Here is a 57,671-nt window from a genome sequence, read left to right on the forward strand (position 1 = left end):
GCGGTGGGGGCGGCGATGGCGGTAGGATTAGGGGCGGTAAACCATGCGCCGATCTCCGGTTTTTACGGCTGGCTGGCGGTAGAAAAATGGCCGATTTATGTGCTCTCAATTGTCTGCGGCTCGGCGATTATCGCCTGCGGCTCACTGTTGATATTCCGTGGCCCGACAGCCACGCCTGAGGTGAGAAAAGAGACGGTGGCGCCGAAATTTAAAGCCAGCCGTTAGACGTACTACTGAATTAATATTTCCCTATGTTTAGCGCGGGTAAATATCCGTGCGGGTTACCTACGCCTTAAAACAGGAATAAACGAAATGAAAACGGTTCATTTAATTCAGCATACGCACTGGGATCGTGAATGGTATTTTACGGAGAATGATTCCCAGGCTCTGCTTTATTATTTTATGGCGGATCTTATTCAACATCTTGAAGCGGATGAATCATTAGGTCCATTTATGCTTGATGGCCAAACGGTGGTGCTGGAGGATTATTTCCAACTGGCACCAGAAAACCGCGAACGCGTGCAGGCGCTGGTGAAAGCCGGACGTTTGTTAATCGGTCCCTGGTATACACAGACCGATTTTTTGGTGGTTGGCGCTGAGTCCATCACCCGCAATCTGCTGCTGGGGCAGGCTGACTGTGACGAGATAGGGCCGAGAATGGCGGTCGGTTATGTGCCGGACTCGTTTGGCCAGAGCGCACAGTTGCCCATGTTCCTTAATCAGTTTGCCATCGACCACGCGATTATCTGGCGCGGCTGGAGCGAGTACGACACGCCGTTTACCGAGTTCCGCTGGCGAAGCCAGGGGGGCAGCGTTGTGACGACGGCAGTATTACCGCAGGGTTATGGGTGCGCTAAGTGGCTGCCGACGGATGCCAACCAGGCCTGGCCGCGCCTCTCTGCGGTTATGGAAAAGCAGGCGGCATTTAGCCGCAGTACGCAGCTACTACTGCCGAACGGTAACGATCAGTCACCGTTTGAGTACGGCGTTCCGGCAATGCTCGACACGCTGAATCAGGAACAAACGGCGTACCGCTTTATTCGCAGCGACTTTAGCCGTTACTTTGCCGCGCTGGCGGATACGCCGCTGGCGATCTTTGAGGGCGAACTGCTAAGCCCGAAATATATGCGTATCCATCGCGGTATTTTTTCTACCCGCATGGATATTAAACAGGCCAACGTCCGGCTGGAGAACTTCGTCAGCCGTCAGCTAGAACCGTTGCTGAGTATGGCCTGGACGCTGGGGTTGCCCTATCCGCAGCGTGCCATTGAGACAATATGGCGCGAGGCGATGAAATCCCACGCTCACGATAGTATCGGTGGGTGTAACGCCGATCGCGTGAATGCAATGGTTAAGGCGCGTTTGCTCTCGGGTCAGGAAAAAGCCGAGCGCCTGTACGAGCTGAATATGCAGATGTTGGCAAACGGCATTACGGCGCAGCAACAGGGTAAAAAAATCATCGTCTTTAACGCGCTGCCGTCGGTGCGCGATGGCCTGGTGGCGCTGACGCTCTACCTACCCGGTGAGGCGTTCCGCATTGTTGACGAGCAGGGACAACCCTGTCGCTGGCAGATTATGCGTGAGACATCGCAAGATATGTCCGTCATTGTTCAGGAACTGTCCAATAGCCCCGATCCCGTCTTCTATCGGCGGTGCGATATTTTACTGGAGGTCGCATCGCTCCCCGCCTGCGGCTATACCACCCTGTATCTGCAAGATGAGTGCGCCCCCGGATTTGCTGTGCCGTCCTCGACAGAAGAGGCGCTGGAGAACCCGTGGTTACGCCTGACGCTGGAAGGCGAACAGGTTGTTCTGGTCGATAAGCGCAGCGGTAAGCGCTGGGAGAACCTTATTCAACTGGTGGACGGCGGCGATGCCGGTGACACCTATAACTATTCTCCACCAGAGGATGACTGGCGCGTTACCGGCGCAGGGGCGCTGCTTCACGCCGACTGGCAGCGCGGCGCGCTGGTGGACACGTTGTCGCTAAGCTGGTCTATCGCAGCACCGCACACGCTGGCCGACAGGCAGGAGCACCGTTGTAATGCACGACTGGATGTCAGCATGGTGGTCATGCTGGATCACCAGCGCCCGACGCTGGACCTCCAGGTTAGCGTCAACAACACCTTGCACGATCATCGTTTACAGGTGGAAATTCCTGCTGATGTCTTTACCGATGTCCATTTTGCCGATCAACCGTTTGGTCTCATTCGTCGCGCCAACCGACCGGCCACGCTGGATGTCTGGCAGCAGGAAAATTGGGGTGAAGCCCCGGCATCGCTGTGGCCAATGCAAAGTCTGGTAATGATGCATGATGGCAAGCAGGGCATCAGTGTGGTGACGGATGGGCTGCGAGAATATGAAATTCCCGCAGAACGCCCATCGGTTATCGCCATTACGCTACTGCGTAGCGTGGGTTGGCTGGGACGTGCCGGTATGCCGTGGCGTCCGGGACGCGCATCCGGTATGGCGTTGCCTTCCCCAGACTCACAGATCCCAGGCGAATTTAGCGCCCGCTTCGCGCTCATCCCGTTGTGCGATGGTGAAAGCCCGAACTTCTGGCGTGAAGTCGAAGCCTGGCGCACACCGCCAGTTGGCTGGCTGGATTCCGGCTGGGCGCGTTTTAAAACCAATCCACACGCGCTGACATTCCCGACAGCCTACAGCCTGCTGCACTGGGAGACACCACTCCATTTCAGCACCTTGAAAAAAGCGCAACGTGAAGATGCGCTGATTTTACGCGGCTGGAACCCCGGCTCGCAGCCGCAGATCAGCTCAACGCCGGTCGCTGATGCGACAGTGTGCGAAGTTACGCTGGCGGAAAAATCGCTGAACTCATCGTATGAAACGATACCGGCCTGCACGCCGATCTCATGGCGTATTACGCCCGCAGCCAGAGGATAATATTGTGTTAAACATTCGTTTTACCTGCCCGTTGCCTAATGGTCTACATGCCCGCCCCGCCAGTGCGTTAGAGCAGCGCGTCAGCGCATTTCAGGCTCGCGTTCAAATAGGCAATCTGCGTAACCAGCGTCAGGCCGATGCCCGTAGCGTGTTGGCGATGATTGGGACCGATATTTTGTATCAGGACCCGTGTGAACTGGTGATTGAGGGCGAGGATGAATCTGCCGCGCATCAGGCGCTGACTCAGTTTGTGAGGCAAGAGTTTGCCGCGTGTGACGAACCCGTTGCCCGGACGCCGGAACGGGTGGAGCAACCTCTGCCGGTTTTTCTGGCGCAGACCCGTGCGGAGTGGGTGCGCGGTAACGGCGTGAGCGCTGGGCTGGCGCAAGGGATGGCAATGCATCTGGGCGTGCCGGATCTGTATCAATTGGCAGAACAAGAGGCGGTGGCGGCGCCGGCTGTACAGCGAGCCGCGCTGACGGCGGCACTTGAGCAAGTACGCCGCGAGCTTCACGACGCATTACCGCATACACAGGGAGAAGCCGCGTCTGTGCTACAGGCTCATGTCAAACTGCTGGACGATGCGCTCTTCGAAACCTCGCTACTTACCGACCGTACAGCGCGCAATGCGCTGGCAGCATTGGCGATGGCGCTGGATGAACTGAGCGCGCCGCTGCGCGAAAGTCGCAGCGTTTACCTACAACAGCGGGTGCTGGATTTACAGGATTTGGGCCTGCGTCTGGCGGCGCATCTCACCGCGCAGCCGCTGATGCCGCAAACGGCATTGTCGCAAGACACCATCGTTATCAGTCCGTTTCCCATAACGCCAGGCCAGTTTCTGGCGCTGCGCGGTCCGCATCTGAAAGGTGTGGTGATGGGCGCGGGCGGGGAAACATCACATACCGTCATTCTGGCGCGATCGTTTGGGGTTCCGCTGCTGAGCGTAGAGGCGGCGGAAGCGGGGCGTATTCGCGGTGGTGAAGCGCTGCTGCTCGACACTCGCCACGGGGTGGTGGTGGTGTCGCCGGATGAGCAGGCTCTGCGGTGGTATCAACTGGAAGAGGACAAACGTCAGCGCCTTGAAGCGCGTTTACAGCCGCTTATTCAATGCCCTGGGGCGACGCAGGAGGGCGAACGGGTGACGGTACTGGCGAATATCGCGCTGGCGGCGGAAGCGGAAGCGGCATTTGCCGCCGGGGCGGAGGGGATTGGTCTGTTCCGCACTGAAATGCTGTTCTGTGAGCGAGCCGCGCCGCCTGACGAGGAGGAGCAGTACCAGGCCTATCGTCACGTGCTGGAACAGGCGCGGGGGCGTAAAGTGGTGATCCGTACGCTGGATATTGGTGGTGATAAACCCTGTGACTATCTGGCGATGCCGCTGGAGGAAAACCCGTTTCTTGGCTGGCGTGGCATCCGCCTGTATCCCGAATTTATGTCGATTTTCCGTCCTCAGATACGTGCGCTACTGCGTGCCAGCGCCGCCGGACCGTTGCACATTATGGCGCCGATGTTGACTACGCTTGCTGAGGTGAAGTGGCTGCGTGAACAGTTCCAGCAAACAGCGGCGCAACTGCTGGCCGAGGGGGCGGCGGTTGGGCAGTGGTCGCTGGGTATTATGGCGGAAGTGCCATCGGTGCTTTATCTGCTGGAGAAAGCCGCCGCGTATATCGACTTTGTTTCGATTGGCAGCAACGACCTGACGCAATACTTCCTGGCCTGCGACCGGGGCAACGCGCAGGTTCGACATCTCTACAATTATTTTGACCCCGCGTTTTTACAGTTACTGAAGGAGATGACGGCGCGCGCGCAGCGGGCCGGTATTGAGATCAGCCTGTGCGGCGAGATGGGCGGCGACCCGTCGGCGCTGGCGCTACTGTTGGGCGTTGGTTTACGACAGATCAGCATGTCCTCAAGCCGTATTGCGCCAGCAAAGGCGCGCTTAATGACCTTAACCCTCGCGCACAGCGAGCAGACGCTGGAACGGGCATTAGCCTGTGAAAGTGGTCAGGACGTGGCGGTACTACTTTCGCAACAGGTGGCGGCGCAAGCAAAACCCGTGTTTGATCCCGCCCTGATCCTGCTCGATCAGGCGATTACCCGTAAAGCGGAAGCGATTAAGGTGCTCACCGATAATCTGGAGGTCGAACAGCGGGTCTTTTCCGGCTCAGCCGTTGAAGAGGCTATTTGGCAGCGTGAAGCGATTTTCTCTACCGCATTAGGATTTGCAATTGCGCTTCCGCACTGCAAATCGGCGGCGGTCGCGCACAGTAGCGTGTCGGTGATGCGTTTGAGTGAGCCGCTGGCGTGGAGCGACGAGGTGGATGTCTCGCTGGTTATCATGCTGACGGTGAGTGAGCAGGAGAAGGGCGATCATATGAAAATCTTCTCCCGTCTGGCGCGTCAGTTGATGCATGTGGAGTTCCGTGAGCAGTTGCTTGGCAGCATGTCGCCGCAGGATGTCGCCGTGCATCTGGCACAGGAAATGGCGGGATAAATCATGGTACAGAATCCTCGCCGGGCGTTCATTATGCTGTCGTCTGTCTTTTTTTACTGGGGCGTCCTGACGGCAATTAATAGCGCCACGATTCCCTTTTTCCGGCAAGTTTTTTCGCTTTCATGGCGAGACTCGATGTTGGTAAATGTGGCGTTTTATCTCGCACCGTTTGTGATTTGTTTACCGTGTTCAGGCTGGATGGCGCGTTTAGGGTATCGCAGCGCACTCTTACTGGCGTTGATACTTGCCGCAAGTGGTTCGGTGGTGATTGCCGTATCGCTCTGGCTGGCATCATTTGCCGGTTGCCTGGTGGGGATTTTCATTGTGGCGATGGGGGTTGCGGCGATGCAGGTGGTCGCAAACCCTTATGTTAATCGGCTTGGCGAGGCGCAAAGTGCGGCTGGACGCCTCAGTCTGGCGTCGTCCATCAACTCCCTCGGGGCGGCGCTGGCGCCTGTCGTCCTGGCGGTTGTTCTGGCTGGCTCTGTCATTTCAGTTCCAGGGATGTATCTCGGTTTGATGCTGGTGGGAGGCATTCTGCTGGTTGCGTTATACCGTTTTTCAATTGCTGATTTTCGTGACGCGCACGAGAATATTTTTTCTGCGATTCGTGCGCTCAGGCGCTATGCGCAGTTTCGTACTGGGGTGAGTGGCATTCTTGTTTACGTTGGCGTGGAAGTCAGCATGGGTACTACGGCTCTCAGCTATCTACACGACCCGTCTTTGGGCGGGTTTTCGCTTGCACAAGCGACCTCCTTTATCGCGTTGTATTGGGGCGGTGCATTAGCGGGTCGGTTTTTGTATGGCTTGCTGGCTCACTGTTGCCGACCTCAGTTGTTGTTTTGCCTGTGTTCTTCGGGAGCGGTACTACTAACCGTTGCCGCGATAGTTTTCGCTAACCGTTTTGGCGGCTATTGCCTGCTGGCGACGGGGCTCATGAACTCGGTGATGTATCCCATTATTTTCTCTCGCACGCTCTCCGGCCTTGATCGCTATGCGGCATCTATTTCTGCTTGCTTGATTATGGCGGGCATTGGCGGCGGGGTGCTGCCCTTTATCCAGGGGATGGTTATTGATGCTTTTGGCCTGCGTTTGAGCTTTTGGGTGCCGGTTATCGGGTATCTGTTTTTATTGCTGAACGGATTTAAGCTATACGCTCGAACGGAGGTATTTTGTGAGTAACGCCATCATTATTTGGTTAATTTAAGGTAGTACAACGAAAACTGATTTTCGGTGGTATTTAACCGTAAAATTGGGATGACGCCAGCGCAGTGGCGTCATCGTCGTCGGGAGTTGTGTCGTTAGCTGGCCATTCCCAGACCAACAATGTTTGCCGCGACAATGATCACTACGCAGCCAAGACTTAGCACGCTGACCGGACGTCTCCCTGCATTGCTCCACTCTTTCATGATCAGGCCCACGATACCGCCGCACAGGACGTAGAAGCTCATGTGCAGCATCCAGCTCATGTAGTCATACTGTGCTGGAATTTTGGCATGGCCCCAGGCGTAAAAGAAGAACTGGAGATACCACATCAGGCCAGCAAGCGCAGAAAACAGGATATTGCTGATAATCAGCGGTTTTGCTAAAGAGAAGTCGGCCTTTACTGACAGGTTTTTCATTTTTGCCAGACGAATGAAGCAGTATCCCAGATTGATCACCGCACCACCGCCCATGATGACTACGTAGCTTGGCAGGGCGACATACAGCGGATCGATACCGAGTGTTGCAGCGGCTTCGTGCATTGGTTTAGCCGCATCCATGGCAAAGGACATCCCCGCGGAGAAAAAGCCGCACATCACCGCCAGTATCAGACCTTTTTTCAGATTGAACTCTTCGGCTTTGATGCCCATCTTGCGCTCTTTTAACTGTCCGGCGCGGGTGACAATCGCCACTCCGATCAGGGCAACCAGCACGCCGAGCAGGGTCATACGTCCGCCTGGTGTGCCAATGAGCACGTCAAATTTACCGGCAATGATTGGCGTCATTAAGGTACCAACAATTAGCGTAATGCCGATAGCGATCCCGATCCCCATCGACATACCGAGATAGCGCATAGTCAGGCCATAGTTGATATTACCAATCCCCCACATGGCACCGAATAAAAATACCGGCAGCAGGGTGGACGCACTGAATGAACTGTAATAGGCCCAGAAGTCCGGCAGAAGGATCGCGCTGACGAGCCAGGGAAGGATCAGCCATGAAACAAAACCACCTATAGACCACATGGTTTCCCAGGACCAGTGTTGTACCTTTTTAAAAGGGGCATAGAAACAAGCGGCACTAGCGGCACCGATTAGATGCCATATTATCCCCATCGTAATTGCGTTACCCATTCTGTTTCCTTTTGAATTATCGATTTGGCAGGATGAAAACACCCGTTTTGATGTTCAAAAGTCTAAAGAGTGAGCAATAGATTAACCTTCAGCATGCTGCCGTGTGATCAGTAATGCTGGCAAAATTCAGGGGATGAAAGGGATATTGATCACAAATGCGGCTCCGCCCCTCTTTTTTGAGAAGGGCGGAAATATAGAGGATTAGCAAATTCTTACTGCCTGAATACCCAGTAGCCAGGCGAGTTTTTCCAGTGCCTCGCCATGGTGTCCCAGGCCAATGCTGCAATGATGAGCTGGGCCGCCCATGCACCATTGCGTGGTGAACTCGCGAGCTGATAACGGGAAGCGATAGCGGCTATTGGTGTTGCCAATATCCAGGACTTCACCTGGCACAGCTTCACCTTCGGCATACTGTAAACGCACCCCGTTTTCGGCATCTTCAATTACCGAAAGAAAGGTCACCGGACCTGATTTTACGGTCATCTGGATAGATACACCTTTACCGGGTTTACCATGATAAACCGGCAGCGGCACCAGACTCACCGGACCATCCGCCATCAGCGGGTGTGCCGGACCGTCATGTCCCCACAAAACAGCATCATCATTAAATTCAATGCCATATGGTTCTGAGAATGAACCGCCAGCCCCCAGAAGTTGCTGAATTTTCATCGCCAGCACATTTTTGATTTCATATTCTCCCGCTACGGGAATACCACGGTGGGTAAGCAGCGTGTTGCCGAGAATGATTGAGGTGATGATGTTCTCGTAAGCGTTGCCGTTACGGCCTTCATAATAATAGGCTAGTGCACCGAGTTTATTCTGGGCAATTAGTTTATCCATGGCGCAGGCAGTGGTGAGTGCGCGGTTGAGCTCTGCAGGTTCGCATGCCGCATCCAACTGAAGTACACGGTGCATTTCCTGTCGTTTGGCATTGAGGTCTGCCTCGCTGACCTGCTCGCGATATTCCGCCAACTCACACATTTCCAATGGCTTAAAGCGTACGCCCATTTTGGCGGACAAGTTCGTCATATTGCTGTAAACGTCTACCATGCCGTCATAATAGTGCCCGAGGACGCCGACCTGACAATTTGCCAGCATTTGACGAGCGTTAAGTGCCTGTAGCCACTGCGCCGTTTGTTGCCAGACATACTCATCGCCCTGTAATGCGCCAACAATTAACTGAAAGCGGATATTCGCACGGTTAAACACGTTTGCCAGTTCGGGGGCGCTGCAGGCCTGACAGTGCGCCAGCCACTCTCCAGTACGACCTCCCCGATCGGGAATTTGACGGATTGTTGAATAAGGCAGCCCTGGCTCTGGCTGTAGGGCCAGAATAATGACCGGTTTATTGATACTCTGCACAAGCGGTAGCACCGTTGAGCTGAGCGCATAGGTGCTGATGTAAAGACAGACAGCATCGACCGGCTGTTGCTGCAACCGTCTGATAAGGGCATCGGCTTTATCGACGTTATCAATCAGACCGCCATTAATCACGCTGGCTTGTTGCGCCGTCAGGCGCTCATCAATTGATTGCAGATAGCCCTGAAGACGTGACTCCAGGCCTGTAAACTGGGGCCAGTATGTGTCGAGGCCGATACCAAAAAGGGCGATGTTGACAGACATAGCAATATTTCCTTGTGAGATAATCTTCAGACTATGTCGTGCTTTATCTCCCATGTCCTTCATGTCGCTGCCTATTTTCTACTCAGATTGGCAAAATCAGCCTGATTTTCCCAGTGATGCTCACACTTTTACCTCATAATAGCCATGTAAAAAGTACGGCATTGATAATCATTTTCAATATCATTTAATTAACTATAATGACCCAACTGCTTACGCGGCGTTAACACTGGCCGCCCGACAATACTGGAGATGATTATGAGTTATACACTGCCATCCCTGCCGTACGCTTATGATGCCCTTGAACCGCACTTTGATAAGCAGACGATGGAAATCCACCATACCAAACACCACCAGGCTTACGTAAACAACGCTAACGCTGCGCTGGAAAGCTTGCCTGAATTCGCGAGCCTGCCTGTTGAAGAGCTGATCACCAAACTGGATCAACTGCCAGCAGACAAGAAAACCGTACTGCGTAACAACGCGGGCGGCCACGCTAACCACAGCCTGTTCTGGAAAGGTCTGAAAACCGGTACTACGCTGCAGGGCGACCTGAAAGCGGCTATCGAACGTGACTTCGGCTCCGTGGACAACTTCAAAGCTGAATTTGAAAAAGCTGCGGCAACCCGTTTTGGTTCCGGCTGGGCGTGGCTGGTTCTGAAAGGTGACAAACTGGCTGTTGTTTCCACTGCTAACCAGGATTCCCCGCTGATGGGTGAAGCTATCTCTGGCGCTTCCGGCTTCCCGATCGTGGGCCTGGACGTTTGGGAACACGCTTACTACCTGAAATTCCAGAACCGCCGCCCGGACTACATCAAAGAGTTCTGGAACGTGGTGAACTGGGACGAAGCTGCCGCGCGTTTCGCAGCGAAAAAATAAGTTCTATGCTTTAGTAAGCCCCTGCAAGCGATGCTTGTGGGGGTTTTTTTGTGATCAAAATCAATATAAAAACAATGATCCACTTAAATTGAAACAAGGTTTTATTATGCGAGTGGGATCACTTTTATAGTCTCTATGAATGTCTATCTTCGTTTCATCAAGACGGGCGCATCTCATAAGCAAGATGCAATCGCCCATAAAAATTGCCCCATTTTTATGTCTACAGGTGATGGAAATGCAGATCAAACGAACGATAGAGAAAATCCCAGGCGGCATGATGCTGGTGCCGCTTTTTTTGGGCGCGTTGTGTCACACCTTTTCCCCCGGCGCCGGGAAATACTTCGGCTCCTTTACCAACGGTATGATCACCGGTACGGTGCCTATTCTGGCGGTCTGGTTCTTTTGTATGGGGGCGTCGATCAAGCTAAGCGCCACCGGTACCGTGCTGCGTAAATCAGGCACGCTGGTCATAACCAAGATCCTGGTAGCGTGGGTGGTCGCGGCGATTGCTTCACGTATTCTGCCGGAACATGGTGTAGAAGTTGGTTTCTTCGCCGGCTTGTCTACGCTGGCGCTGGTGGCCGCCATGGATATGACCAACGGCGGGCTGTATGCCTCGATTATGCAGCAGTACGGCACCAAAGAAGAGGCCGGGGCGTTTGTCCTGATGTCGCTGGAGTCTGGCCCGCTGATGACTATGGTGATTCTGGGAACCGCCGGGATCGCTTCGTTTGAACCACACGTGTTTGTGGGGGCCGTATTACCGTTCCTGATTGGCTTTGCGCTGGGAAATCTGGACCCTGAGCTGCGGGAGTTCTTCAGCAAAGCGGTGCAGACATTGATTCCTTTCTTTGCCTTCGCGCTTGGTAACACCATTGATTTGAGCGTGATTGCGCAGACCGGTGTACTGGGTATTTTGCTGGGCGTGGCGGTAATTATTATTACCGGTATTCCATTGATTATCGCCGATAAACTGATTGGAGGCGGCGATGGCACAGCGGGGATTGCGGCCTCCAGCTCAGCTGGTGCGGCGGTCGCTACGCCAGTGCTGATTGCTGAAATGGTTCCGGCATTTAAACCGATGGCGCCGGCAGCAACTTCCCTTGTCGCCACGTCGGTGATTGTGACCTCCATTCTGGTGCCGATTATCACTTCCATCTGGTCGAAAAGAGTTAAAGCCAGGGCGGCGGAAATTGATATTCGTAGCGCCGTGAAGTAAGCCTCTTTTGCCGGATGGTCTGTTCCATCCGGCTTAACGATTTACGCTTTGACGACAAATACCTCATCGATGGTCCGACACTCACCCTCGTTCAACTCTCCGCCGGCATTTCGTGACACGCCGGTGCAATAGCCAAACTTACGCGATACCACGGTTTTGATGGTGGTGACGAAATCTTCGCCGATGGCGTAGATGGACATGTAGGTGCCAATCTGGTCCTGAATGTCGCGAAGTGCTGTCAGGTCGCCCTGTTTAAATGCTTCCCGTGCGCTGACAAACAGTTCAGGCATGACGTTGTTTAATCCTGAAATTACCCCCGCGCCGCCTGCCAGCAGGTTAGGAATGTAGTATTCGTCATAGCCGGACAACACGGCAAAATCCTCCCGTACGGCGCGGGTGGTCTGGATCATACTGCGAGTATGGGACTGGCAGTCGACGGTATCTTTAATGCCTGCGAAGTTGGGGAACTCGGCGGCGAGGGTGGCAACCAGTTCAGGTGTTAAATCGCAGCCAGTGCGCGCCGGAAAGTTATAGGCAAACCATTTACCGCTGAGCTTCTGCCCCAACTGACGGAAGTAGCTCAGCAGCTGTTTTGCCGTTTGCCCATAGTAGTAAGGCGGCAGGATCATCACGGCATCGTAATCGGCGCGATACGCTTCCTGCGCCATCAACAGCACATCATTCTGGCAGGTGGATGAGACGTTGGCGACCATCTTCAGCGAGCTCATAGCGCGGGCCTCGCGGATTAGTAACAGCTTTTCTTCGAGCGTAAAGGAGGCAAATTCCCCGATGCTACCCATCAGCAAAATCACGTCGATTTTGGCCTCGGTAAGGCGTTTGAGATGCTGGCTTAGACCGTTAAGATCGATCTTGCCGTCATTATCCATTGGCGTAATGGAAGGACACCAGACGCCAGCAAATTGCGATTGACCAGTCACGTTGTTGACTCCTTATTTGAAATGATGTTTCAAAACCAGATTACATTGATAGCATGTGTCCCTAAGTTTCATGTGAACCGTGCTCTCATTTTGAGCGACTGGGGTAAAATAAATGTGGTGTAATGGGGGAAATTTATCGGGAGAGGGAACAGATGCGATATCCGGTCGATGTTTTTACAGGCAAGGTTCGGGACTACACGGGAAGCCGTCCCAGCGCGATTGCTAAGGTCCAGGTTGACGGCGAGCTGATGCTGACCGAACTGGGGCTGACGGGTGATGAACAGGCGGAAACGAAAATTCACGGTGGGCCGGATCGCGCGCTGTGCCACTATCCGCGTGAACACTATCAGCACTGGAGACAAGAGTTTCCGGAGCAGGCAGAGCTCTTTGTCGCGCCCGCGTTTGGCGAGAATCTCTCTACTCAGGGGCTAACGGAAGAGAATGTATTTATTGGCGACATTTTCCAGTGGGGAGATGCGCTGATTCAGGTCACGCAGCCGCGCTCGCCGTGCTTTAAGCTGAATTTCCATTTTGGCATCAGCGATATGGCTAGCCAGATGCAGGATGCAGGCAAGACGGGCTGGTTGTGCAGCGTCATCGCTCCAGGCCAGGTGTCGGCGGACGCGCCGTTGATCCTGGCTTCACGCGTCAGCGACGTCAGCGTGCGGGAGGCGATTGCCATTGCCTGGCATATGCCGTTTGATGACTCACAATATCACCGTTTACTCTCGGCTGCCGGGTTATCGAAAAGCTGGACCAGAACGATGCAAAAGCGTCGTTTAAGCGGCAAGATCGAAGACAATTCCTGCCGTTTGTGGGGAAAATAAAGCCATTCTGGCCATGCAATTAAATCAGGTGGTAACACCTGATTTGCCTTTCTCGTGGTTCTTATCTCTGCATACTAAGGCGGGTTAAAAAACCTGCTTGTCACGCCATGTTTTCAGTCCATTCTTGATACCTGGCCCACAAAAAGAAACTCTGCGTTGAAAAAAAACTTGAGTATTTCCTGCACTCAAATATCTTAGCTTTAAATTGGTTTAAACCAGATGAGCAAGATGAAAAAGAAAAACAATGTTGATGTGCTTAGAGAGCGCTTTGAAAGCTGGTTAAACGAGAATAATTTGCCAGCGGGCTCTAAATTGCCTTCGGAGAGAGAGTTATGTGAGTTGCTGGATGCGAAGCGCATGACCTTACGTCAGGTTCTGATTGAGCTTGAGATCGATGCGCGTATCTTCCGAAAGAACCGCAGTGGTTGGTTTATTTCATCGAAGCGATTTATTTATAATCCCAAATCACTTTCCAGCTTTAATGCTGAAGCCTGTGCTCAGGGGCGCAAGCCTTTTTGGGGGTATTTAACCAAAGAAACGATTGCGACGGTTCCGCACCATGTTGATGATGTTTTTCTCTCCTCCGGTGATCGCTATTTAGTTACCGGTTGGTGTGGTCTTGATTCGCATAAAGTGTTTTACCATGAGTCCTATATTGATGCTGATGTTGCGCCAGGATTCATTAACAAATTGGGCAATCAGTCTTTTGCCAGCGTCTGGGAAGATGCGTTTGGTCATGCTTTAAATATCAAAGAAATGATTTTTAAACCGGTCAATATGCCAGAAGTGGCCTGCAAAGAGTTGGGCGTTGCGCCTAATACTTATGGAATTTTAGTAGAAAAACATCGGGCTACCCGAGATAAAAAAGTGGTTCAGGTTGATTTTGAATACTGGCGACTTGAATCTGTGGAACTTGTTATTCGTGATGAATGAGAAAAATAATGGGAAAATGCAACCAAGAACTTCTCGCTGAACGTGCGAGAAATATACCACTGTACCTACATGCTTATGCCTTTCATCTGAATATGCGCTATGAGAGAGTCCTTCCGGGCGATCTTCTGGATATTGCGCATCAGCAACAATTAAAGGGAGTGAAAATACATGTTGAGGATGGTGAGTCCCAATCGCTGCAGAAACTAAACGATCGGCAGTTGCACGATTTTAAAGAAAAGGCCAAAAAATATAACCTCGATGTACATATTGAAACGAGCGCATCGGACAAGGTGACATTGACGGATGCGATCCGTATTGCTGTGGCAACTGGCGCAACTTCAGTACGTTTCTACCCCCGCTATGAAGGACATCTCAACGATGTCATGGCAAAGATTGCCAATGATATTGCGTGGTTGTCTCAGTATGACGATTGCGGACTAAGCTTTACTATCGAACAGCATGAAGATCTGCAAGGCCATGAACTGGTGACGCTGGTTAATAATAGTGGAATGAAGAATCTCTCTATTCTTTTTGATTTTGGCAACATGATTAACGCCAATGAGCAGCCGCTTTCTGCGTTAGAAGTTATGTCCCCTCTAATCACTCAGGTGCATATCAAAGACGCAAAAATTATTAAAGAAGGTAAAGGCTGGGGGCATGAGGCTTGTCGTTCAGGATACGGTGATTTACCAATGGAAGAGATGCTTAAGGCATTATTACTTTTAGGTGAGGACAAGCCGCAAGTAAATGCTTTTGGTCTGGAAGAGGAAGTTGAATATTATGCTCCGGCATTTCGTTTTGATGATGAAGGTGATAATCCCTGGATCCCATGGCGCGATGCAAGCTATACGCCGCTGCCCGACAGTAACATGATTGATGCGCGACTGGCGCAGGAAAAAGAACATGCTCTTGCTCAAATAAAGTATATCCGTGATTTATGCGACAAGTTTACAAGTAATAAATAAACTTCTTTTAATATTATTAAATGCGAAAAGGGTTATGAAAATAACTCTCTTAATTTATTAGTTATATGATTTAATTTAAATATTTCTCTCAACAAGCAATGAGGGTTTAATTATGTTCATGAACAAATGGGCAAGGCTCTGTTTTTTAATTTTAGGCGGCGGCACAATATTCAAACTTTCAAGTATGAAAGACGTTTTCTATGTGCCAATGCAAAGTGACTGGGGTTTAACCAATACGCAAATTGGTTTAAGTTTTACTGTTTATACGATTGTTCAGACAACCGGGCTTTTTCTGTCGCTCTATATCGCAGACCGTTATTCCAAGAAAATATTATTACCATTTGGTCTGATCGGCGTTGGGCTATGCGGTTTATATTTGGCGACGCTACCGTCATTTACCGGTTATCTTATTTGCTTTGCCGCAATGGCGTTCTTTGCCGATGTGGTTTATTGGCCGGTGTTATTGAAAGCTGTGCGTCTGCTAGGTACGCAAGAAGAACAAGGGCGCATGTTTGGCTTTTTAGAAGCCGGACGTGGCGTGGTGGATGTTATCGTCGCTTCTGGCGCTCTGTTTGTTTTCGTCCAGTTTGGTGAAGGTAAAGCGGGGATGCAGGCGGGTCTGTTGTTTTATACGGTCATTACGCTTGCGGCAGGTATTGTGACGTACTTTATTGTCGATGATGACAAAGTGAAAGGCGGCGAGAAAACCAGTGCCAACATGGAAGTCTTAAAGGGTATCAAACATGTGTTGTCCTGCCCTAACGTCTGGCTGGCTTCTTTAGGGATTTTCTTTGTTTATGCCGCGTACTGTGGCCTGACTTACTTCATCCCATTCTTAAAAGATATCTACATGCTGCCGGTAGCGCTCGTCGGCGCGTACGGCATCATCAACCAGTATGCATTGAAAATGGTGGGAGGGCCGATTGGTGGGCTGCTGGCGGATAAGGTTGCTAAATCACCTACGATTTACCTGAAGTGGACGTTTCTGATCTCTGCTGCTGCTATGGTTGTTTTTATGCTGTTGCCACATCAAACGATGAATGTGTATATCGGTATGGCGGCGACGCTTGGATTTGGGGCGATTATTTTCTCACAGCGCGCCATTTTCTTTGCACCAATGGATGAGATTGGTACCCCGCGTGAATATGCCGGTTCGGCGATGGCATTTGGCTGTATCATCGGTTATATGCCCGCCATGTTTGCGTATACGTTATACGGTTATTTACTGGATACCAATAGCGGCATCACGGGCTATAACTATGTCTTTAGCGTGATGATTGCGTTCAGCTTAATGGGCTTTATCTGTTCGACCATTCTGGTGAAGCGGATTAAAAAGCAAAAGCTAGCGGCTGCGACTGTGGCAGCATAATGTGAGAACTTCCCCGGCATTACGTTACCGGGGAAGCCTGTTAAGCGCGTTTATACAGCGGCAACCAAATTACCAGCCGTAAACCACCCAGCGGGCTGTCTTCGGCTTTCACCCAGCCACGATGCTGTTGGATTGCGGTTTCAACAATCGCCAGACCCAGACCTGTTCCGCCAGACTCGCGATCGCGCGCCTCATCGGTACGATAGAACGGACGGAAAATCTGTTCTCGGTCTTCAGGGCTAACGCCCGGGCCATCGTCGTCGACGGTGATGGTAATCCCATCGATATCCACCGCGAAGCCAACTTCAATCTGCGTGTGTGAATAACGCAGGGCATTGCGCACAATGTTTTCCAGCGCGCTTTCCAGCGCATTTGGGTTGCCGTACAGTGGCCACGGACCCGGCGGGAAATTCACCGTGAGTGATTTACCCATCTGCTCGGCTTCAAAGGCGGCGTTATCCAGCACTTCGCCCCACAGCTGATTGGCTTTCACCGTTTCACTGACCAGCGCGTTTTTCTGCTGATTGCGTGACATCACCAGCAGGTCGTTGATCATGCTGTCCAGTCGATGAGCTTCTGTTTCAATACGCTCCAGCTCTTTGCTTTCACCGCTACGACGGCGCAGCAGCGCGGTGCCCAACTGCAGACGCGTCAACGGCGTTCTCAACTCGTGAGAGATGTCCGACAGCAGGCGTTGCTGCGAGGTCATCATTCGCTCCAGCGCCGTCACCATCTGGTTAAAGCTGGCGCCTGCCGCCAGAAATTCCTGCGGACCGGCTTCCAGTTCCGGATGCTGGCGCAGGTTGCCCTGGGCCACCTCATCCGCCGCGTTTTTCAACTTACGCGCCGGTTTCGCCAGACTCCAGGCAAGCCAGAGCAATAGCGGAGAGCTGACTAACATGGTGACAATCAGCAACAACAGCGGTCGGTCGAACAGCAGATTGATAAAGTCAGATTGTGAGCTGCTGGCAGGTCGAATGAGATACAGCTGGTAGTTATCTTCGCCGTCTCTGACGGAGAAAGGCCCGACCATCTCAACGCGACCGTATTTTTTCTTTTGCGGATGGTCGGCGTTATCGGCCTGACCAATAAAGTTACGAATGATCTGCATTTCGTTGCGTTCTGCGCCGATCACGCGTCCTTCCGTCGTAACAAGCAATAACCGCTGTCCTGGCGGCGCCCACTTGTCTATCGCCCGAAACAAGCGACGCCACCACATCAAATCGTTGGGTGGATCGTTCGCCAGTTCAGCTTCAACGTGTTGCTCAATCATCAACCCCTGGCGCTGCTCGCTGTCCAGTAGCTCGGTCATCTGGCGTGAATCAAGCTTGGGTAACATCAGTACCAACATCAACACCAGTGCCAGCGTCAACCAGAAGATGGCAAAGATGCGCGCGGTTAAGCTCCCTATCATGAAGCGGAGACCATCAGGTAGCCGCGACCGCGCAGGGTTTTAAACCACGGGTGTCCGTCTTTACGTTCTGGCAGCTTACGACGCAGGTTCGAGATATGCATGTCGATCGCGCGATCGAAAGGTGTCAGGCGTTTGCCCAGCACTTCCTGGCTCAGGTGTTCACGCGAAACCACCTGACCGAGATGCTGTGCCAGCAAATAGAGCAGGGTGAATTCGGTGCCGGTTAATTCCAGGGTTTGCCCGTCAAAGCTGGCTTCCTGGCGACCCGGATTAAGGCTTAACGCATCCACTTCCAGAGTCGGCGAACCGTTGTCGCTGTTCTGCTGCTGTTCGCTCCAGTGTGAGCGACGCAAAATAGCGCGGATGCGCGCGACCAGTTCACGGTCGTTAAACGGTTTGGGTAAATAGTCGTCCGCGCCCAGCTCAAGGCCAAGTACGCGATCCAATTCGCTGCCGCGAGCGGTCAGCATGATTACGGGTGTCTGGTGTGTCTGACGAAGTGCTTTCAGCGTATCAATGCCATTTTTCTTCGGCATCATGACGTCGAGCAAAAGTAAATCGATGCTGTCATCCAGAAGCTCAAGCGCCTGTTCCCCATCATAGGCAACCAGCACATCGAAACCTTCCATTTCGAGCAACTCCTTTAACAGGGAAGTCAGCTCTCGGTCATCATCAACTAACAGGATTTTATTCATTGTTTACGTACCTCCGAGGCAGAAATTACGTCATCAGGCGTCGCTAATCTATGACTTTACGTTGTTTTACACCCCCTGACGCATGTTTGCAGCCCGAATCGTAAACTGTCTCTCGTTGAATCGCGACAGAAAAGATTTTGGGAGCAAGTGATGGGCAAAGTTACCGCTGCCGTCATGGCCTCAACGCTGGCACTGAGTACTTTAAGCCATGCAGCTGAAGTCGTCACAGGCGATCACTGGCACCTGGGTGAAGGCTCCGCGCAACGCAGCGTTCAGAGCCACATGTTCGACGGTATCAGTTTAACCGAACATCAACGTCAACAGATGCGAGATTTAATGCAGCAGGCAAGACACGAACAGCCTCCTGTTAATGTTAGTGAAATGGAGACAATGCATCGCCTTGTCACCGCAGAGAAATTTGATGAACGCGCTGTGCGCGCTCAGGCAGAAAGAATGGCGCAAGAACAGGTTGCCCGCCAGGTTGAAATAGCCAAGGTTCGCAACCAGATGTATCGCCTGTTAACGCCCGAGCAGCAAGCGGTTTTAAATGAGAGACATGAACAACGAATGGAGCAACTGCGCGACGTAGCGCACTGGAAAAAAAGCTCATCGTTGAATTTATTGAGTAGTAGCAACTCACGTTCCCAGTAGTAACCCTGTTTTCCTTGCCATAGACACCATCCCTGTCTTCCCCCACATGATGTGGGGGTTTTTTTTGCCCAAAATTTGTCACTCGGTTATTGCCTGACTGTTTTACTTCATCCGTTATACTAGCGGCATATCCTGGCAGGAGTGTTTATGAATCAAACCTATGGGCGGCTGGTTAGCCGGGCGGCAATCGCGGCGACCGTAATGGCATCGCTGTTACTTTTGATCAAGATTTTTGCGTGGTGGTACACCGGATCGGTCAGTATTCTGGCTGCGCTGGTGGATTCTTTGGTGGACATCGCCGCGTCGTTAACCAACCTGTTGGTGGTGCGCTATTCTTTGCAACCGGCCGATGATGAACATACGTTCGGACACGGAAAAGCGGAATCGCTGGCGGCGCTGGCGCAAAGCATGTTTATTTCCGGTTCGGCGCTGTTTTTATTCCTGACCGGGATTCAGCATCTCATCCAACCCACGCCAATGAAAGATCCTGGCGTCGGGGTGGTTGTCACCATCATCGCGTTAGTGTGTACAATCATTCTGGTCTCGTTTCAGCGCTGGGTGGTGAAGCGCACGCAAAGTCAGGCCGTTAGGGCGGATATGCTTCATTATCAGTCTGATGTTATGATGAACGGTGCGATTCTCGTGGCGCTTGGGCTGGCATGGTACGGCTGGCATCGCGCAGATGCCTTGTTTGCGCTCGGGATTGGCATCTATATTTTATATAGTGCATTACGCATGGGTTATGAGGCGGTACAGTCTTTGCTGGATCGCGCTTTACCCGATGAAGAACGTCAGGAAATTATTGATATTGTGACGTCATGGCCTGGAGTCAGCGGCGCTCACGATCTTCGCACGCGGCAGTCAGGGCCGACCCGCTTTATTCAGATTCATTTGGAAATGGAAGATAATCTGCCGCTCGTTCAGGCGCATTTAGTGGCTGAACAGGTAGAGCAGGCAATTTTACGGCGTTTCCCGGGATCGGATGTCATCATTCATCAGGATCCCTGTTCGGTCGTACCCAAGGAAGGCAAGATGTTTGAGCTTTTATAATTCGTTGTAAAAAAAGTGAACCGGGCCAGCATTTTGTGTATAAATTACCACCATTTGGCCTGACCTGAATCAATTCAGCAGGAAGTGATTGTTATACTATCTGCATATTCGTTGGATCGTTTCGATATGCGGAATCGACTTCCGGCAGCAGATTTCATTTTGCATTCCAAAGTTCAGAGGTAGTCATGATTAAGAAAATCGGTGTGTTGACAAGCGGCGGTGATGCGCCGGGCATGAACGCAGCAATCCGTGGTGTTGTACGTGCAGCGTTGACGGAAGGGCTGGAAGTCATGGGGATCCATGATGGCTACCTGGGTTTGTATGAAGACCGTATGGTTCAACTTGACCGCTACAGCGTGTCCGACATGATCAACCGTGGCGGTACATTCCTCGGTTCTGCCCGCTTCCCGGAATTCCGCGACGAAAACGTGCGTGCCGTGGCTATCGAAAACCTGAAAAAGCGTGGCATTGACGCGCTGGTTGTTATCGGTGGTGACGGTTCATACATGGGGGCAAAACGCCTGACTGAAATGGGCTTCCCATGCATCGGTCTGCCGGGCACTATCGACAACGATATCAAAGGCACCGACTACACCATCGGTTATTTCACCGCTCTGGGTACCGTAGTCGAAGCGATTGACCGTCTGCGTGATACCTCTTCTTCTCACCAGCGTATTTCCATCGTTGAAGTGATGGGCCGCTACTGTGGCGATCTGACTCTGGCGGCTGCCATTGCTGGTGGCTGTGAGTTCGTGGTGGTTCCGGAAGTGGAATTCAGCCGTGACGATCTGGTTGCTGAAATCAAAGCAGGCATCGCGAAAGGTAAAAAACACGCGATTGTGGCGATCACTGAGCACATGTGTGACGTTGACGAACTGGCGCATTACATCGAGAAAGAAACGGGTCGTGAAACGCGCTCAACCGTACTGGGTCACATCCAGCGTGGTGGTTCTCCGGTGCCTTACGACCGTATCCTGGCGTCCCGTATGGGCGCATATGCCATTGAACTGCTGTTGGCAGGTCACGGCGGTCGCTGTGTAGGTATTCAGAACGAGCAACTGGTTCACCACGACATCATCGACGCGATTGAAAACATGAAGCGTCCGTTCAAAGGTGACTGGCTGGACTGCGCGAAAAAACTGTACTGATTGTTTTTTCCGCGCCTGATGGCGCTAAGCGCATCAGGCCTACAGGTTGTAAAGACTTGTAGGCCTGATGAGCCGCTAACCACCATTCGGCACTATTCCCCGCATTTATTCCCCCAAGTTATAGCAAATCTTTTTTTATTCTTTAATGTTTGGATACCTTTCTGGCACGCTTTGCTCATCACAACACCACATAAGAGAGCTGGGCGATGAACAAATGGGGCGTAGGGTTAACATTATTGCTGGCATCGACCAGCGTTCTGGCAAAGGATATTCAGTTACTTAACGTATCGTACGATCCAACGCGTGAATTGTACGAGCAGTACAATAAGGCCTTTAGCGCGCACTGGAAGCAGGAAACGGGCGACAACGTCGTGATCCGCCAGTCGCATGGCGGTTCGGGTAAACAAGCGACCTCCGTCATTAACGGTATTGAAGCCGATGTCGTGACGCTGGCGCTGGCTTACGACGTGGATGCCATTGCTGAACGTGGTCGTATCGATAAAAACTGGATTAAGCGTCTGCCGGATAACTCCGCGCCATACACCTCCACCATCGTTTTCCTGGTCCGCAAAGGCAACCCCAAACAAATTCATGACTGGAACGATCTGATCAAACCAGGCGTGTCGGTCATTACGCCAAACCCGAAAAGCTCAGGCGGCGCACGCTGGAACTATCTGGCGGCATGGGGCTACGCCTTGCACCACAACAACAACGATCAGGCCAAGGCACAAGACTTCGTGAAGGCCCTGTATAAGAATGTTGAAGTGCTGGACTCCGGTGCGCGTGGCTCAACCAATACCTTCGTTGAACGCGGTATCGGTGATGTGCTGATCGCCTGGGAAAACGAAGCCCTGCTGGCGACAAACGAGCTGGGCAAAGACAAATTCGAGATAGTGACGCCGAGTGAATCTATCCTCGCGGAACCAACCGTTTCTGTGGTCGATAAAGTCGTGGAAAAGAAAGACACCAAAACGGTGGCGGAAGCCTACCTGAAATATCTCTACTCACCGGAAGGTCAGGAAATTGCAGCGAAAAACTACTATCGTCCGCGTGATGCAGACGTTGCGAAGAAATACGAAAATGCATTTCCGAAGCTGAAACTGTTCACCATCGACGAAGAGTTTGGCGGCTGGACGAAAGCGCAGAAAGAGCACTTCTCTAACGGTGGTACGTTTGACCAGATCAGCAAGCGCTAAATAAGTCTGTGATTTACCGACCCGGTGGCATAACGCGACCGGGTTTTTTATTTGTCATGGTTTTGCGTTACTCTTGCCCTTCAATGAGATACAGGGAACGCGTAATGAAAAAAGCAGGCTATCTTTTACTGGCGGTGATTGTAGTCGCCGCTGCTGCAGGTATCGGGTACTGGAAATTCACCGGTAACCCGGACGCATTACGCCAGATTGTTCTTCAGCAATGCCTGCCGCACCAGTTGCAGCAGCAGGATCCCACGCCGTGCGCCGAAGTGAAGCCGGATGCCGGATATGTGGTGTTCAAAGATCGTAACGGCCCACTGCAATACCTGTTGATGCCGACCTGGCGTATCAACGGAACGGAAAGCCCGTTGCTGCTGAAATCAGGTACGCCGAACTTTTTCTGGCTGGCCTGGCAGGCGCGCAGCTTTATGAGCCAAAAATACGGTCAGGAAATCCCTGACAAAGCGGTATCGCTGACCATTAACTCGCGTAGCGGGCGTACGCAAAATCATCTGCATATTCATATCTCCTGCCTGCGAACCGATGTCAGAAAACAGCTGGATGACAATCTGGCGAAAATCAGCACTCGTTGGCTGCCATTACCGGGTGGGCTGCGCGGTCATGAATATCTGGCGCGTCGCGTCACGGAAAATGAACTGGCGCAACGCAGCCCGTTTATGATGCTGGCAGAAGAGGTGCCGGATGCGCGTGAGCACATGGGCAGCTATGCGCTGGCGATGGTGCGTCAGAGCGATGAGTCCTTTGTCCTGCTGGCGACCCAGCGCAATCTGTTGTCGCTCAATCTCGCCTCCGCTGAGGAAATTCAGGATCATCAATGTGATATTCTGCGTTAACCCCACCTAATCTGGCATTTACTCCGCATGTCTGTCCCCGTATTCTTGTTGAAAAAAACAACAGGAGACAGGCATGTCGCTCTGGCTTACACACCCTCTGTTTATCCCCTCTCTGGTGGTTGGCATTACTATCCTGCTCTGGGCGACGTCGCTACTGCCGGAGTTTATAACGGCGCTGCTGTTCTTTGCCGTAGCAATGGTCGCCAAAATCGCACCTGCGGATGTGATCTTTGGCGGATTTGCGTCTTCGGCATTCTGGCTGGTCTTTAGTGGTTTTGTGCTGGGTATCGCGATTCGCAAAACGGGGCTGGCGGACAGGGCGGCGAGAGCGCTGTCATCGCGATTGACCGATTCCTGGCCTTTAATGGTAGCGAGCGTGGTGCTGCTCAGTTACGCGCTGGCGTTTGTGATGCCGTCCAATATGGGGCGTATTGCGCTGCTGATGCCGATTGTTGCCGCAATGGCGAAGCGTGCCGGAATTAACGAGGGTACGCGCGCCTGGTATGGTCTGGCGCTGGCCGTCGGGTTTGGGACGTTCCAGCTTTCCGCGACCATTTTACCCGCGAACGTGCCAAATCTGGTAATGAGCGGCGCGGCGGAAGGCTCTTACGGCATCCACCTCAATTATCTTCCCTATTTGCTGCTGCATACGCCGGTTCTGGGCTGGCTTAAAGGCGCGGTGCTCATCATGCTTATCTGCTGGCTGTTCCCTGGCAAGCCCCACGCACCGCGCGATCTCACGCCAGCGGAACCAATGAGCCGGGATGAAAAACGCCTGGCCTGGATGCTAGCAGTGGTGCTGCTGCTGTGGGTAAGTGAAAGCTGGCACGGTATAGGGCCTGCGTGGACCGGGCTGGCGGCGGCGGTTATCACGCTGCTACCACGGGTTGGTTTTATCAATGGCGACGAGTTTTCCTCCGGGGTAAATATCAGGACCTGCATTTACGTGGCGGGGATTCTGGGGTTGGCAATTACCGTTACCCAGACCGGCATTGGCAATGCAGTGGGCGAGGCGCTGTTACAGGTGATGCCGCTGGATGCGGAAAAACCATTTACCAGCTTTCTCGCGCTGACCGGCATTACCACCGCACTCAATTTTATTATGACGGCGAACGGCGTTCCGGCGCTGTATACCACTCTGGCGCAAAGTTTTGCCGATGCGACTGGGTTCCCGCTGCTGTCGGTGATTATGATTCAGGTATTGGGGTATTCCACACCGCTACTGCCGTATCAGGCTTCGCCGATTGTGGTGGCGATGGCGCTTGGGAAAGTGCCTGCGAGGGCGGGGATGCTGCTGTGTATCGCGCTGGCGACGGCAACATATCTGCTTCTTCTGCCGCTGGATTATCTGTGGTTTAGCGTGTTGGGTAAGTTGTAAAAAAAGCCCGGTAGCGCTAACGCTTACCGGGCCTACAGTCTTGGAGGACGGGTCAGCGAAGCGCTACCCGCCTCAACAGCATTACGCCTGTTTAGCCGCTTCTGCTGCTTTAACGATGACCGCGAAGGCATCTGCTTTCAGAGAAGCACCGCCAACCAGCGCGCCATCGATATCCGGCTGAGCGAACAGTTCTGCTGCATTAGCTGCGTTTACGGAACCGCCGTACTGGATGATAACTTGTTCAGCGATTTTCGCGTCAGCTTTAGCAATGTGGTCACGAATGAATTTGTGAACAGCCTGAGCCTGAGCAGGAGTTGCAGATTTACCGGTACCGATAGCCCATACTGGTTCGTAAGCGATAACGACGCCTTCGAATGCTGCCGCGCCCTGAGTTTTCAGAACGGCGTCGATCTGACGTGCACAGACTTCTTCAGTTTTGCCCGCTTCGTTTTCTGCTTCGGTTTCACCGATGCACAGAACCGGAGTCAGACCTTGTTCTTTCAGTACGGCGAATTTTTTAGCGATCAGCTCGTCAGACTCTTTGTGGTAAGTACGACGCTCAGAGTGACCGATAATGATGTACTGCGCGCCGATATCTTTCAGCATTTCAGCACTTGTTTCACCGGTAAATGCGCCAGACAGGTTCAGGTCAACGTTCTGCGCGCCCAGGATAATGTGGCTACCGGCAGCGGCGTGTTTCGCCAGGTCGATATACATTTCCGGCGGAGCGATTGCTACTGCACAGCCAGCAACGCCAGCCAGTTCTTTACGCAGATTAGCAACCAGTTCGTTTACCATGTGGCGGCTGCCGTTCAGTTTCCAGTTACCCATCACTAAAGGATGTCGCATTTCATTTCTCCACGCTTGTCAGCGAATTAAGGAATATGGCCGCCCGTCAGGGCAGCATGGTCTGTGAAACAGTATAGAGATTCGTCTGCGGAAAGGCTTTGCTTTTTGTCATCAATTCGCCTTCTCAAGACTTTCTGATAGTGCCAGCTTAATCGGTTCAACAGCGAAGGTCAGCCCTTTTTCACCGTTATCTGCCACAACATAGCGAATTGCGCCTTCTGTTTCGGCGTAATAGTGTTTACCTTTGCCGGCAGCGAGCAGTTTTTGCAGCTTTTTCTGGCTCTGCTCTTTCGTCAGTAGCGGGGCGACGGTACGAATGACGGCGGTCATGTATTCCAGCGCTTTCGCTTTGGCCGCCTTTTGTTCTGGTCCCTGAATCGGCAACCAGGTTATCTGCATACTTTTGATTTTTAGCGTGCCGCGCTCAAGGGCGGAGGACGCATACAGGTTTTCATTGATTTTACTGGCCGCGCGGGTGAGGTTTGCCCGATCGCGGCTGCTGTCGATGGCGCGGAACTCATTCAGGATAAGCTTCGGATTCTGCGTATTAAAGTTTTCGCGAAACTGGCTAATCGACAGGTCAAAGGTCGGCGCACCCGCCAGTAAATAGGGGGCCGTGGTTGCCGTCGATGGCTCTTCCGCCCGTGCCGCAACGCTCGCGGTGAAGGCTGAAAACAATAATAAAAACAGTGTAAATCCTTGCTTCATCAATCGTACCTTTCGTTATGACTGCTCACGATTAAAACGGTAACTGTCGGGCTTGTCAAAAGGGTAAACTGTTCTGGAAGGTAATAATAAAGGAACTTACATGACCATACAGCAGTGGTTATTCTCATTTAAAGGGCGCATCGGGCGCCGTGATTTCTGGATTTGGATAGGTCTGTGGATCGTCGGAATGCTGGTTCTGTTCTCGCTGGCGAGCAAGCAATTACTCGATATTCAGACTGCGGCATTTTGTCTGGTTTGTCTGCTATGGCCGACGGCGGCAGTGACGGTAAAACGCCTGCACGATCGGGGACGTTCTGGAGCGTGGGCGCTGCTGATGATTTTGGCGTGGATGCTGCTGGCCGGAAATTGGACGATGTTACCCGGCGTCTGGCAATGGGCGGTTGGTCGCTTTGTTCCGACGCTCATTCTGGTCGGTATGCTTATCGATCTGGGCGCGTTCGTTGGCACCCAGGACGAAAATAAATATGGTAAGGATACGCAGGACGTAAAGTACAAAGCCGAGCGCCAGTAGTTGTCGACCGGAGAAGCGCAAGCGCCGCCCGGCAACCCTCACCAGTAGTGCTCAGCAGTCATATGGCCCGGTCGACGGCGCAGGTGTTTGGTCATCTGCCGGGTCTCTTTCAGCAGTTGCTGCGTGTCGCGTACCATTTGTGGATTTCCGCATAGCATCACATGGCTGGTTTCTTTATCCATTGGCAGCCCTACCGCCTTTTCCAGTTCACCGCTGTCAATCAGCGCCGGTACACGCCCGGTCAGCGAATCTACGGCTGTCTCACGGCTAACAACCGTCTGGATGCGTAATTTACCTTCGTAGCGCTTTTCCAGCGCCTGCATCAATGGCAGGTAGCTCAAATCGGCGGCATAGCGTGCGGCGTGGACCAGCACCAGATTTTTAAAGCGACCCAGATCTTTGCCTAGTTGCAGAATCGACAAATACGGGCCGATAGCCGTGCCGGTTGCCAGCATCCATAGCGTTTCGCAATCAGGGACTTCATCCAGCACGAAGAATCCAGCGGCCTCACTCACCACCTGAACTTCATCGCCAGGCTTTAGCGCCGCCAGTTGAGGGCTGAGTTTGCCGTCGGGAACCGTCACCAGATAAAATTCTAAGTCGGGGTTATCGGGCGCATTCACGTAGGAATAGGCGCGCTGGACGCGCTCACCGTCGATCTCAAGGCCAAGCTTGGTGAACTGACCTGCAGTGAAAGGAAGAACCGGAGCTTGCACGGTCAAACTAAACAGGGCATCGGTCCAGTTCTGCACCTTTGTGACTTTGCCTGTTACCCAATCTGCCATGGTTTTCTCCTGTCTGCTTTGATTGCCTTATCTTCGTTCGTTGGACGAAAGATTTCCAGCCCGGATGGGCTGGAAGGCTCTATTGATCAAATCAATTACAGGATGTGCGCCTGCACATCGGGATCTTTGCGATCGAGGTAGTGAATCGACTGAATGCGGCGGATCGTGCGTGATTTGCCGCGGATCAACAGCGTTTCGGTGGTTGCGATATTGCCTTTACGGCTAATCCCTTCCAGCAGATCGCCTTTGGTGATGCCGGTAGCGGAGAAAATGACGTTGTCGCTGCGCGCCATTTCATCCAGACGCAGCGCTTTGCCCGCTTCAATGCCCATCGCGGTGCAGCGGGCCAGTTCCTGTTCGCCAATACGACGGTTCTCTTCGCTGTCGCCTTTGACGTCATGGCGCGCCAGCAGGCGGCCCTGCATGTCGCCGTCCAGCGCGCGGATGACGGCCGCGGAAACCACGCCTTCCGGAGCGCCGCCAATACCGTACAGCACGTCAACTTCGCTGTCTGGCATACAGGTCAGAATCGAGGCCGCAACGTCGCCGTCAGGAATGGCGAAGACGCGCACGCCCAGTTTCGCCATCTCTGCAATAACCTCGTCATGGCGTGGTTTTGCCAGGATGGTGACGGTCAGGTCACTCAGTGGTTTGTTCAGCGCGGCTGCAATGTTTCGTAGGTTGGTTTCCAGTGACAGGTTCAGGTCGATGGACCCTTTTGCGCCAGGGCCGACAATCAGCTTTTCCATGTACATGTCTGGCGCGTTCAGGAAACAGCCTTTATCGCCTACAGCCAGCACCGCCAGCGCATTCGCCTGGCCCATTGCCGTCATACGCGTGCCTTCGATAGGATCGACGGCGATGTCGACCGCATCACCGTGGCCGGTTCCGACTTTCTCGCCGATAAACAGCATCGGCGCTTCATCAATCTCACCCTCGCCAATCACGATGGTGCCGTCGATGTTGACCTGGTTGAGCATAATACGCATGGCGTTCACCGCCGCGCCATCAGCGGTATTTTTATCGCCGCGGCCCAGCCATTTATAGCCAGCCAGCGCGGCCGCTTCGGTCACGCGTGAAAATTCAATGGCAAGTTCTCGTCTCATTGCAAACTCGTAGCTGAAAGGAATGGCGCGAAGTGTAGCACAGGGGAGGGGACTAGATTATTGATGTGTGTGCGGGGTTGCCCCCGCACGAAGATATTGCCGGACAAGGTAACGTCTCCATCCGGCAATGACGAATTACTCGTCGTGATCTTCCCACGCCATGGCGCGTTTGACCGCTTTTTTCCAGCCGCTGTAACGGAAATTACGCTCGGTGGTTTCGATGCCAGGGCGGAATTCACGCTCGATGACCGCTTTCTCCTGCAGTTCATCCAGATTCTGCCAGAAACCTACTGCCAGACCGGCAAGGTAAGCCGCACCCAATGCGGTGACTTCGCGGACTTCCGGGCGCTCAACGCGCGTGCCGAGAATATCGGACTGGAACTGCATCAGGAAGTTGTTGGCGACCGCACCGCCATCAACGCGCAGGGCGTGCAGGCGAATACCGGAGTCAGCCTGCATCGCTTCCAGTACGTCACGGGTCTGGTAAGCGATAGACTCAAGCGTTGCGCGGATGATGTGGTTGGAGTTTACGCCACGGGTCAGGCCGAAGATGGCTCCGCGTGCATACGGGTCCCAGTACGGTGCGCCAAGGCCTGTGAATGCCGGAACGACGTATACGCCGTTGGTGTCTTTCACTTTGGTGGCGAAATATTCAGAGTCGAATGCATCGCTGATGAGTTTCATTTCATCGCGCAGCCACTGGATGGATGCGCCAGCCATAAATACCGCACCTTCCAGCGCGTAGTTCACTTCCCCGGTCGGTCCACAGGCGATGGTGGTCAGTAGTCCATTTTCGGACTTAACGGCTTTCTCGCCAGTGTTCATCAGCATGAAGCAGCCGGTACCGTAAGTGTTTTTCGCCATCCCTTCCTTCACGCACAGCTGGCCAAACAGAGCGGCCTGCTGGTCACCGGCAATACCGGAGATAGGAATACGAATGCCGCCTTTACCACCGATGTTGGTCTGGCCGTACACTTCAGAAGAACGACGCACTTCTGGCAGCATTGCACGCGGAATATCCAGCGCATCCAGCATCGTGTCATCCCAGTCCAGGGAGTGGATGTTGAACAGCATGGTACGAGAGGCGTTGGTGTAATCCGTTACGTGTACGCGTCCCTGCGTCATTTTCCAGATAAGCCAGGTGTCTACCGTACCGAACAGCAGTTCGCCGCGACGAGCGCGCTCACGTGAGCCTTCCACGTGGTCGAGGATCCACTTCACTTTAGTGCCGGAAAAGTACGGGTCAATTACCAGACCCGTGTTATTACGGATGTACTCTTCCATACCGTCGCGCTTGAGCTTTTCGCAGATATCCGCGGTACGACGACACTGCCACACAATTGCGTTATAGATAGGTTTACCGGTCTCACGCTCCCAGACGATGGTGGTTTCACGCTGGTTGGTAATACCGATCGCTGCAATTTCATCGGAACTGATATCGGCTTTCGCCAGAACTTCTACCAGCGTGGAGCTTTGGGTCGCCCAAATTTCCATTGGGTCATGTTCTACCCAACCTGCTTTCGGGTAGATTTGCTCGAATTCGCGCTGTGAAACGCTAACGATATTCGCATCGTGGTCCATTACGACCGCGCGGGAGCTGGTGGTGCCCTGGTCGAGCGCAACGATATATTTTTTTTCAGTCATGATTATTTGTCCCGTAGTCACATTACTGCGAAGCTTTTTGTTGAGTGTTGGTCGCTACGTCTTTCTCTTCAATCGCGCAGACATCGCACGGTAAATGGCGACCAATCAGTTTGCGATATGCCCATGCGCCTAAAATCGCGCCGGTAATCGGGCCAAACACCGGGACCAGGAAGTAAGGGATATCACGACCACCCGTGAAGGCAATCTCACCCCATCCGGCCATCCAGGCGAAGAGTTTCGGTCCGAAGTCACGTGCCGGGTTCATCGCAAAACCTGTTAGCGGACCCATGGAAGCACCAATAACGGCAATCAACAAGCCGATCAGCAGTGGTGCCAGCGGACCACGAGGTACACCGTTACCATCGTCGGTCAGAGCCAGAATCAGCCCCATTAGAATAGCGGTAATGACCATTTCAACCGCGAAGGCCTGCACAAAATTGATATGCGGGTTCGGATAGGTCGAGAAAGTACCTGCCAGACCCAAGCTTTCGGTACTGCCGCGCACGATATGGTTAGTTTGTTCGAAATCGATGAAAAGATTGTAATAAAGCCCGTAAACCAGTGCCGCTGCGCAAAAGGCGCCGGCAATTTGCGAAATAATAAAAGGAGCAACTTTGCGTTTATCAAAACAGGCGAACAGCCAGAGTGCGATGGTTACCGCTGGATTCAGGTGTGCACCAGAAACGCCTGCGGTCAGATAGATAGCCATCGCTACCCCCAGACCCCAGATGATACTGATTTCCCACTGACCAAAAGTAGCCCCAGCAACTTTGAGTGCAGCGACACATCCCACACCGAAGAAAATCAACAACCCGGTACCGAGGAATTCAGCAATGCACTGGCCTTTTAAGGTTGATGTTTGACTCATAATCGGATCCTGAAGAGAGTTTAATGTTTATTGTATGCGAGAAGGTCACTGACATCCCCGGAGCCGGTAGGCACACTGTTAATTTATCGTTAACGCTCAAAAACGAGAAATATCGAAATTGAAATGTGTGTACTCCATCAACAAAATGAGCGTTATCGCGCCATTTCGCGGTATTTGTTATACAAAAATAGTGTGAGCTGAATCATTTCAATGATCAATTCGTTAACACTTAAGAGTTATGATAGTAATGTCACCAGGAGAAAGACGAAAAGTGTTGCAAACCGCAATCTGCGCGGGATGCCGCTGGACAGGGATGACGCGGCTTCATACAATCGGTGTTAAGTAGAGTGCGCTCGTTTTTATTAAGGCGTCGCCGGTTATCGGGACGAGGATTTTTATCCATCAACGCCTTGCAATTCAGGAGAGGTATGACGATGTCATTAGAAGTGTTTGAGAAACTGGAAGCAAAAGTACAGCAGGCGATTGATACCATCACGCTGTTGCAGATGGAAATCGAAGAGCTGAAAGAAAAGAACAACTCACTGTCGCAGGAAGTTCAGTCTGCACAGCAGCAGCGTGAAGAGCTGGAGCGTGAGAACAACAACCTGAAAGAACAGCAGAACGGCTGGCAGGATCGTCTGCATGCCCTGTTGGGGCGTATGGAAGAAGTCTAATCCTCGTCATATTTCACGTTATGGCGGCGTTGGCTGCGTACATTCACCCCAGTCACATAGTGGCCTATGCTCCTGGGGATTCACTTACTTGCCGCCTTGCCCTGACGCGAAATCTATAGAGGATGTAGAATGCGAGTGCCTGTAGGCCGGATAAGGCGTAAGCCGCCAACCGGCAATCAGTGACAACGCATAAAAAAGGCACCTTGCGGTGCCTTTTTCACTTACTCGATATCGAGCGGGTCTTCGGAGAGGATTATCCCGGTGTTGTCGGCGTACAGGTGGTCGCCGGAGAAGAATGTCACGCCGCCAAAGTTGACGCGCACATCGCTTTCCCCAATCCCCTCTCCTGAAGCACCTACCGGAATTGCGGCAATCGCCTGAATGCCGATATCCAGTTCTTCCAGATCGTCTACCTGGCGGACTGAGCCGTAGATGACCAGACCTTCCCATTCATTCTGTACGGCCAGTCGTGCCAGTTCGGCATCGACCAGCGCACGACGGACAGAACCGCCGCCATCGACCAGCAGAATGCGACCACGGCCATTTTGTTCGAGCAGATCGTACAGCAACCCGTTGTCCTCGAAACATTTTACCGTGATGATTTGTCCGCCAAACGACGACCGTCCTCCAAAGTTAGAGAACAGCGGTTCCACGACGTTGACATCTTCCTGATAGATGTCACAAAGCTCGGATGTATCGTATTTCATAGGCTTAACGTTCAGTTGCTGCGAGAATTTTTAGTATATCGCGCTATGTGTACTGTTGGCAAAATCATCAATTGTTAATTGATATTTGTCAGTTAAAGAGACCACTGACTTAAGAAAATTCCAACGACAAACAGCAAGTTAGTTAATAGTGCCGCTTTTACGGTGCGTTCCAGCATCGGACGCATTGCCGCAGGATCCATTTCGCGCATCACGTAACGCGCCTGTTTGAAAAGCAGCGGAGCGGCAAGGATAAACAGCCATCCCCACAGACTTTGTAGCGAAAACAGGTTAAACAGCGCCAGGCAGACCAGCGTACCCATCAGCAGGCAGGCATGGTAGCGGCGGGCATTGACGGCACCTAAACGTACTACCAGCGTGTTCTTGCCGTTCTCTCTGTCGCTGTTGATATCGCGCAGGTTGTTGACGTTGAGCACGGCAGTTGCCAGCAGGCCACAGGCGGTGGCAGGCAGAATCAGCGCCGGAATCAGCGTATGCGCCTGCAGATACCAGCTTCCCATCACGCTAAGCCAGCCAAAGAATACCAGCACGGAAATATCGCCCAGACCGATATATCCGTAAGGGCGATTACCCACGGTGTAGGTGATCGCCGCGATAATCGACAGGCCACCAAGTACCAGGAAACCGACAAAATCCGCCAGCGTGTGACAGGCCACAGCAACCAGGGCCAGACCCGACAGACAGATCAACACCACGGTAACGATCAGCGCACGCTTCATCTGCTGTTGGGTGATAACCCCTTTTTGCATACCGCGCAGTGGTCCAATGCGGTCGGGCTTGTCGCTGCCTTTGACGGCATCGCCATAGTCGTTAGCGAGGTTGGACAGAATTTGCAGCAGTCCTGCCGTAATCAATGCCAACAGAGCAACCAGCGGATCGAAGTATCCTTGCCACCATGCTAATGCCGTACCGACGATGATCGCCGCGAAGGCGAGCGGTAAGGTCTTAGGTCGTAAACTTTCCAGCCAGGCTTGTGAGCGGCTAATTTTTTGTTGTTCAGTCATATTTAGCGCCAATAAAAATGGGGCTTTATCAGCCCCATCAACAGTGATGAAAATGCATTGAACGCGATTATAGGATAAAACGGCTCAGATCTTCATCTGCGACCAGCGCATCCAGATGTTTGCTCACATATTCGGCATCAATTGTGATGCTTTGGCCGTTTAAATCGCTCGCATCATAGGAAATATCTTCCATCAGACGCTCGAGAACGGTATGCAGACGACGTGCACCGATGTTTTCGGTGGTTTCATTGACCTGCCAGGCCGCTTCGGCAATGCGTTTAATGCCCGATTCGGTGAAGTTGATGTCCACACCTTCGGTCGCCATCAGCGCTTTGTACTGGACGGTGATGGAGGCATTCGGTTCGGTAAGGATACGCTCAAAATCGCTGGTGGTCAGCGCCTGCAGCTCGACACGAATCGGCAGACGACCCTGCAGTTCCGGGATCAGGTCAGACGGTTTCGCTACCTGGAATGCGCCAGAGGCAATAAACAGAATGTGGTCTGTTTTCACCATACCGTGTTTAGTGGAGACCGTGCAGCCTTCAACCAGCGGCAGCAGGTCGCGCTGTACGCCTTCACGGGACACGTCCGGGCCGGAGGATTCGCCGCGCTTACAGATTTTGTCGATTTCGTCGATAAACACGATTCCGTGTTGCTCAACGGCGTCGATAGCTTCCTGTTTCAGCTCTTCCGGATTCACCAGTTTGGCCGCTTCTTCTTCAATCAGCAGCTTCATCGCGTCTTTGATTTTCAGCTTACGCGGTTTTTGCTTCTGACCGCCCAGGTTCTGGAACATGGACTGTAGCTGGCTGGTCATCTCTTCCATTCCCGGAGGCGCCATGATTTCAACGCCCATCGGTGCGGCCGCGAGATCGATTTCGATCTCTTTATCATCCAGTTGGCCTTCACGCAGTTTTTTACGGAACGCCTGACGCGCTGCAGAAGGTTCCTGCGGCTGCTCTGACTGTCCCCAGTTATTTTTAGCCGGTGGGATCAGCACGTCGAGAATGCGCTCTTCCGCCATCTCTTCGGCACGGAAGCGGTTTTTCTCGATGGCCTGAACGCGGACCATTTTGATGGCAGCATCGGTCAGATCGCGGATGATAGAGTCAACTTCTTTACCAACATAGCCGACTTCGGTGAATTTCGTTGCTTCAACTTTGATGAACGGCGCGTTGGCCAGTTTTGCCAGACGACGGGCGATTTCGGTTTTACCGACGCCGGTTGGGCCAATCATCAGAATGTTTTTCGGCGTAACTTCATGGCGCAGCTCTTCGTTGAGCTGCATGCGGCGCCAGCGGTTACGCAGGGCAATCGCCACGGAACGCTTAGCGTTGTCCTGGCCGATGATGTGTTTGTTCAGTTCGCTGACAATTTCGCGTGGGGTCATTTCAGACATGGGGGATCCTTACGCTTTGGAGTTCAATTCTTCGATGGTATGGAAGTGGTTGGTATAAATGCAGATATCCCCTGCAATATCCAACGCTTTCTCAGCAATCTCGCGTGCGCCAAGCTCGGTGTTTTCCAGCAAAGCGCGTGCAGCAGCCTGGGCGTAGGGACCGCCGGAGCCGATGGCAATCAGATCGTTTTCTGGCTGGATGACGTCGCCGTTACCGGTGATGATGAGTGATGCAGTTTCATCCGCAACGGCCAGCAGCGCTTCGAGTTTGCGCAGCATACGGTCGGTACGCCAGTCTTTTGCCAGTTCAACGGCAGCTTTCACCAGGTGACCCTGGTGCATTTCCAGCTTGCGTTCAAACAGTTCAAACAGCGTGAATGCATCCGCAGTACCGCCCGCAAAGCCCGCGATGACTTTGTCGTTGTACAGACGGCGGACTTTCTTCACGTTGCCTTTCATTACGGTGTTACCCAGTGTGGCCTGACCATCACCGGCGATTACCACATGGCCGTTACGGCGTACGCTTACTATTGTTGTCACGAGCAGACCCCTTGGTTACAAATGCAAAACACAGGCCCCGCGCAGTATGCGGGGCGTAATGCAAGTATAGATGGGGGGGATTTTGGGGGTTTCAACCCCCAGTGGCGAGTCGAATGCAGTTTGTGTGACCAGCAACTTTCAGGCGGCTGATGGTGTTGTCGGCATTCTCTTTGCCTTTGACCGGGCCAATGACCACGCGATTCCAGCCGTTATTGGTGGTAATACGTGAGTTGAAGCCTTCAAAGGCCAACTGCGCGCGCACGGTTTCTGCCTGCTCAGCGCCTTTAAATGAGCCGCACTGTACCATCCAGCGGCGTTCATCTTTTTTCTCCGCCGTCTGTTTTGGCGGCTGCGTTTCATTTGTTATCGGCGCGGCCGGCTGCGTTTTCGGCTGAGCGGCGGTGGTATGCGCAGGTGTTTGCAGGAGATCCTGATACGGCTGTTGGGCCGCCGGTTTTGGCTGCGCCTTCGGCTGCTGTACCGGTGCGGCTTGCGCAGTACGCGTTTGCTGCTGCTGGTACGGCTGTTCTGTTACCCGTTGGCGCGGCTGTTGAGCCTGCTGTTGGGTGTTATTCCACTGCTGCTGTTGCACCTGACGTTGACGCTGCAGCGTTTGCTGGCGTTGTTCAGCAGTTTGTTCGTTCCACGGTACTTCGTTGAGCTGCGTTGGCTGTTGGCGCATATCGGCCTGCATTTGCGCCAACAACTGGCGCTGCTCATTGGTAAGCTGATCGGCGTTCAGTACCTCGCCGCCTGCAGACGGTTCGGTAGGCGCACGTACGCCAGGCTGACGGCTTTCCAGCTCTTTGATGTATCGCCAGCGCTCTTCCGGTTTTGGCGGGATGCCATTACCGGTGACTTTCTGGTTTTGCAGCGTTTCGGACTCTTCTTTCTTGTGATGCGTAATGAAGTACAGACCACCGATAAAGGTCACGAGTACGGCTGCAGCAATAGCAACCATAGCGGGCGATACCGCAGGCGTATTGCGTTGTTTTTTCCGTGATGTGCTCTTCTTGCGCCGCGAAGGTGCCGGTTGGCCGCGACGTACATAATCTCGTTGTGCCACTATCGTTTCGCTGTATTTATTCGTTCGTCAGCCCGCCATGTTACTTAAGCGGCGGGCCTTTGACCAGACAGGGGAGTCCGAAAGCACTTTACTTTACGTCAGTGCCCGGGTAGTGCCCCGAATAATAAGCTCGCAGTCCAGTAAACGTGAGCCACTGCTGACGTTCTGACCTTGTAATTGATCGAGCAGTAACAGCATAGCTTCACGTCCGATATCGAAACGCGGCTGTGCGACGGTTGTCAGGGGTGGATCACAAAATTCCGTGAGCGAAATATTATCAAAGCCAATGATGGATAAATCGTCAGGTACCTTCAGACCCTGACGTTTGGCGTAAGAGAGTGCCCCCAGCGCCATGACATCGCTGTGGCAAAAGACCGCAGTAGGTGGCTGTGGAAGCTCAAGGAGTTGCTTAAGCGCATTGGCTCCCGCTTCATAGGTAAAGTCACCACGCGCGATGAAATGCGGATCGACCGTAATTCCACTGCGGCGCAATGCCTGAACGTAACCTTGCAGACGGTAATGGCACAGCGGCATATCCTCTGGTCCGGCGATACAGCCAATGCGTTTATGCCCCAGTTCCAGCAGATAGTTCATCGCGTTGAAGGCGGCGGTGAGATTATCAATGTGCACGGTGGGGAGTTCCAGCTCTGGCGCGAACTCGTTGGACATGACCATCGGCGGCAAGTTGCGCTGCTCTTCCACGCTGGCATCAAACGGCAGGCGCGAACTGAGCAGCACCATGCCATCAATCTGCTTGGTGATAATGAGGTTGAGGAAGGTCTTTTCCTGCTGATTCTGGTGGGCGCAGTCGCCGATAAGCACCAGATATCCCTGCTCAGCGGCGGTCACTTCTATGCCGCGAATCACTTCGCTAAAAAACGGATCGCAGATATCCGGCACAATCACCAGAATGGTACGTGATTCATTACGCTTAACGTTGCGTCCCATTGATTGGGGTAAATATCCCACTTCCAGCGCTGCCTGTTCAACCTTGTTACGGGTTGACTGCGAGACTTTGTCCGGGTTCATTAATGCGCGGGATACGGTTGCCGTTGAGACTTTCGCCTTCAGAGCAACATCTTTCATCGTAGCGGCGGCAACCTGCTTATTCGGTTTCACTCTTTCTCCTCGCCAGAGAGCTGCTGGCACAGACTCGTCCTTGAATAGCCTTCATCTGAAACATTTTTATCAGATAGTTAATGGAAGCGGTTACAGAATTTTCATAAAAAGTGTGATGGATCTTTAATTTTACGATCCGCCTCGCATCGTGAGGGATTATCCCTCGATGGGATCGACATCCAGCACCCATTTAACCTTACGTGCATCGGGTAACGTATTGATCAGCGCCAGCGTACCGCTGACGATATGCTGCAGGCGAATTCGCGACGGATGTTGCAACAAAATTTGCCAGCGATAGCGACCGCCGCGCTTGGGGGCCAGGGCGGGAACCGGGCCGAGCACCCACAGTTTGTCATCGGCAAGCGGACTGGCCTGGATCAGATTTCGCAACTGTTGTAAGAACATTGGCGCATGCTGGTTGTTATGATCTTCTGCCCGCACGATCACATGGCTGGTCCACGGTGGAAGCTGGAGCGTTTGTCGCTCGGCCAGCGCCTGCTCGGCAAACGCGTCATAACCTTTGTACAGCAAAGTTTGCAGCAGCGGATGCTCAGGATGGTGCGTTTGTAGCACCACTTCGCCCTGTTTCCCGGCGCGTCCTGCTCGCCCGGAGACCTGCGTGTAAAGCTGGGCGAAGCGTTCTGCCGACCGGAAATCTGCAGAGAACAGCGCGCCGTCAACGTCCAGAAGCGCCACCAGGGTGACGTCCGGGAAGTGGTGGCCCTTGGCCAGCATTTGCGTGCCGATCAGAATTCGTGCGCCGCCGCGATGTACTTCCGCCAGATGCTGCTCCAGCGACCCTTTACGGCTGGTGGTGTCGCGATCGATGCGTGAGATTGGCACGCCGGGGAAAAAAGGGGCCAGAGCCTGCTCAAGCTGTTCGGTGCCGAGTCCAACCGGAACCATATGCGTTGAGCCGCAGGAAGGGCACTGACGTGGTATTGGGCGCTGGCTGTCGCAGTGGTGGCAGCGTAAATGGTGCTGTGCCTGATGCAGCGTGTAGTAGTGATCGCAGCGCGGACATTCGGCAATCCAGCCGCAGTCATGGCACAGCAGTGCAGGAGCAAAGCCCCGGCGGTTCAAAAACAGAATCACCTGGTTATCCGCCTGCAGGTGCTGACGCATACGGCTGATAAGCGCAGGGGCGAGTCCGGCCTGCACCTGCTGACCTTTGAGATCCAGCACGTGCTGAGTGGCGGGGCGCGCATTTCCGGCACGGCGCGTCAGGCGCAGCATGCGATATTTTTTCTGTCGCACGTTGCACAGCGTTTCCAGAGCCGGAGTGGCTGAGCCGAGAATAATCGGGATTTGCTCGCTGTGGGCGCGATAAACCGCGAGATCGCGCGCATGATAGCGCCAGCCTTCCTGCTGTTTATAAGAGCTGTCGTGCTCTTCGTCGATGACAATCACGCCGAGATTTTTAAACGGTGTAAACAGCGACGAGCGCGTGCCGATAACAATCGCCGCTTCGCCATTTTTTGCTTTCAGCCAGGCCGAAAGACGTTCGCTGTCGTTCAAACCGGAGTGCAGGACTTCGACTGGCGCATTGAAGCGTTCGCGAAAACGGGCAATAGTTTGCGGCGTCAGGCCAATCTCCGGCACCATCACCAGCGCCTGTTTGCCCTGGGCCAGGACATTTTCCAGTACGCTTAGATAGACCTCTGTTTTGCCTGAGCCCGTCACGCCCGCTAATAGCCAGGCGCTAAAACTGTCCGCGGCGCTGTGAATCGCCCCGACGGCGGTGGCTTGCTCGGTGTTCAGTCGAAGACGCTCACCGGAAACCGCGTAGTGGGTACGCCAGTCGCTAAAACCAGGCGTTTCGCTCGCCAGATCGCACAGCCCTTTTTTCCGCAGCGCCTGTAATGCGGCGTCATTAAATTCGAGCTCAGCCACCTGGTCGCGCCAGATTTTTCCCTGGCGTAGCGCAGCCAGCGCCTGCTGTTGCTTGGGAGAGCGCTTGAGGCTGTTGAGATCAATAACCTGACCTTCTTCAGTGGCAAACCAGTACCATATGGGCGCGTTTGTCGCCGGGCGTCCCTGGCGCAGCAGAATCGGCAGGGCGTGAAACAGTACGTCGCCGATAGGATGGTGATAATAGTCAGCCGCCCACAGCAGCAGACGCCAGACGGAGGTCGAATAAACCGGCTCGCTGTCCAGCACTTCGAGAACGGCTTTCAATTCGCTCAGCGGCAGTTCGCTGTGCTCGCTGACGGATAAAACGATGCCCACGCGCTCCTGTTGCTTGCCAAAGGGCACGCGTACACGACACCCGGCTTTGGCGCTCATGCCTTCCGGCAGCAGGTAGTCAAAGGTGCGAGGTAGCGGAACGGGTAAGGCAACGTGCGCAACGGGCATTGAATCATCCTGACTTGAAATCTGGCGGGTTAGTATACACATTAGTGAAGGGTAGAATGCGGATCAGTTTGCATGAGCAGGTTAATTTCTGTATGATTCGCCGCCTTTGATGCAAATTGATTGCGTCAAACAATGACCATTACCCGAGAGTTTCAGGCTGTTGATGCAGCGTGAAAGGTGACGGGGAATAATTAACATCGCGTGGTGTCTGGCGTTAGGGCTGGAAGAGCGACGCGGCCTTAAACCGAGGTTTTCCCATGAAAAAAGATATTCACCCGAAATACGAAGAAATTACTGCAAACTGCTCTTGCGGTAACGTCATGAAAATCCGCTCTACCGTCGGTCACGATCTGAACCTGGACGTGTGCGGTCAGTGCCACCCGTTCTATACTGGCAAGCAGCGTGATGTTGCTACCGGTGGCCGTGTTGATCGCTTCAACAAGCGTTTCAGCATCCCAGGCAGCAAGTAAGTTTCAGCTGTCAGAAAAAAGCGCCTTATGGCGCTTTTTTTGTATCTGCGCCTGCAGACTGAAATTCGTATTGATGTATTGAATGATGTCTTTTATTTAATAAATAAAACAGCGTTTTTATTTTTACGATAAAATGTTTCAACTGGTGATCTGCGTCCTTTTTATCTTCTTGTTTTTGCCACTTATGCCAATCTTTGGCAAAATACCAAAGGTTTCTTCCTTCTTTCTAAAATACACTTTCGTGGAAATATAAAATTATTCTTATTCCTTCATCGTTTCTTCATTTATGGACGGAGCGAGATGGGCAATTTCCTAGATTTAGTGTGAAGAGGGATGGTCATGAAATTTAAATCCGCGTTATTACTAATTTCATTATTCTCTGCGGCCGCGCAAGCGGGTTATGTTGATTATCGACATGAATATTATGATGATGGTCGTAATTACGACCGTGTTTATATGTCGCATCGTTTTGCTACTGGTTTTGGTGTGGCAGTCGAGGCCATTTCACGTTCCGAAAATACGCAATCTAATGATGCGTGGAATAATATGGAAAGTAATGGCAACGAGTATACGGCGAGCTACCAGTTCACCTGGAATGACCTTGTCTGGCAGCCGGGTATTGCGATCGAAACGGGCGATAACATCGCGATTTATAAGCCTTATATTCGCGTGCAGTATAACATCAATGACCATTGGTGGACCGCGTTCCGCTATCGTCAGGAGTACATGCGCAGAAACACTGACGGCAAGGATGACCGCATGGTCTATCGTCCGGAAGCATGGCTCGGTTATAACATCAATGACTGGATGTTTGAGCTAAATGGCATTTATAAAATTGCCGATAGCGAAGATTTATATAACAACCGAAAAGACGATTACGAATATAACTTCCGTGTGGCATATAAATTAGGCTCATGGGTTCCATTTGTTGAGGTAGGTAACGTTTCCTCGGGGTATAACACCACAACCACAGACGATCGTCAGACCCGCTATCGCGTTGGTCTCGGTTATAACTTCTGACCGTTAATACACTTCGTATCGATTTATTACGCTGAGCATCGGTATACGCATAGTTTGCGTGAATAATGTGTCTAAGGAGTTAACATCATGTCTAATGATGGAACAATGATCGGAAGCAATCAAAATATTGCCGTCAGGCCTTTCGGATTAAGAGATAAATTCGGTTATTTATGTGGTGACCTCGGAACCTGTTTTATTCTTGGACTGGTAAATAGTTTTTTAATGATTTATTACACCAACGTACTCGGTATTTCCGGTGTTATTGTTGGTTCACTCTATTTTGTGACCAAACTCTTTGATGCGTTTGTCGACGTTGGCGTAGGGCGCTTATGTGATACGTCTAAACTGACGGCTCATGGACGATTTAACCCCTGGGTGCGCCGCATGAAGTACCCGTTTTGCATCATTGCGGTCGTTCTGTTCCTGCCGTTTGTGCATGATTTTTCTTATACGGCGAAAATTATCTACATCTGCTGTTCCTATTTTATTTACGGTTCGCTGTTATCGACAGTGAGTATTCCGTATGGCGCCATGTCTGCGGCGATTAGCTCGAATCCGGAAGATCGCGTATCGCTGTCAACCTGGCGCAGCGTAGGGTCCGCCATCGGTGGCGGGACAACCGGCTTTTTTATTCCGATCCTGATGTACACCACTCTGGTGGACGGAAGCCAGGTGATCTCTGGGCAGCATTTCTTCTGGATTGCCATTGGTTGTTCTGTGCTGGGGTTTATCTTTTTAACGTTGACCTGTCAGTTAACGACGGAACGCGTGCGGGTGGAAAGAAAAGAGAGCATGCCGGTTTCTGTGCTGCTGAAGGGGTTGATACGCAATAAAGCGCTGATTGTTTTAGTGGTTGTGGATCTGCTGATTGTGATTAATCAGGGGTTGTCTGGTACCAACATGACTTACCTGTTTAATGACTATTTCCATAACAAAGAGGCCATGTCCGTTGCATTGCTCTTCACCTTTGGCTCTCTGGTTTTGCTGGCACCCTCAGCATCCTGGCTCACGAAGCGCTTTGGTAAGAAAGAAGCCAGCGTAGGCGCGCTGCTCTTTGCGGTAGCCATGTATGTGATTATGTACTTCACTCACATTACCGACGCGAAGGTTTATTTGGTTTTCCTGTTCCTGGCGACGCTGGGGGCCGGGTTATTCAACCTGATGATTTGGGCGTTTATGACCGATGTGTGTGATTATCACCAGTATGTCACCGGCGATCGTGAAGATGGGACCGTCTATGGCGTGAACTTCTTCGCCCGCAAGGTTGGCCAGGCGTGCGCAGGGGCTATTGGCGGCTTTATGCTGGCCATCATTGGTTATCAATCTTCGTCAACGGGCGGCGCTGTGCAAACCAGCATTGTGCAGGAAAACATCTATACGATGGCAAATCTGTTACCAGCTTTATGCCTGTTCTTGGCAGCGGTCATTCTGATTTATTTCTATCCATTGAACCGTAAAGAGACGCTCAAAATGGAAGAAACATTGAATAAGATTAATGGTATCAGTAAGTAACGTAGTGAGAAGCGGCGGGAGTAATCCCGCCTTTTCTTATCTGTCTTGAAAAATCAGTATTCCCACGTTTCCGGGTTGATACCCAGTTCACGCATGATTACCTTTGCTTCTTCCGGGATTTCATCGCTGCGCTCTTTACGCAGGTCGTCATCGTTGGGTAATGGTTGCCCGGTAAAAGCATGCAGAAACGCTTCACACAGCAGTTCGCTGTTGGTGGCGTGACGCAGGTTGTTAACCTGACGACGCGTGCGTTCATCGGTAAGGATTTTTAACACCTTCAGAGGAATGGAAACCGTAATTTTTTTGACTTGCTCACTCTTCTTACCGTGCTCAGCGTATGGGCTGATATATTCGCCGCTCCATTCAGCCATGAGATACCTAATCCTCTTTGTCATTAATATTGAGGCCAGAACCTGAGCCCGGACCATAATTGCGCGTAGTTTATCGTAGTGGCGTGGCCCTGACACGAAGTAAGCCGACGCAGAAGTACGCTAATGCATATAATTTTAACGGCTATTTCCGGTTTGCTCAATCTATACGCAAAGAAGTTTAGATGTCCAGATGTATTGACGGCTATCCTAACTATGATTACTCTGGTGTCTGACTTTTCACCGACTCAGCCAGGATCTCCTCAATATGACGCGTAAACAGGCCACCATCGCAGTGCGTAGCGGGTTAAATGACGACGAACAGTACGGTTGCGTTGTCCCGCCGATCCACCTCTCCAGCACCTATAACTTTACCGGTTTTAATGAGCCTCGCGCCCATGACTATTCGCGCCGCGGTAACCCAACGCGTGATGTCGTTCAGCGTGCGCTGGCGGAACTGGAAGGTGGGGCGGGGGCAGTACTGACCAACACCGGCATGTCGGCGATTCATCTGGTGACCACGGTATTCCTCAAGCCTGGCGATCTGCTGGTCGCACCACACGACTGCTACGGCGGGAGCTATCGTCTGTTTGACAGCCTGGCAAAGCGTGGCTGTTATCGCGTACTGTTTGTCGATCAAGGAGATGAGCAGGCGTTGCAGGCGGCACTGGCGGAAAAACCGAAGCTGGTGCTGGTAGAAAGCCCAAGCAACCCGCTGCTGCGCGTGGTGGATATCGCGAAAATCTGCCAGCTGGCGCGCGAGGCTGGTGCGGTCAGCGTGGTGGACAACACTTTTTTAAGCCCGGCACTGCAAAATCCACTGGCATTAGGCGCCGATCTGGTGTTGCATTCATGCACGAAATATTTAAACGGTCACTCCGACGTAGTGGCTGGTGTGGTGATAGCAAAAGATCCGGAAATGGTCACTGAACTGGCATGGTGGGCGAATAATATTGGTGTGACCGGCGGCGCGTTTGATAGTTATCTGCTGTTGCGCGGCCTGCGTACTCTGTCACCTCGTATGGAGGTGGCGCAACGTAATGCTCAGGCGATTGTGGATTATCTGCAAACTCAGCCGCTGGTGAAAAAATTGTATCACCCGTCATTGCCGGATAATCAGGGTCATGAGATTGCCGCGCGTCAGCAAAAAGGGTTTGGCGCGATGTTGAGTTTTGAGCTGGATGGCGATGAGCAAACGCTGCGTCGCTTCCTCGGCGGGTTGTCATTGTTTACGCTGGCGGAATCGTTAGGGGGCGTTGAAAGTCTGATCTCCCATGCCGCAACCATGACACACGCGGGAATGGCACCAGAAGCGCGTGCTGCTGCCGGAATTTCGGAAACGCTGTTGCGTATCTCCACCGGTATTGAAGATGGCGAAGATTTAATTGCCGACCTGGAAAATGGCTTCCGGGCTGCAAACAAGGGGTAAACATGAGTGTGATTGCGCAGGCAGGGACGAAGGGTCGTCAACTGCACAAATTTGGTGGTAGTAGTCTGGCTGATGTGAAATGTTATCTGCGTGTCGCAGGCATTATGGCGGAGTACTCGCAGCCTGATGACATGATGGTTGTTTCAGCCGCAGGCAGTACCACTAACCAGTTGATTAGCTGGCTAAAATTAAGCCAGACCGATCGTCTGTCTGCGCATCAGGTTCAACAGGCGTTACGTCGCTATCAGAGTGAGCTTATCAGCGGTTTGTTACCTCCTGAGGTGGCGGATGGGCTGATCGGCGCGTTTATTCACGATCTGGAGCGTCTGGCCGGGTTACTCGACAGCGGCGTGAATGATGCCGTCTATGCTGAAGTCGTCGGGCATGGCGAGGTGTGGTCGGCGCGTTTGATGTCTGCCGTCCTTAACCAACAGGGGCTGGAGTCAGCCTGGCTGGATGCGCGCGATTTTTTACGTGCCGAGCGCGGCGCTCAGCCGCAGGTGGATGAAGGTCTTTCTTACCCATTGCTGCAACAACTGCTGGCGCAGCATCCGGGCAAACGCCTGGTCGTTACCGGTTTCATTAGCCGCAGCAACGCCGGTGAGACGGTACTGCTGGGGCGTAACGGCTCCGACTACTCGGCGACGCAGGTTGGCGCGTTGGCGGGGGTTTCCCGCGTAACCATCTGGAGCGATGTGGCCGGGGTTTACAGCGCGGATCCGCGTAAAGTAAAAGATGCCTGTCTGCTGCCGCTGCTGCGTCTGGATGAAGCCAGCGAGCTGGCGCGTCTGGCGGCTCCGGTTCTCCATGCCCGCACCCTCCAGCCGGTTTCCGGCAGCGATATCGATCTCCAGTTGCGTTGTAGCTATACGCCGGAGCAGGGATCAACGCGTATTGAACGCGTGCTGGCTTCCGGTACCGGGGCACGTATTGTGACCAGCCATGACGACGTTTGCCTGATTGAGTTTCAGGTTCCCACTGGCCAGGACTTTAAACTGGCCTATAAAGAGATTGATCAGATTTTAAAACGCACCCAGGTGCGTCCGCTGGCAGTGGGTGTGCATCCTGACCGCCAGTTGCTGCAATTTTGCTATACCTCCGAAGTCGCTGATGGCGCACTGAAAATTCTGGATGAAGCTGGCCTGCCGGGCGAGCTGCGTCTGCGCCAGGGGCTGGCGCTGGTGGCGATGGTTGGGGCGGGCGTCACCCGTAACCCGCTGCACTGCCATCGCTTTTGGCAACAGCTGAAAGGTCAGCCGGTCGAATTCACCTGGCAGTCGGAAGAGGGCATCAGCCTGGTCGCCGTATTGCGTACCGGGCCAACGGAGAGTCTGATTCAGGGTCTGCACCAGTCAATCTTCCGCGCGGAAAAACGCATTGGTCTGGTGCTGTTCGGCAAAGGTAACATTGGGTCGCGCTGGCTGGAGCTGTTTGCCCGCGAGCAGAGCACGCTCTCGGCGCGTACCGGATTAGAGTTCGTGCTGGCAGGAGTGGTTGATAGCCGCCGTAGCCTGCTGAATTACGAAGGGCTGGATGCCAGCCGCGCATTGGCCTTCTTCGATGACGAGGCGGTAGAACAGGATGAAGAGTCATTGTTCCTGTGGATGCGCGCTCACCCGTATGATGATTTAGTGGTGCTGGACGTCACTGCCAGCGAGCAGTTGGCGGAGCAGTATCTGGATTTCGCCAGTCATGGCTTCCATGTTATCAGCGCCAACAAGCTGGCGGGGGCGAGCAGCAGTAATAATTACCGCCAGATTCATGACGCCTTTGAAAAAACCGGTCGCCACTGGCTGTATAACGCCACCGTCGGCGCAGGCTTGCCGATCAACCATACCGTGCGCGATCTGATTGATAGCGGAGATACTATTCTGTCGATCAGCGGGATCTTCTCCGGCACGTTGTCGTGGTTGTTCCTGCAATTTGATGGCACGGTCCCGTTCACCGATCTGGTGGATCAGGCGTGGCAGCAGGGTCTGACTGAACCTGATCCGCGCGTGGATCTTTCCGGCAAAGATGTGATGCGCAAGCTGGTGATTCTGGCGCGTGAAGCGGGTTACGACATCGAACCGGACCAGGTACGCGTAGAATCTCTGGTGCCTGCGCACTGTGAAGCAGGTTCTATTGACCATTTCTTTGAAAATGGCGATGAGCTGAACGAGCAGATGGTGCAACGCCTGGAAGCGGCACGTGAAATGGGATTGGTGCTACGCTATGTGGCGCGTTTTGACGCTAACGGTAAGGCACGCGTTGGCGTTGAAGCGGTACGCCCTGAGCACCCGCTGGCGGCGCTGCTGCCGTGCGATAACGTGTTCGCCATTGAAAGCCGTTGGTATCGTGATAACCCGCTGGTCATTCGCGGACCGGGGGCGGGCCGCGATGTGACCGCCGGGGCGATTCAGTCAGACATCAACCGTTTGGCGCAACTGCTGTAGTTTTTGTTGCCGGATAACATGTGTAAACATCGCCCTCAATGAGGGCGTTGTATTTATCTGCCAGCGATCTTATCGCCTGAAACACCGAATGGGCAGAGTAACGGGTACTTTGCTCAAATTCCGTCTGTTGCCGCAACCAGGCGAGAAAACGATGGCTTGCCGCCAGGGTTATTGACGCGCTTTCTTCAACCCGCCCCTGCGTTAACAAACACACCATTTTACGCATATCGCCTCGTTGCCAGATTTGCCACTGATTTCGCCACCATCCCTGATACGTTTTACCCAGCAATTGCCAGGGCAGCGTGCGCTTATCGCTATTCATTTCTTCATCAATAAACCACAGCGAGGCGCGATGATGGCGAAACTGTTCCGCCCATGCGGTTATCGCTGCGCCGCGCAGGAAGCATTCGTGGGCAATAATATGGGTTTTTACCTCTGGCCACAGATGGCTCAGCAGGCGGAAATGCCCATGGGCAGTAATGACCGGGCGTAAAATCGCGCCGCTGGCGTTCCGTTTGAGTATGGCGCTGCCGTACTGGATTTCATCAAACTGGCTGCGGCGTAAAAACTGGGTTTCCCGCTGACTCACTCGCTCAATGATATCGTCGTGAATGACTGTTGGCTCAGCAGTGCCACGCCAGCGGTAAAGCAATGATATGCCGGCAGTGTGCGGCGTGAAGTTGCTGGAAATATGCAGAACATTGCCGCGAATAGCGTCAAAAGAGAGTAATACATAGAGTTGCTGGCCTGCACTAACGCCCTGAAAAGGGACGAGCAAGGGAATCGTCGCTATTTGTTCTGGCAAAACGATGCCGGTGGGAGGCGCCTGCTTTGGTGTCCACACTTTTTTGCAGTTTCGGCACTGGACGCGCTGGCTGCCCTGCGGATTATGCCCATAGCGGATGATTTCTCGTTGGTAGCAACATGGGCAAAACTGACCACGATTAGCGGCGAAATCCGCTAAATATGCCGACAACCAGCAACGGAACTGTTCCTCATCAAACAGCGGTGGAAGGCTGCCGCATGCCCGGCAATGCAGTGCGGCATAACCCAGCCGATATTCTGGCCAGCTGTAATCAGCTGAGCTCGCCAGCCCCAGATTTTTGCAGCCAAAGGATTTGCAGCAATTGATAGTGAACAGTGACGTCATCCTGTTACCAACGATTTTTAATGGTCGTTGATTTTGGCCTGCAACTATCACCGATGGATGTGAGTTTTCTCACATAAAAAAACCTTTCAGAACGTAACGTAGCGAATCTTTATATGACTGAAAGGGATTGGTTATGAAGCTAAAAATGCTTGCTGTCGGTGTTCTGGTATCTTTACCGCTCTGGGCGAGTGCCAAAGATGTCACGATTATTTATACCAACGATCTCCATGCCCATGTCGAACCTTATAAAGTGCCATGGATTGCCAATGGCACACGAGATATTGGCGGTTGGGCCAATATCTCGGCGATGGTGAAGCAGGAGAAAGCGAAAAATAGCGCCACCTGGTTTTTGGATGCTGGCGACTATTTCACCGGGCCATATATCAGCAGCCTGACCAAGGGGAAGGCGATTATCGATATCATGAACACCATGAATTTTGACGCTGTCACCATGGGTAATCATGAATTCGATCACGGTTGGGACAATACGCTGCTGCAACTGAGCCAGGCAAAGTTTCCGATCGTGCAGGGCAACATCTTTTACCAAAACAGCAGCAAAATGTTCTGGGATAAGCCTTACACCATTATTGAAAAAGATGGCGTAAAGATAGGCGTGATTGGCCTGCACGGCGTGTTTGCTTTTGATGATACGGTTTCCGCTGCGACACGTGTCGGGATCGAGGCGCGGGATGAAGTGAAGTGGTTGCAACGCTATATCGATGAGCTGAAAGGCAAAGTCGATCTCACCGTGGCGCTGATCCATGAAGGCACGCCAGCGCGTCAGTCCAGTCTGGGGGGCACCGATGTACGCCGTGCGCTGGATAAAGACATCCAGACCGCAGGCCAGGTGCAGGGGTTGGACATCCTGATCACCGGTCATGCGCATGTGGGCACGCCGGAGCCGATTAAAGTAGGTAACACCCTGATTCTGTCTACCGACAGCGGCGGCATTGATGTGGGTAAACTGGTGCTGGATTACCAGCAAAAACCGCATCAATTTACCGTGAAGAACTTCGAGCTGAAAACCATTTTTGCTGATGAGTGGCAGCCAGACCCGCAGACGAAACAGGTCATTGATGGCTGGAATAAAAAGCTCGATAAAGTGGTGCAGCAGACGGTTGCCAACGCGCCGGTTGAGCTGACGCGTGCTTACGGTGAATCTTCTTCGCTGGGAAATCTGGCGGCAGATGCGTTGCTGGTTGCGGCGGGTAAAGATACCCAGTTAGCGCTCACTAACTCGGGCGGCATCCGGAATGAAATCCCTGCTGGAGTCATCACCATGGGCGCAGTCATTAGCACCTTCCCGTTCCCGAATGAGCTGGCAACCATGGATCTCACCGGGAAGCAGTTACGTAGCCTGATGGAGCACGGCGCGGGTTTAAGCAACGGTGTATTGCAGGTGTCCAAAGGACTGGAGATGAAGTATGACAGCAGTAAACCGGTTGGTCAGCGGGTTAGCGTATTGACGTTAAACGGCAAACCCATTGAGGATGCCACGGTTTATAACATTGCCACCAATAGCTTCCTGGCGGACGGCGGTGATGGTTTCACGACATTTACTGAAGGTAAAGCGCGTAACACATCCGGCGGTTACTATGTCTCTAATGCGGTCGTGGATTATTTCAAAGCGGGAAATACGCTGACGGATGAACAACTCAAAGGCATGCGTGTGGAAGATGTGAAACCGTAGTGAGGTCAGGCCAGCAGATATTCCGCTGGCCTTTGTTTTAACCTCTGTGGGAGGCAAACACCTCTTTTGCAGCGAACAGGCCGTTTAGTGCTGCCGGGAATCCCGCATAAACAGCCATCTGCATCATCACTTCAATAATCTCTTCCTGCGTTAAGCCAACGTGCAGCGCGGCGGCGATGTGTACCTTAAGCTGCGGTGCGGCGTTACCCATGGCGGTGAGCGCGGCGACGGTGGCAATTTCTCTACTGCGTAAATCCAGCCCCGGCCTTGAATAGATGTCGCCAAAAGGAAATTCAATCAGGTATTGGGCGAAGTCTGGCGCAATATCCTGCAGACTTTCGACTACCGCATCTCCGCCTTTTCCATCAACCTGTTGCAGCATTCTCTGACCGGTTAAATAGCGTTCTGAATCCATGATAATCACCTCGTGAGTTAGTGTATGGCATGAGGATAGAGCGTGCGGAATGATTGGGGTAATACCGTTTCCGTGATACCTTTTCGGTATGACAACTTCGCCTTTGCACTCTCTGGACATCCGCCTTCTACGCTATTTTTCCGTGGTGGCGGAAGAGAACAACATGAGTCGAGCGGCGCAGCGTTTATTTATGTCGCAGCCGCCGCTGAGTCGCCACATTCGCCAGCTTGAAGAGCGCCTGGGGGTGACGCTTTTTGTCCGTCATACCCGTGGACTTACGCTGACGGAGGACGGCCAGCGCGTACTTGAAATCGTGCGCCCGCTATTGGCGCTACAGGATAAAACCTGGGCGGCGTTGAGTCAGATAGCGAAAACGGGAGAGCAATCTCTGCGCTTAGGGCTAAGTACAGCGTTTGAGCAGGGTGTTTTTGCGGCGCTTGAGTCGCAGCTTGCTACGCGTGTACAGAAGCTACATATTGTCCGTCATGGTTCGCCTGAACTGGCGCGTCAGGTGCGTCGGGGAAAACTGGATGCAGCGCTGGTGGCGCTACCGCTTGAGAATTCGGGTCTTAGCGTCATGCCGCTCGGCTGGCAAGAATCGATGATCGCCGCCTTACCCGCGCTCTGGCCAGAGGCGGCTCTGCCTTCGCTCTCGTTAACGTCGCTGAACCACCGACCGCTGTTCTGGTTCAAACGTGAACGTAACCCTGCTTTTTTTGATTACACTCGACACATTTTTCGTCGTGCTGGTTACTCTCCTGCACTTATTGAGGAGCCAATGGAACATGACGTGCTGCTGGCACGGATCGCGCAGGGTGACGGTCTGAGCCTGGTTCCGGCCTCCTTTTCCGCTATCCAGCGTCAGGGCGTGATCTTCCTTCCGCTTACTGATACAGAATTGCGGCTTAGCATGGGGTTAGCGACTCTGCCTGAGAACGTAATAAAAGTAGAGTGGCTACAGACGGTCGTGACGCAATCCCTCACCATTTCAAGCTGATGTGAATTTTTTTCACGTTGGCTGAGTATTCCTCACCTTTAACGATGATTTTTGTGTTGACGCCAGCATGCTTTTCCGTCATTTTTACATCTAGACGTCTAAACGTATAGCAGTTCACAACACAACATATAACGACAAAAGATTGATGAGGTAAGGTATGAGCTTTTTTCACGCCAACCAGCGGGAAGCCCTGAATCAGAGCCTGGCAGAAGTGCAGGGTCAGATTAACGTTTCGTTTGAGTTTTTCCCGCCGCGCACCAGTGAAATGGAGCAAACCCTGTGGAACTCCATCGATCGCCTGAGCAGCCTGAAGCCGAAGTTTGTTTCAGTTACTTACGGAGCAAACTCTGGTGAGCGCGACCGTACGCACAGCATTATTAAAGGCATTAAGGATCGCACAGGTCTTGAAGCGGTCCCGCACCTGACATGCATTGATGCGACCCGTGATGAGCTGCGTACCATTGCTCAGGACTACTGGCATAACGGTATTCGTCATATTGTTGCCCTGCGCGGCGACCTGCCGCCGGGAAGCGGTAAACCGGATATGTATGCTTCCGACCTGGTGACTCTGCTGAAAGACGTTGCAGACTTCGATATCTCCGTTGCGGCTTACCCGGAAGTGCACCCGGAAGCGAAAAGCGCTCAGGCCGATTTGCTGAACCTGAAGCGTAAGGTTGATGCCGGTGCAAACCGCGCGATCACCCAGTTTTTCTTCGATGTAGAAAGCTATCTGCGCTTTCGCGATCGCTGCGTGTCTGCGGGAATCGATGTGGAAATTATTCCGGGCATCCTGCCGGTATCTAACTTTAAGCAGGCGAAAAAATTTGCTGACATGACCAACGTCCGCATTCCTGCGTGGATGTCGACCATGTTTGATGGTCTTGATGATGACGCGGAAACCCGCAAGCTGGTGGGCGCAAATATCGCCATGGATATGGTGAAAATTCTCAGTCGCGAAGGGGTGAAGGATTTTCACTTCTATACCCTCAACCGTGCCGAGATGAGCTACGCTATTTGTCACACACTGGGTGTAAGACCTAACTAAACAGATGCCCCAGCCCTCTACGGAGGGCTTTTTGTTGATCATTTTGATCTACATCTCTGTAACTTAAAATATAAAAGGAATTAGCTATCGAATCTGTGGGTTATTTCGACTATATCTTATCTCTGGTGGTGTATATCGTAGTCAGAACACTGTAAAGGGAGCATATAGATGAGCATGTCCGACGATAGCCAAAACGCATCAACTGCCGGTAAGTGTCCTTTTCATCAAGGCGGTCACGATCAGAGCGCGGGAGCAGGAACGAATAACCGCGACTGGTGGCCAAATCAACTCCGCGTTGATCTTTTAAACCAACATTCCAACCGTTCGAACCCGCTGGGTGAGGACTTCGACTACCGCAAAGAGTTTAGTAAACTCGACTATTCTGCCCTGAAAGGGGATCTCAGAGCCCTTCTGTCCGAATCTCAACCGTGGTGGCCCGCTGACTGGGGAACCTATGCCGGATTGTTTATCCGCATGGCATGGCACGGCGCGGGAACCTATCGCTCTATCGATGGACGCGGTGGAGCGGGTCGCGGACAGCAGCGTTTTGCACCACTGAACTCCTGGCCGGACAACGTCAGCCTTGATAAAGCACGTCGTCTGCTGTGGCCAATCAAGCAGAAATATGGTCAGAAAATTTCCTGGGCCGACCTGTTTATCCTCGCGGGTAACGTGGCGCTGGAAAACTCAGGTTTCCGTACCTTTGGCTTTGGTGCCGGTCGTGAAGATGTCTGGGAACCGGATCTCGACGTAAACTGGGGTGATGAAAAAGCCTGGCTGACTCACCGTCACCCGGAAGAGCTGGCAAAAGCGCCGCTGGGCGCCACCGAAATGGGCCTTATTTATGTGAACCCGGAAGGGCCGGACCATAGCGGCGAACCGCTTTCTGCGGCAGCGGCTATTCGCGCGACCTTCGGTAACATGGGGATGAACGACGAAGAAACCGTGGCGCTGATTGGCGGCGGTCATACGTTGGGCAAAACCCACGGCGCAGCAGCGGCATCGCACGTTGGCGCCGATCCAGAATCCGCACCGATTGAAGCGCAGGGCCTGGGTTGGGCCAGCAGCTACGGTAGTGGCGCGGGCGCGGATGCAATTACTTCTGGTCTGGAAGTGGTGTGGACGCAGACGCCTACCCAATGGAGCAATTATTTCTTCGAGAACCTGTTCAAATATGAGTGGGTGCAGACTCGCAGTCCGGCAGGCGCGATTCAGTTTGAAGCGGTTGACGCGCCAGAAATTATTCCCGATCCGTTTGATCCGTCGAAAAAACGCAAGCCGACGATGCTGGTTACCGACCTGACGCTGCGTTTCGATCCTGAGTTCGAGAAGATCTCTCGCCGTTTCCTGAACGATCCGCAAGCGTTCAACGAAGCGTTTGCCCGTGCGTGGTTTAAACTGACGCACCGCGATATGGGGCCAAAATCGCGTTACATTGGACCGGAAGTGCCAAAAGAAGATCTGATTTGGCAAGACCCGCTGCCGCATGCGTTCTTCAACCCAAGCGAAGAAGATATCCTGAAGCTGAAGGCGACCATCGCTGCTTCCGGACTGTCCGTGGGCGAACTGGTATCGGTAGCGTGGGCTTCGGCATCGACTTTCCGTGGCGGGGATAAACGTGGCGGCGCTAACGGTGCGCGTCTGGCGCTGGACCCACAACGTGGCTGGGATGTGAATGCCACTGCGGCACGCGTTCTGCCTGTGCTGGAAGGTATTTATAAGTCTGCCCATACTGCCTCGTTGGCCGATATTATCGTGCTGGCCGGTGTTGTCGGTATCGAGCAGGCGGCTAGCGCTGCGGGCGTCAGCATCAAGGTACCTTTTGCGCCGGGTCGTGTGGATGCGCGTCAGGATCAAACGGATATTGAGATGTTTGAACTGCTTGAGCCGATTGCCGATGGTTTCCGTAACTACCGCGCTCGTCCTGACGTATCGACCACCGAGTCGCTGCTGATCGACAAAGCGCAGCAGTTGACGCTAACCGCACCGGAAATGACCGTGCTGGTGGGCGGTATGCGCGTACTGGGCACCAACTTTGATGGTAGCCAGCACGGCGTCTTTACCGATCGCCCTGGCGTACTCAGCACTGACTTCTTCGTCAATCTGCTGGATATGCGTCATGAGTGGAAGGCGGTTGATGAGTCACAAGAGCTGTTTGAAGGTCGTGACCGTTCGAGCGGCGAAGTAAAATACACCGCAACTCGCGCCGATCTGGTGTTTGGTTCTAACTCTGTACTGCGCGCAGTGGCTGAAGTTTATGCCTGCAGCGATGCTCACGAGAAGTTCGTGAGAGATTTCGTTGCCGCATGGGTGAAAGTGATGAACCTGGATCGTTTCGATCTGCTGTAACAGACCATGCCGGATGTCGCTTGCGCGGGTCCGGCATAGTATGAACAAAAAAATCCCCGCAATTGCGGGGATTTTTATTGGTCGGTTATTCCCACTCTTGCAGGTAACGTTGACCGTACTGGTCAGCCACCAGCAGGGCGGCATATACCTGGTCCGGCGTTGCGCCGCCAGGCATGTTGTGGATGGTTTCGCCTTCGGCACAGGCAGCTTCAGCCACAATGCGCATTTTCGCCGGAATATCCTGTTTGATGTCCAGTTGCGCCAGGGTAATCGGCAGGCCAACGGAATGACACAGCGCGGCAACAGTTTCAATTTCATCGATCGGCGCGTTTTCCAGTACCAGTTGCGTCAGCGTGCCGAAAGCCACTTTCTCGCCGTGGTAATAGTGATGCGCATCCGGGATTGCCGTCAGACCGTTATGGATGGCGTGCGCCGCCGCCAGACCGCCGCTTTCAAAACCGACGCCGCTCAGATAGGTGTTGGCTTCAATAACGCGCTCCAGCGCAGGCGTTACCACGTGCTGCTCGGCAGCCAGCATCGCTTTTTCACCTTCTTCTATCAGCGTATTAAAGCACAGCTCAGCCAGCGCCAGCGCCGCCTGAGTGCACTGACCGCCCGCCATGGTGGTTGCGCCGCTGCGTGAACAGGCGCGCGCTTCGAACCAGGTCGCCAACGCATCGCCGATGCCCGCGGCTAACAGACGCGCCGGTGCGCCCGCGACAATTTTGGTATCAACAATCACCCTGTCCGGGTTATTGGGCAGCAGCAAATAGCGATCGAATTCACCGGCATCGGTGTAAATAACGGACAGCGCGCTGCACGGTGCATCGGTAGAGGCGATGGTTGGCGCAATGGCGACAGGCACGCCCATAAAGTGCGCCAGCGCTTTGGCAGTATCCAGCGTTTTACCGCCGCCAATACCAAGTACTGCGCCACATTGCGCTTTTTCTGCCACGCCGCGCAGACGGTCGATTTCGTTTTGTGAACACTCGCCGCCAAACGGTGCAATCTCCAGCGCCAGTCCGGCATCCTGGAAGCTTTTTTCCAGTGCGCCCTGGGCAAAGCCTAAGACAAACTTGTCCCCAACTACCAGCCAGCGCTCTGCCAGTGGTTTGAGGTAGTTGCCAAGACGGGTAATAACATCGGCACCCTGGATGTACTTACCAGGTGATTGAATAATGCGATCCATACTTTATTTCCCTCACAGGTTGATGTGACCAAATGTATTGTTCCAGTCATGTTCAAACTTCTCTATTGCTGACTCTACCGCAGGGGTATTGAGCATTTGTTGCGCTACGTCTAATGGCAGGGTGATTGCTTCGCATCCTGCCAGTAAGCAATCCAGCGCCTGACGAGGGGTTTTAAAGCTGGCTGCCAGTACCATGCTGTTTGGCGCATGCAATTCCAGTAACGTTTGCAGTTCTTGTACCGTGCGAATTCCGTCGCCGCCCTGCGCGTCAATACGGTTAACGTAAGGTGCGATATATTTCGCCCCCGCCAGCGCTGCCAGCAGCCCCTGAGAGGCACTGTACACGGCGGTTCCCAGCGTGGTGATACCCTCTTTTTTCAGCATCTTGATCGCGACCAGACCTTCGGATGTCACCGGGATTTTTACCACCAGACCGGGGACCGCGTTGCTCAGACGTTTGGCTTCCTCCACCATGCCTTGTGCGTCGCGTCTCATGGTTTGGGCAAACAGAATGCCCTCTTCGCCAATGGCGTTTTGCAGGCGCGGCAGCACATCCCAGATGGATTCTTTGTTTGCTGCCACAATGCTTGGGTTGGTGGTGACACCCGCGATAGGGAAGATGCGTGCCAGACGTTCGACTTCCGCGACGTTGGCGGTATCAAGGTAAAGTTCCATACAAAAACACCCTCTTTAAAGTTCAAGTTCATGTTGCAGCAGGCTGGCGATAGCGTCGGCAGAGGCGGCGTTAACCAGCGCGTTACGGAATTCTTCATGCATAATGCGCCGTGCCAGACGCGAGAAAATACGCATATGCTGGTCGCCAGCGGCGTGTTTGTTGAGCGTCAGCATAATAATGAATTGCGCATCATCATCACCCCAACGTACCGGCGCTTGCAGGCGCGCTACGCTGATAGTGGACTGCTCAATATGTTCTGATTTGCTGTGTGGAATGGCGAAGCTAAAACCTAATCCGGTAGAGAAGACCGCTTCGCGCGCCCACAGATCGGCTTCCAGTTTACGCGGATAGCGGCAACGACCTGCCAGCAGGAGGTTGTCGGTCATCCCTTTGATGACCTCCTCTTTACTACGCCAGTCGCTATCCAGCGTGATGCACTCGGCGGTAACCAGAGGGGTATCCTGTTGAGTCATGCGGAACTGAGCCAGCAGATGTTCGACCTCCAGCGACGTTCGACACGCCATTGCTTGATTCAGCAACTGACGGCAGGCGCGGCTGTCAAGTTGCGCCATCCGCGCTTTGGCGGCGGGAATGGAGGGAGCGCTCATGCTGATCTCATCCAGACCCAGTCCCACAAGCAGCGGTAGCACTGAACCTTTAGCGCCAAGTTCGCCGCACAGGC

Annotated in this window: 51 protein-coding genes (2 of these 51 only partly in view); 27 read left to right on the top strand and 24 right to left on the bottom strand. The window is 53.0% G+C overall.

The window, feature by feature from the left end; genetic code table 11:
• From OGV93_RS00290 to OGV93_RS00305, 4 genes are all read left to right on the top strand, one after another.
• On the top strand, positions 1–225 hold the end of the coding sequence (locus tag OGV93_RS00290; RefSeq protein WP_047415600.1) for a PTS fructose transporter subunit IIC. Its footprint begins 891 nt before the window's first position; the window shows 225 of its 1,116 coding nt (coding positions 892–1,116); its start codon lies beyond the left edge, outside the window; the stop codon is at positions 223–225.
• Positions 226–312: 87 nt separating this feature from the next.
• Complete coding sequence (locus OGV93_RS00295; protein WP_103928809.1) at positions 313–2,904, top strand: glycoside hydrolase family 38 N-terminal domain-containing protein; 2,592 nt, start codon at positions 313–315, stop codon at positions 2,902–2,904.
• 4 nt (positions 2,905–2,908) lie between these two features.
• Positions 2,909–5,398, top strand: a complete 2,490-nt coding sequence (ptsP, locus tag OGV93_RS00300) for a phosphoenolpyruvate--protein phosphotransferase (protein ID WP_287109296.1) — start codon at positions 2,909–2,911, stop codon at positions 5,396–5,398.
• Between the two features lie 3 nt (positions 5,399–5,401).
• Positions 5,402–6,580: an MFS transporter gene (locus OGV93_RS00305; protein WP_103928811.1), complete on the top strand. Its 1,179-nt coding sequence runs from the start codon at positions 5,402–5,404 to the stop codon at positions 6,578–6,580.
• Between the two features lie 119 nt (positions 6,581–6,699).
• Here the strand turns inward: OGV93_RS00305 and rhaT are convergent, their stop codons facing one another.
• Positions 6,700–7,734, bottom strand: a complete 1,035-nt coding sequence (rhaT, locus tag OGV93_RS00310) for an L-rhamnose/proton symporter RhaT (RefSeq protein ID WP_016157897.1) — start codon at positions 7,732–7,734, stop codon at positions 6,700–6,702.
• 201 nt (positions 7,735–7,935) lie between these two features.
• Positions 7,936–9,357, bottom strand: a complete 1,422-nt coding sequence (locus OGV93_RS00315) for an L-fucose/L-arabinose isomerase family protein (protein ID WP_019077921.1) — start codon at positions 9,355–9,357, stop codon at positions 7,936–7,938.
• A gap of 255 nt (positions 9,358–9,612) precedes the next feature.
• On the opposite strand from OGV93_RS00315, the gene sodA reads away from it, so the two are divergent.
• Both sodA and kdgT read left to right on the top strand, forming a co-directional pair.
• Complete coding sequence (sodA, locus tag OGV93_RS00320; protein ID WP_016155203.1) at positions 9,613–10,233, top strand: superoxide dismutase [Mn]; 621 nt, start codon at positions 9,613–9,615, stop codon at positions 10,231–10,233.
• Between the two features lie 235 nt (positions 10,234–10,468).
• A complete protein-coding gene (gene kdgT, locus OGV93_RS00325; protein ID WP_016155204.1) occupies positions 10,469–11,452 on the top strand; it encodes a 2-keto-3-deoxygluconate transporter in 984 nt (327 codons plus the stop codon).
• Between the two features lie 41 nt (positions 11,453–11,493).
• Here kdgT and OGV93_RS00330 read toward each other — a convergent pair whose 3' ends face one another.
• A complete protein-coding gene (locus OGV93_RS00330; RefSeq protein ID WP_016155205.1) occupies positions 11,494–12,390 on the bottom strand; it encodes a dihydrodipicolinate synthase family protein in 897 nt (298 codons plus the stop codon).
• A gap of 152 nt (positions 12,391–12,542) precedes the next feature.
• On the opposite strand from OGV93_RS00330, the gene yiiM reads away from it, so the two are divergent.
• From yiiM to OGV93_RS00350, 4 genes are all read left to right on the top strand, one after another.
• Positions 12,543–13,217: a 6-hydroxyaminopurine reductase gene (gene yiiM / locus OGV93_RS00335; protein WP_101700774.1), complete on the top strand. Its 675-nt coding sequence runs from the start codon at positions 12,543–12,545 to the stop codon at positions 13,215–13,217.
• A 228-nt stretch (positions 13,218–13,445) separates the two neighbouring features.
• Positions 13,446–14,150 (top strand): GntR family transcriptional regulator, encoded by a 705-nt coding sequence (locus OGV93_RS00340; RefSeq protein WP_019077919.1) that lies wholly within the window; start codon positions 13,446–13,448, stop codon positions 14,148–14,150.
• Positions 14,151–14,158: 8 nt separating this feature from the next.
• The gene (locus OGV93_RS00345; RefSeq protein ID WP_049040558.1) at positions 14,159–15,115 is read left to right on the top strand and encodes a sugar phosphate isomerase/epimerase family protein; all 957 of its coding nucleotides are present in this window, start codon (positions 14,159–14,161) and stop codon (positions 15,113–15,115) included.
• 118 nt (positions 15,116–15,233) lie between these two features.
• Complete coding sequence (locus OGV93_RS00350; protein WP_101700791.1) at positions 15,234–16,484, top strand: MFS transporter; 1,251 nt, start codon at positions 15,234–15,236, stop codon at positions 16,482–16,484.
• A gap of 40 nt (positions 16,485–16,524) precedes the next feature.
• On the opposite strand, the gene cpxA is transcribed toward OGV93_RS00350, so the two are convergent.
• Together cpxA and cpxR are read right to left on the bottom strand one after the other, a co-directional pair.
• On the bottom strand, positions 16,525–17,898 hold the full coding sequence (cpxA, locus tag OGV93_RS00355; protein WP_016155210.1) for an envelope stress sensor histidine kinase CpxA: 1,374 nt from the start codon (positions 17,896–17,898) through the stop codon (positions 16,525–16,527).
• Complete coding sequence (gene cpxR, locus OGV93_RS00360) at positions 17,895–18,593, bottom strand: envelope stress response regulator transcription factor CpxR (protein ID WP_006686193.1); 699 nt, start codon at positions 18,591–18,593, stop codon at positions 17,895–17,897. Before cpxR ends, cpxA begins: the two co-directional genes overlap by 4 nt.
• 150 nt (positions 18,594–18,743) lie before the next feature.
• Here cpxR and cpxP point away from each other — a divergent pair, with 150 nt between their 5' ends.
• The 6 genes from cpxP to OGV93_RS00390 all read left to right on the top strand — a co-directional run bounded on the left by cpxP (position 18,744) and on the right by OGV93_RS00390 (position 24,870).
• Positions 18,744–19,244, top strand: coding sequence for a cell-envelope stress modulator CpxP (gene cpxP / locus OGV93_RS00365; RefSeq protein WP_016155211.1), 501 nt, complete (start codon positions 18,744–18,746; stop codon positions 19,242–19,244).
• Between the two features lie 147 nt (positions 19,245–19,391).
• The gene (gene fieF, locus OGV93_RS00370) at positions 19,392–20,294 is read left to right on the top strand and encodes a CDF family cation-efflux transporter FieF (RefSeq protein WP_016155246.1); all 903 of its coding nucleotides are present in this window, start codon (positions 19,392–19,394) and stop codon (positions 20,292–20,294) included.
• Positions 20,295–20,479: 185 nt separating this feature from the next.
• Complete coding sequence (pfkA, locus tag OGV93_RS00375) at positions 20,480–21,442, top strand: 6-phosphofructokinase (RefSeq protein WP_003028778.1); 963 nt, start codon at positions 20,480–20,482, stop codon at positions 21,440–21,442.
• Between the two features lie 206 nt (positions 21,443–21,648).
• Entirely contained in the window at positions 21,649–22,638 is a 990-nt protein-coding gene (gene sbp / locus OGV93_RS00380; protein WP_016155247.1) for a sulfate/thiosulfate ABC transporter substrate-binding protein Sbp, read from the top strand.
• Positions 22,639–22,742: 104 nt separating this feature from the next.
• The gene (locus OGV93_RS00385) at positions 22,743–23,492 is read left to right on the top strand and encodes a CDP-diacylglycerol diphosphatase (RefSeq protein ID WP_019077918.1); all 750 of its coding nucleotides are present in this window, start codon (positions 22,743–22,745) and stop codon (positions 23,490–23,492) included.
• 73 nt (positions 23,493–23,565) lie between these two features.
• Positions 23,566–24,870, top strand: coding sequence for an SLC13 family permease (locus OGV93_RS00390; RefSeq protein ID WP_103284381.1), 1,305 nt, complete (start codon positions 23,566–23,568; stop codon positions 24,868–24,870).
• Positions 24,871–24,951: 81 nt separating this feature from the next.
• Here OGV93_RS00390 and tpiA read toward each other — a convergent pair whose 3' ends face one another.
• Positions 24,952–25,719, bottom strand: a complete 768-nt coding sequence (gene tpiA, locus OGV93_RS00395; protein ID WP_003028783.1) for a triose-phosphate isomerase — start codon at positions 25,717–25,719, stop codon at positions 24,952–24,954.
• 111 nt (positions 25,720–25,830) lie between these two features.
• The gene (locus OGV93_RS00400; RefSeq protein WP_016155250.1) at positions 25,831–26,427 is read right to left on the bottom strand and encodes a YiiQ family protein; all 597 of its coding nucleotides are present in this window, start codon (positions 26,425–26,427) and stop codon (positions 25,831–25,833) included.
• A gap of 100 nt (positions 26,428–26,527) precedes the next feature.
• Here OGV93_RS00400 and OGV93_RS00405 point away from each other — a divergent pair, with 100 nt between their 5' ends.
• The gene (locus OGV93_RS00405) at positions 26,528–26,959 is read left to right on the top strand and encodes a DUF805 domain-containing protein (protein WP_016155251.1); all 432 of its coding nucleotides are present in this window, start codon (positions 26,528–26,530) and stop codon (positions 26,957–26,959) included.
• Between the two features lie 38 nt (positions 26,960–26,997).
• Here the strand turns inward: OGV93_RS00405 and fpr are convergent, their stop codons facing one another.
• The 4 genes from fpr to OGV93_RS00425 all read right to left on the bottom strand — a co-directional run bounded on the left by fpr (position 26,998) and on the right by OGV93_RS00425 (position 31,362).
• Complete coding sequence (fpr, locus tag OGV93_RS00410; protein WP_185655074.1) at positions 26,998–27,744, bottom strand: ferredoxin--NADP(+) reductase; 747 nt, start codon at positions 27,742–27,744, stop codon at positions 26,998–27,000.
• Between the two features lie 95 nt (positions 27,745–27,839).
• Complete coding sequence (gene glpX / locus OGV93_RS00415) at positions 27,840–28,850, bottom strand: class II fructose-bisphosphatase (protein ID WP_016155253.1); 1,011 nt, start codon at positions 28,848–28,850, stop codon at positions 27,840–27,842.
• Positions 28,851–28,985: 135 nt separating this feature from the next.
• A complete protein-coding gene (gene glpK / locus OGV93_RS00420; protein ID WP_016155254.1) occupies positions 28,986–30,494 on the bottom strand; it encodes a glycerol kinase GlpK in 1,509 nt (502 codons plus the stop codon).
• 22 nt (positions 30,495–30,516) lie between these two features.
• Positions 30,517–31,362, bottom strand: a complete 846-nt coding sequence (locus OGV93_RS00425) for an MIP/aquaporin family protein (RefSeq protein ID WP_016155255.1) — start codon at positions 31,360–31,362, stop codon at positions 30,517–30,519.
• 428 nt (positions 31,363–31,790) lie between these two features.
• On the opposite strand from OGV93_RS00425, the gene zapB reads away from it, so the two are divergent.
• Positions 31,791–32,036: a septal ring assembly protein ZapB gene (zapB, locus tag OGV93_RS00430; RefSeq protein WP_019077914.1), complete on the top strand. Its 246-nt coding sequence runs from the start codon at positions 31,791–31,793 to the stop codon at positions 32,034–32,036.
• 221 nt (positions 32,037–32,257) lie between these two features.
• Here the strand turns inward: zapB and rraA are convergent, their stop codons facing one another.
• From rraA to priA, 7 genes are all read right to left on the bottom strand, one after another.
• Positions 32,258–32,743, bottom strand: coding sequence for a ribonuclease E activity regulator RraA (rraA, locus tag OGV93_RS00435; protein ID WP_008787034.1), 486 nt, complete (start codon positions 32,741–32,743; stop codon positions 32,258–32,260).
• 92 nt (positions 32,744–32,835) lie between these two features.
• Positions 32,836–33,765 carry a 1,4-dihydroxy-2-naphthoate polyprenyltransferase gene (gene menA, locus OGV93_RS00440; protein ID WP_016157915.1) on the bottom strand — a complete coding sequence of 310 codons (930 nt, stop codon included), beginning with the start codon at positions 33,763–33,765 and terminating at the stop codon, positions 32,836–32,838.
• A gap of 67 nt (positions 33,766–33,832) precedes the next feature.
• Positions 33,833–35,164 (bottom strand): ATP-dependent protease ATPase subunit HslU, encoded by a 1,332-nt coding sequence (hslU, locus tag OGV93_RS00445; RefSeq protein ID WP_003028803.1) that lies wholly within the window; start codon positions 35,162–35,164, stop codon positions 33,833–33,835.
• A gap of 9 nt (positions 35,165–35,173) precedes the next feature.
• Positions 35,174–35,704, bottom strand: a complete 531-nt coding sequence (gene hslV, locus OGV93_RS00450) for an ATP-dependent protease subunit HslV (RefSeq protein ID WP_003028805.1) — start codon at positions 35,702–35,704, stop codon at positions 35,174–35,176.
• Positions 35,705–35,795: 91 nt separating this feature from the next.
• Positions 35,796–36,770: a cell division protein FtsN gene (gene ftsN, locus OGV93_RS00455; protein WP_072034356.1), complete on the bottom strand. Its 975-nt coding sequence runs from the start codon at positions 36,768–36,770 to the stop codon at positions 35,796–35,798.
• A gap of 93 nt (positions 36,771–36,863) precedes the next feature.
• A complete protein-coding gene (gene cytR / locus OGV93_RS00460) occupies positions 36,864–37,889 on the bottom strand; it encodes a DNA-binding transcriptional regulator CytR (RefSeq protein ID WP_016157916.1) in 1,026 nt (341 codons plus the stop codon).
• 156 nt (positions 37,890–38,045) lie between these two features.
• Positions 38,046–40,244, bottom strand: a complete 2,199-nt coding sequence (gene priA, locus OGV93_RS00465; RefSeq protein WP_287109297.1) for a primosomal protein N' — start codon at positions 40,242–40,244, stop codon at positions 38,046–38,048.
• 257 nt (positions 40,245–40,501) lie between these two features.
• Between priA and rpmE the strand changes: the two genes are divergently transcribed.
• From rpmE to OGV93_RS00480, 3 genes are all read left to right on the top strand, one after another.
• Positions 40,502–40,714 carry a 50S ribosomal protein L31 gene (gene rpmE, locus OGV93_RS00470; RefSeq protein ID WP_008787040.1) on the top strand — a complete coding sequence of 71 codons (213 nt, stop codon included), beginning with the start codon at positions 40,502–40,504 and terminating at the stop codon, positions 40,712–40,714.
• Positions 40,715–41,053: 339 nt separating this feature from the next.
• Positions 41,054–41,734, top strand: a complete 681-nt coding sequence (locus OGV93_RS00475; RefSeq protein WP_200084323.1) for an oligogalacturonate-specific porin KdgM family protein — start codon at positions 41,054–41,056, stop codon at positions 41,732–41,734.
• Between the two features lie 87 nt (positions 41,735–41,821).
• Complete coding sequence (locus OGV93_RS00480) at positions 41,822–43,246, top strand: MFS transporter (protein WP_019077908.1); 1,425 nt, start codon at positions 41,822–41,824, stop codon at positions 43,244–43,246.
• Positions 43,247–43,299: 53 nt separating this feature from the next.
• Here OGV93_RS00480 and metJ read toward each other — a convergent pair whose 3' ends face one another.
• Positions 43,300–43,617, bottom strand: coding sequence for a met regulon transcriptional regulator MetJ (gene metJ, locus OGV93_RS00485; RefSeq protein ID WP_003825168.1), 318 nt, complete (start codon positions 43,615–43,617; stop codon positions 43,300–43,302).
• 265 nt (positions 43,618–43,882) lie between these two features.
• On the opposite strand from metJ, the gene metB reads away from it, so the two are divergent.
• Together metB and metL are read left to right on the top strand one after the other, a co-directional pair.
• On the top strand, positions 43,883–45,043 hold the full coding sequence (gene metB / locus OGV93_RS00490) for a cystathionine gamma-synthase (RefSeq protein ID WP_016155267.1): 1,161 nt from the start codon (positions 43,883–43,885) through the stop codon (positions 45,041–45,043).
• Positions 45,044–45,045: 2 nt separating this feature from the next.
• Positions 45,046–47,478: a bifunctional aspartate kinase/homoserine dehydrogenase II gene (metL, locus tag OGV93_RS00495; RefSeq protein WP_016155268.1), complete on the top strand. Its 2,433-nt coding sequence runs from the start codon at positions 45,046–45,048 to the stop codon at positions 47,476–47,478.
• Here metL and OGV93_RS00500 read toward each other — a convergent pair.
• Complete coding sequence (locus tag OGV93_RS00500) at positions 47,453–48,628, bottom strand: cytoplasmic protein (RefSeq protein ID WP_075848792.1); 1,176 nt, start codon at positions 48,626–48,628, stop codon at positions 47,453–47,455. The genes metL and OGV93_RS00500 overlap by 26 nt on opposite strands.
• Positions 48,629–48,761: 133 nt before the next feature.
• On the opposite strand from OGV93_RS00500, the gene OGV93_RS00505 reads away from it, so the two are divergent.
• Positions 48,762–50,318 (top strand): bifunctional metallophosphatase/5'-nucleotidase, encoded by a 1,557-nt coding sequence (locus OGV93_RS00505; protein WP_287109298.1) that lies wholly within the window; start codon positions 48,762–48,764, stop codon positions 50,316–50,318.
• 37 nt (positions 50,319–50,355) lie between these two features.
• Here OGV93_RS00505 and OGV93_RS00510 read toward each other — a convergent pair whose 3' ends face one another.
• Positions 50,356–50,733, bottom strand: coding sequence for a carboxymuconolactone decarboxylase family protein (locus OGV93_RS00510; protein WP_016157923.1), 378 nt, complete (start codon positions 50,731–50,733; stop codon positions 50,356–50,358).
• 88 nt (positions 50,734–50,821) lie between these two features.
• Here OGV93_RS00510 and OGV93_RS00515 point away from each other — a divergent pair, with 88 nt between their 5' ends.
• The 3 genes from OGV93_RS00515 (at position 50,822) to katG (ending at position 55,124) form a co-directional block, all read left to right on the top strand.
• Complete coding sequence (locus OGV93_RS00515; RefSeq protein WP_287109299.1) at positions 50,822–51,730, top strand: LysR family transcriptional regulator; 909 nt, start codon at positions 50,822–50,824, stop codon at positions 51,728–51,730.
• A 157-nt stretch (positions 51,731–51,887) separates the two neighbouring features.
• On the top strand, positions 51,888–52,775 hold the full coding sequence (gene metF, locus OGV93_RS00520; protein ID WP_016155273.1) for a methylenetetrahydrofolate reductase: 888 nt from the start codon (positions 51,888–51,890) through the stop codon (positions 52,773–52,775).
• A gap of 168 nt (positions 52,776–52,943) precedes the next feature.
• Entirely contained in the window at positions 52,944–55,124 is a 2,181-nt protein-coding gene (katG, locus tag OGV93_RS00525; protein ID WP_016155274.1) for a catalase/peroxidase HPI, read from the top strand.
• An 85-nt stretch (positions 55,125–55,209) separates the two neighbouring features.
• Here katG and gldA read toward each other — a convergent pair whose 3' ends face one another.
• The 3 genes in view from gldA to ptsP (OGV93_RS00540) are tightly spaced (at most 15 nt apart) and all read right to left on the bottom strand, a layout consistent with a single transcriptional unit that may run on beyond the window.
• The gene (gene gldA, locus OGV93_RS00530) at positions 55,210–56,313 is read right to left on the bottom strand and encodes a bifunctional L-1,2-propanediol dehydrogenase/glycerol dehydrogenase (protein WP_049040568.1); all 1,104 of its coding nucleotides are present in this window, start codon (positions 56,311–56,313) and stop codon (positions 55,210–55,212) included.
• 12 nt (positions 56,314–56,325) lie between these two features.
• Positions 56,326–56,988 carry a fructose-6-phosphate aldolase gene (fsa, locus tag OGV93_RS00535; RefSeq protein ID WP_200084321.1) on the bottom strand — a complete coding sequence of 221 codons (663 nt, stop codon included), beginning with the start codon at positions 56,986–56,988 and terminating at the stop codon, positions 56,326–56,328.
• 15 nt (positions 56,989–57,003) lie between these two features.
• Positions 57,004–57,671 carry the end of a phosphoenolpyruvate--protein phosphotransferase gene (gene ptsP, locus OGV93_RS00540; RefSeq protein WP_287109300.1) on the bottom strand. It continues 1,834 nt past the right edge of the window, so 668 of the gene's 2,502 nt are visible here — the last part of the coding sequence; its start codon lies beyond the right edge, outside the window; the stop codon is at positions 57,004–57,006.

The sequence above is a fragment of the Citrobacter sp. Cb031 genome, assembly GCF_030336725.1.
Lineage (GTDB): Bacteria > Pseudomonadota > Gammaproteobacteria > Enterobacterales > Enterobacteriaceae > Citrobacter > Citrobacter braakii.

Excerpts from the sequence above, each read along its gene's own strand:
- OGV93_RS00350 (WP_101700791.1), top strand. The coding sequence starts at position 15,234 with ATGAACAAATGGGCAAGGCTCTGTTTTTTAATTTTAGGCGGCGGCACA.
- fieF (WP_016155246.1), top strand. The coding sequence starts at position 19,392 with ATGAATCAAACCTATGGGCGGCTGGTTAGCCGGGCGGCAATCGCGGCG.
- OGV93_RS00510 (WP_016157923.1), bottom strand. The coding sequence starts at position 50,733 with ATGGATTCAGAACGCTATTTAACCGGTCAGAGAATGCTGCAACAGGTT.
- sbp (WP_016155247.1), top strand. The coding sequence starts at position 21,649 with ATGAACAAATGGGGCGTAGGGTTAACATTATTGCTGGCATCGACCAGC.
- metF (WP_016155273.1), top strand. The coding sequence starts at position 51,888 with ATGAGCTTTTTTCACGCCAACCAGCGGGAAGCCCTGAATCAGAGCCTG.
- OGV93_RS00515 (WP_287109299.1), top strand. The coding sequence starts at position 50,822 with ATGACAACTTCGCCTTTGCACTCTCTGGACATCCGCCTTCTACGCTAT.
- fpr (WP_185655074.1), bottom strand. The coding sequence starts at position 27,744 with ATGGCAGATTGGGTAACAGGCAAAGTCACAAAGGTGCAGAACTGGACC.
- cpxP (WP_016155211.1), top strand. The coding sequence starts at position 18,744 with ATGGGCAAAGTTACCGCTGCCGTCATGGCCTCAACGCTGGCACTGAGT.
- glpX (WP_016155253.1), bottom strand. The coding sequence starts at position 28,850 with ATGAGACGAGAACTTGCCATTGAATTTTCACGCGTGACCGAAGCGGCC.
- menA (WP_016157915.1), bottom strand. The coding sequence starts at position 33,765 with ATGACTGAACAACAAAAAATTAGCCGCTCACAAGCCTGGCTGGAAAGT.
- OGV93_RS00475 (WP_200084323.1), top strand. The coding sequence starts at position 41,054 with ATGAAATTTAAATCCGCGTTATTACTAATTTCATTATTCTCTGCGGCC.
- metJ (WP_003825168.1), bottom strand. The coding sequence starts at position 43,617 with ATGGCTGAATGGAGCGGCGAATATATCAGCCCATACGCTGAGCACGGT.
- rpmE (WP_008787040.1), top strand. The coding sequence starts at position 40,502 with ATGAAAAAAGATATTCACCCGAAATACGAAGAAATTACTGCAAACTGC.
- gldA (WP_049040568.1), bottom strand. The coding sequence starts at position 56,313 with ATGGATCGCATTATTCAATCACCTGGTAAGTACATCCAGGGTGCCGAT.
- priA (WP_287109297.1), bottom strand. The coding sequence starts at position 40,244 with ATGCCCGTTGCGCACGTTGCCTTACCCGTTCCGCTACCTCGCACCTTT.
- OGV93_RS00405 (WP_016155251.1), top strand. The coding sequence starts at position 26,528 with ATGACCATACAGCAGTGGTTATTCTCATTTAAAGGGCGCATCGGGCGC.
- cpxR (WP_006686193.1), bottom strand. The coding sequence starts at position 18,593 with ATGAATAAAATCCTGTTAGTTGATGATGACCGAGAGCTGACTTCCCTG.
- OGV93_RS00315 (WP_019077921.1), bottom strand. The coding sequence starts at position 9,357 with ATGTCTGTCAACATCGCCCTTTTTGGTATCGGCCTCGACACATACTGG.
- OGV93_RS00505 (WP_287109298.1), top strand. The coding sequence starts at position 48,762 with ATGAAGCTAAAAATGCTTGCTGTCGGTGTTCTGGTATCTTTACCGCTC.
- OGV93_RS00400 (WP_016155250.1), bottom strand. The coding sequence starts at position 26,427 with ATGAAGCAAGGATTTACACTGTTTTTATTATTGTTTTCAGCCTTCACC.
- OGV93_RS00345 (WP_049040558.1), top strand. The coding sequence starts at position 14,159 with ATGGGAAAATGCAACCAAGAACTTCTCGCTGAACGTGCGAGAAATATA.
- OGV93_RS00425 (WP_016155255.1), bottom strand. The coding sequence starts at position 31,362 with ATGAGTCAAACATCAACCTTAAAAGGCCAGTGCATTGCTGAATTCCTC.
- OGV93_RS00500 (WP_075848792.1), bottom strand. The coding sequence starts at position 48,628 with ATGACGTCACTGTTCACTATCAATTGCTGCAAATCCTTTGGCTGCAAA.
- yiiM (WP_101700774.1), top strand. The coding sequence starts at position 12,543 with ATGCGATATCCGGTCGATGTTTTTACAGGCAAGGTTCGGGACTACACG.
- hslU (WP_003028803.1), bottom strand. The coding sequence starts at position 35,164 with ATGTCTGAAATGACCCCACGCGAAATTGTCAGCGAACTGAACAAACAC.
- katG (WP_016155274.1), top strand. The coding sequence starts at position 52,944 with ATGAGCATGTCCGACGATAGCCAAAACGCATCAACTGCCGGTAAGTGT.
- zapB (WP_019077914.1), top strand. The coding sequence starts at position 31,791 with ATGACGATGTCATTAGAAGTGTTTGAGAAACTGGAAGCAAAAGTACAG.
- kdgT (WP_016155204.1), top strand. The coding sequence starts at position 10,469 with ATGCAGATCAAACGAACGATAGAGAAAATCCCAGGCGGCATGATGCTG.
- OGV93_RS00390 (WP_103284381.1), top strand. The coding sequence starts at position 23,566 with ATGTCGCTCTGGCTTACACACCCTCTGTTTATCCCCTCTCTGGTGGTT.
- OGV93_RS00385 (WP_019077918.1), top strand. The coding sequence starts at position 22,743 with ATGAAAAAAGCAGGCTATCTTTTACTGGCGGTGATTGTAGTCGCCGCT.
- metB (WP_016155267.1), top strand. The coding sequence starts at position 43,883 with ATGACGCGTAAACAGGCCACCATCGCAGTGCGTAGCGGGTTAAATGAC.
- glpK (WP_016155254.1), bottom strand. The coding sequence starts at position 30,494 with ATGACTGAAAAAAAATATATCGTTGCGCTCGACCAGGGCACCACCAGC.
- rraA (WP_008787034.1), bottom strand. The coding sequence starts at position 32,743 with ATGAAATACGATACATCCGAGCTTTGTGACATCTATCAGGAAGATGTC.
- pfkA (WP_003028778.1), top strand. The coding sequence starts at position 20,480 with ATGATTAAGAAAATCGGTGTGTTGACAAGCGGCGGTGATGCGCCGGGC.
- OGV93_RS00480 (WP_019077908.1), top strand. The coding sequence starts at position 41,822 with ATGTCTAATGATGGAACAATGATCGGAAGCAATCAAAATATTGCCGTC.
- OGV93_RS00305 (WP_103928811.1), top strand. The coding sequence starts at position 5,402 with ATGGTACAGAATCCTCGCCGGGCGTTCATTATGCTGTCGTCTGTCTTT.
- tpiA (WP_003028783.1), bottom strand. The coding sequence starts at position 25,719 with ATGCGACATCCTTTAGTGATGGGTAACTGGAAACTGAACGGCAGCCGC.
- rhaT (WP_016157897.1), bottom strand. The coding sequence starts at position 7,734 with ATGGGTAACGCAATTACGATGGGGATAATATGGCATCTAATCGGTGCC.
- sodA (WP_016155203.1), top strand. The coding sequence starts at position 9,613 with ATGAGTTATACACTGCCATCCCTGCCGTACGCTTATGATGCCCTTGAA.
- cpxA (WP_016155210.1), bottom strand. The coding sequence starts at position 17,898 with ATGATAGGGAGCTTAACCGCGCGCATCTTTGCCATCTTCTGGTTGACG.
- fsa (WP_200084321.1), bottom strand. The coding sequence starts at position 56,988 with ATGGAACTTTACCTTGATACCGCCAACGTCGCGGAAGTCGAACGTCTG.
- OGV93_RS00295 (WP_103928809.1), top strand. The coding sequence starts at position 313 with ATGAAAACGGTTCATTTAATTCAGCATACGCACTGGGATCGTGAATGG.
- metL (WP_016155268.1), top strand. The coding sequence starts at position 45,046 with ATGAGTGTGATTGCGCAGGCAGGGACGAAGGGTCGTCAACTGCACAAA.
- OGV93_RS00340 (WP_019077919.1), top strand. The coding sequence starts at position 13,446 with ATGAAAAAGAAAAACAATGTTGATGTGCTTAGAGAGCGCTTTGAAAGC.